Origin of the sequence: Flavobacterium akiainvivens (genome assembly GCF_001278115.1) — a bacterium.
In the GTDB taxonomy this organism is placed as follows: domain Bacteria; phylum Bacteroidota; class Bacteroidia; order Flavobacteriales; family Flavobacteriaceae; genus Flavobacterium; species Flavobacterium akiainvivens.
Genome location: NZ_LIYD01000005.1, coordinates 2,963,952 through 3,021,622, shown reverse-complemented (window position 1 = coordinate 3,021,622; position 57,671 = coordinate 2,963,952). Strand labels below are relative to the sequence as shown.

At 46.2% G+C, this 57,671-nt stretch carries 50 protein-coding genes (2 of these 50 cut by a window edge); 35 read left to right on the top strand and 15 right to left on the bottom strand.

What is annotated here, in order from left to right; all coding sequences use genetic code 11:
• From AM279_RS13525 to AM279_RS13515, 3 genes are all read left to right on the top strand, one after another.
• Positions 1 to 3,919 carry the 3' portion of a fibronectin type III domain-containing protein gene (locus AM279_RS13525; RefSeq protein WP_054408561.1) on the top strand. 2,960 nt of this gene lie to the left of the window's left edge, so 3,919 of the gene's 6,879 nt are visible here — the last part of the coding sequence; its start codon lies beyond the left edge, outside the window; its stop codon occupies positions 3,917 to 3,919.
• Between the two features lie 265 nt (positions 3,920 to 4,184).
• Positions 4,185 to 5,105 (top strand): PorP/SprF family type IX secretion system membrane protein, encoded by a 921-nt coding sequence (locus AM279_RS13520; RefSeq protein ID WP_054408560.1) that lies wholly within the window; start codon positions 4,185 to 4,187, stop codon positions 5,103 to 5,105.
• 26 nt (positions 5,106 to 5,131) lie between these two features.
• Positions 5,132 to 7,003 carry an OmpA family protein gene (locus tag AM279_RS13515; protein ID WP_054408559.1) on the top strand — a complete coding sequence of 624 codons (1,872 nt, stop codon included), beginning with the start codon at positions 5,132 to 5,134 and terminating at the stop codon, positions 7,001 to 7,003.
• A 325-nt stretch (positions 7,004 to 7,328) separates the two neighbouring features.
• On the opposite strand, the gene AM279_RS13510 is transcribed toward AM279_RS13515, so the two are convergent.
• The 4 genes from AM279_RS13510 to AM279_RS13495 form a co-directional block, all read right to left on the bottom strand.
• Entirely contained in the window at positions 7,329 to 8,255 is a 927-nt protein-coding gene (locus AM279_RS13510) for a magnesium transporter CorA family protein (RefSeq protein WP_054408558.1), read from the bottom strand.
• 192 nt (positions 8,256 to 8,447) lie between these two features.
• Positions 8,448 to 9,116, bottom strand: a complete 669-nt coding sequence (locus AM279_RS13505) for a hypothetical protein (RefSeq protein ID WP_054408557.1) — start codon at positions 9,114 to 9,116, stop codon at positions 8,448 to 8,450.
• A 17-nt stretch (positions 9,117 to 9,133) separates the two neighbouring features.
• Positions 9,134 to 9,676, bottom strand: coding sequence for a 3-hydroxyanthranilate 3,4-dioxygenase (locus AM279_RS13500; protein WP_054410338.1), 543 nt, complete (start codon positions 9,674 to 9,676; stop codon positions 9,134 to 9,136).
• A 92-nt stretch (positions 9,677 to 9,768) separates the two neighbouring features.
• Positions 9,769 to 11,250 (bottom strand): hypothetical protein, encoded by a 1,482-nt coding sequence (locus tag AM279_RS13495; protein ID WP_054408556.1) that lies wholly within the window; start codon positions 11,248 to 11,250, stop codon positions 9,769 to 9,771.
• A gap of 134 nt (positions 11,251 to 11,384) precedes the next feature.
• Between AM279_RS13495 and yiaA the strand changes: the two genes are divergently transcribed.
• From yiaA to AM279_RS13475, 4 genes are all read left to right on the top strand, one after another.
• Positions 11,385 to 11,864 (top strand): inner membrane protein YiaA, encoded by a 480-nt coding sequence (gene yiaA, locus AM279_RS13490; RefSeq protein ID WP_054408555.1) that lies wholly within the window; start codon positions 11,385 to 11,387, stop codon positions 11,862 to 11,864.
• 70 nt (positions 11,865 to 11,934) lie between these two features.
• The gene (locus AM279_RS13485; RefSeq protein ID WP_054408554.1) at positions 11,935 to 13,011 is read left to right on the top strand and encodes a hypothetical protein; all 1,077 of its coding nucleotides are present in this window, start codon (positions 11,935 to 11,937) and stop codon (positions 13,009 to 13,011) included.
• Between the two features lie 30 nt (positions 13,012 to 13,041).
• On the top strand, positions 13,042 to 14,322 hold the full coding sequence (locus AM279_RS13480) for a DUF2157 domain-containing protein (RefSeq protein ID WP_054408553.1): 1,281 nt from the start codon (positions 13,042 to 13,044) through the stop codon (positions 14,320 to 14,322).
• Positions 14,312 to 14,875 carry a GDYXXLXY domain-containing protein gene (locus AM279_RS13475; protein ID WP_054408552.1) on the top strand — a complete coding sequence of 188 codons (564 nt, stop codon included), beginning with the start codon at positions 14,312 to 14,314 and terminating at the stop codon, positions 14,873 to 14,875. Before AM279_RS13480 ends, AM279_RS13475 begins: the two co-directional genes overlap by 11 nt.
• Before the next feature lie 72 nt (positions 14,876 to 14,947).
• On the opposite strand, the gene AM279_RS13470 is transcribed toward AM279_RS13475, so the two are convergent.
• The 4 genes from AM279_RS13470 to AM279_RS13455 all read right to left on the bottom strand — a co-directional run bounded on the left by AM279_RS13470 (position 14,948) and on the right by AM279_RS13455 (position 19,102).
• Complete coding sequence (locus tag AM279_RS13470) at positions 14,948 to 17,101, bottom strand: M12 family metallo-peptidase (protein WP_054408551.1); 2,154 nt, start codon at positions 17,099 to 17,101, stop codon at positions 14,948 to 14,950.
• Positions 17,102 to 17,115: 14 nt separating this feature from the next.
• On the bottom strand, positions 17,116 to 17,775 hold the full coding sequence (locus AM279_RS13465) for an aspartate kinase (protein WP_054408550.1): 660 nt from the start codon (positions 17,773 to 17,775) through the stop codon (positions 17,116 to 17,118).
• A 77-nt stretch (positions 17,776 to 17,852) separates the two neighbouring features.
• A complete protein-coding gene (locus AM279_RS13460; RefSeq protein WP_054408549.1) occupies positions 17,853 to 18,212 on the bottom strand; it encodes a YraN family protein in 360 nt (119 codons plus the stop codon).
• A complete protein-coding gene (locus AM279_RS13455; RefSeq protein ID WP_054410336.1) occupies positions 18,212 to 19,102 on the bottom strand; it encodes a S66 peptidase family protein in 891 nt (296 codons plus the stop codon). The genes AM279_RS13460 and AM279_RS13455 overlap by 1 nt, the downstream gene beginning before the upstream one ends.
• Positions 19,103 to 19,440: 338 nt before the next feature.
• Here AM279_RS13455 and AM279_RS13450 point away from each other — a divergent pair, with 338 nt between their 5' ends.
• From AM279_RS13450 to AM279_RS13410, 9 genes are all read left to right on the top strand, one after another.
• Positions 19,441 to 20,094, top strand: a complete 654-nt coding sequence (locus tag AM279_RS13450) for an HD domain-containing protein (protein ID WP_054408548.1) — start codon at positions 19,441 to 19,443, stop codon at positions 20,092 to 20,094.
• A 320-nt stretch (positions 20,095 to 20,414) separates the two neighbouring features.
• A complete protein-coding gene (ricT, locus tag AM279_RS13445) occupies positions 20,415 to 22,007 on the top strand; it encodes a PSP1 domain-containing protein (protein ID WP_054408547.1) in 1,593 nt (530 codons plus the stop codon).
• Positions 21,988 to 22,479, top strand: a complete 492-nt coding sequence (locus AM279_RS13440; protein ID WP_054408546.1) for a gliding motility lipoprotein GldH — start codon at positions 21,988 to 21,990, stop codon at positions 22,477 to 22,479. The genes ricT and AM279_RS13440 overlap by 20 nt, the downstream gene beginning before the upstream one ends.
• Positions 22,480 to 22,485: 6 nt before the next feature.
• Entirely contained in the window at positions 22,486 to 24,804 is a 2,319-nt protein-coding gene (locus AM279_RS13435; protein ID WP_054408545.1) for a penicillin-binding protein 1A, read from the top strand.
• An 83-nt stretch (positions 24,805 to 24,887) separates the two neighbouring features.
• Positions 24,888 to 25,586 (top strand): CoA transferase subunit A, encoded by a 699-nt coding sequence (locus tag AM279_RS13430; protein ID WP_054408544.1) that lies wholly within the window; start codon positions 24,888 to 24,890, stop codon positions 25,584 to 25,586.
• A 74-nt stretch (positions 25,587 to 25,660) separates the two neighbouring features.
• Positions 25,661 to 26,320, top strand: a complete 660-nt coding sequence (locus tag AM279_RS13425; protein ID WP_054408543.1) for a 3-oxoacid CoA-transferase subunit B — start codon at positions 25,661 to 25,663, stop codon at positions 26,318 to 26,320.
• Between the two features lie 223 nt (positions 26,321 to 26,543).
• Positions 26,544 to 26,954 carry a BrxA/BrxB family bacilliredoxin gene (locus tag AM279_RS13420; RefSeq protein ID WP_054408542.1) on the top strand — a complete coding sequence of 137 codons (411 nt, stop codon included), beginning with the start codon at positions 26,544 to 26,546 and terminating at the stop codon, positions 26,952 to 26,954.
• 128 nt (positions 26,955 to 27,082) lie between these two features.
• Positions 27,083 to 27,817, top strand: a complete 735-nt coding sequence (locus AM279_RS13415; protein WP_054408541.1) for a lysophospholipid acyltransferase family protein — start codon at positions 27,083 to 27,085, stop codon at positions 27,815 to 27,817.
• A 4-nt stretch (positions 27,818 to 27,821) separates the two neighbouring features.
• The gene (locus tag AM279_RS13410) at positions 27,822 to 28,817 is read left to right on the top strand and encodes an acyl-ACP desaturase (protein WP_054408540.1); all 996 of its coding nucleotides are present in this window, start codon (positions 27,822 to 27,824) and stop codon (positions 28,815 to 28,817) included.
• Between the two features lie 126 nt (positions 28,818 to 28,943).
• Here AM279_RS13410 and AM279_RS13405 read toward each other — a convergent pair whose 3' ends face one another.
• The gene (locus tag AM279_RS13405) at positions 28,944 to 29,237 is read right to left on the bottom strand and encodes a hypothetical protein (RefSeq protein WP_054408539.1); all 294 of its coding nucleotides are present in this window, start codon (positions 29,235 to 29,237) and stop codon (positions 28,944 to 28,946) included.
• A gap of 82 nt (positions 29,238 to 29,319) precedes the next feature.
• On the opposite strand from AM279_RS13405, the gene AM279_RS13400 reads away from it, so the two are divergent.
• The 4 genes from AM279_RS13400 to AM279_RS13385 are packed head-to-tail and all read left to right on the top strand — an operon-like array spanning position 29,320 to position 31,509.
• Positions 29,320 to 30,018: a DsbA family oxidoreductase gene (locus AM279_RS13400; protein ID WP_054408538.1), complete on the top strand. Its 699-nt coding sequence runs from the start codon at positions 29,320 to 29,322 to the stop codon at positions 30,016 to 30,018.
• A 3-nt stretch (positions 30,019 to 30,021) separates the two neighbouring features.
• The gene (locus AM279_RS13395) at positions 30,022 to 30,447 is read left to right on the top strand and encodes an SCO4402 family protein (protein ID WP_143090429.1); all 426 of its coding nucleotides are present in this window, start codon (positions 30,022 to 30,024) and stop codon (positions 30,445 to 30,447) included.
• Between the two features lie 44 nt (positions 30,448 to 30,491).
• Positions 30,492 to 30,977 carry a hypothetical protein gene (locus AM279_RS13390; protein WP_054408536.1) on the top strand — a complete coding sequence of 162 codons (486 nt, stop codon included), beginning with the start codon at positions 30,492 to 30,494 and terminating at the stop codon, positions 30,975 to 30,977.
• Between the two features lie 10 nt (positions 30,978 to 30,987).
• Positions 30,988 to 31,509 (top strand): hypothetical protein, encoded by a 522-nt coding sequence (locus tag AM279_RS13385; protein WP_054408535.1) that lies wholly within the window; start codon positions 30,988 to 30,990, stop codon positions 31,507 to 31,509.
• Between the two features lie 2 nt (positions 31,510 to 31,511).
• Here AM279_RS13385 and AM279_RS13380 read toward each other — a convergent pair whose 3' ends face one another.
• Positions 31,512 to 32,609: an endonuclease/exonuclease/phosphatase family protein gene (locus tag AM279_RS13380; protein ID WP_394331219.1), complete on the bottom strand. Its 1,098-nt coding sequence runs from the start codon at positions 32,607 to 32,609 to the stop codon at positions 31,512 to 31,514.
• Positions 32,610 to 32,748: 139 nt separating this feature from the next.
• Between AM279_RS13380 and AM279_RS13375 the strand changes: the two genes are divergently transcribed.
• Together AM279_RS13375 and AM279_RS13370 are read left to right on the top strand one after the other, a co-directional pair.
• Entirely contained in the window at positions 32,749 to 35,631 is a 2,883-nt protein-coding gene (locus AM279_RS13375; protein WP_054408533.1) for a carboxypeptidase regulatory-like domain-containing protein, read from the top strand.
• 22 nt (positions 35,632 to 35,653) lie between these two features.
• Positions 35,654 to 37,045: a DUF5689 domain-containing protein gene (locus AM279_RS13370; RefSeq protein WP_054408532.1), complete on the top strand. Its 1,392-nt coding sequence runs from the start codon at positions 35,654 to 35,656 to the stop codon at positions 37,043 to 37,045.
• Positions 37,046 to 37,271: 226 nt separating this feature from the next.
• Here the strand turns inward: AM279_RS13370 and AM279_RS13365 are convergent, their stop codons facing one another.
• Positions 37,272 to 38,000: a metallophosphoesterase family protein gene (locus AM279_RS13365; RefSeq protein ID WP_054408531.1), complete on the bottom strand. Its 729-nt coding sequence runs from the start codon at positions 37,998 to 38,000 to the stop codon at positions 37,272 to 37,274.
• 302 nt (positions 38,001 to 38,302) lie between these two features.
• Between AM279_RS13365 and AM279_RS13360 the strand changes: the two genes are divergently transcribed.
• Positions 38,303 to 41,116 (top strand): T9SS-dependent choice-of-anchor J family protein, encoded by a 2,814-nt coding sequence (locus AM279_RS13360; RefSeq protein WP_082344232.1) that lies wholly within the window; start codon positions 38,303 to 38,305, stop codon positions 41,114 to 41,116.
• Positions 41,117 to 41,151: 35 nt separating this feature from the next.
• Here AM279_RS13360 and AM279_RS13355 read toward each other — a convergent pair whose 3' ends face one another.
• The 3 genes from AM279_RS13355 to AM279_RS13345 all read right to left on the bottom strand — a co-directional run bounded on the left by AM279_RS13355 (position 41,152) and on the right by AM279_RS13345 (position 44,107).
• Positions 41,152 to 42,300: an ATP-binding protein gene (locus AM279_RS13355; RefSeq protein ID WP_054408529.1), complete on the bottom strand. Its 1,149-nt coding sequence runs from the start codon at positions 42,298 to 42,300 to the stop codon at positions 41,152 to 41,154.
• Between the two features lie 73 nt (positions 42,301 to 42,373).
• Positions 42,374 to 43,132 carry an SDR family NAD(P)-dependent oxidoreductase gene (locus tag AM279_RS13350; RefSeq protein WP_054408528.1) on the bottom strand — a complete coding sequence of 253 codons (759 nt, stop codon included), beginning with the start codon at positions 43,130 to 43,132 and terminating at the stop codon, positions 42,374 to 42,376.
• A gap of 105 nt (positions 43,133 to 43,237) precedes the next feature.
• Positions 43,238 to 44,107 (bottom strand): aldo/keto reductase, encoded by an 870-nt coding sequence (locus tag AM279_RS13345; protein WP_054408527.1) that lies wholly within the window; start codon positions 44,105 to 44,107, stop codon positions 43,238 to 43,240.
• A 642-nt stretch (positions 44,108 to 44,749) separates the two neighbouring features.
• On the opposite strand from AM279_RS13345, the gene AM279_RS13340 reads away from it, so the two are divergent.
• The 10 genes from AM279_RS13340 to AM279_RS13295 all read left to right on the top strand — a co-directional run bounded on the left by AM279_RS13340 (position 44,750) and on the right by AM279_RS13295 (position 55,294).
• Complete coding sequence (locus AM279_RS13340) at positions 44,750 to 45,766, top strand: AAA family ATPase (protein ID WP_054408526.1); 1,017 nt, start codon at positions 44,750 to 44,752, stop codon at positions 45,764 to 45,766.
• A 150-nt stretch (positions 45,767 to 45,916) separates the two neighbouring features.
• Positions 45,917 to 46,780 carry a DUF58 domain-containing protein gene (locus AM279_RS13335; RefSeq protein WP_054408525.1) on the top strand — a complete coding sequence of 288 codons (864 nt, stop codon included), beginning with the start codon at positions 45,917 to 45,919 and terminating at the stop codon, positions 46,778 to 46,780.
• Positions 46,781 to 46,787: 7 nt separating this feature from the next.
• On the top strand, positions 46,788 to 48,422 hold the full coding sequence (locus tag AM279_RS13330; RefSeq protein ID WP_054408524.1) for a hypothetical protein: 1,635 nt from the start codon (positions 46,788 to 46,790) through the stop codon (positions 48,420 to 48,422).
• 1 nt (position 48,423) lies between these two features.
• On the top strand, positions 48,424 to 49,428 hold the full coding sequence (locus AM279_RS13325; protein ID WP_054408523.1) for a vWA domain-containing protein: 1,005 nt from the start codon (positions 48,424 to 48,426) through the stop codon (positions 49,426 to 49,428).
• Position 49,429: 1 nt separating this feature from the next.
• Positions 49,430 to 50,017: a hypothetical protein gene (locus AM279_RS13320; protein ID WP_054408522.1), complete on the top strand. Its 588-nt coding sequence runs from the start codon at positions 49,430 to 49,432 to the stop codon at positions 50,015 to 50,017.
• 27 nt (positions 50,018 to 50,044) lie between these two features.
• Entirely contained in the window at positions 50,045 to 51,085 is a 1,041-nt protein-coding gene (locus AM279_RS13315; protein WP_054408521.1) for a vWA domain-containing protein, read from the top strand.
• On the top strand, positions 51,082 to 51,924 hold the full coding sequence (locus tag AM279_RS13310; RefSeq protein WP_054408520.1) for a tetratricopeptide repeat protein: 843 nt from the start codon (positions 51,082 to 51,084) through the stop codon (positions 51,922 to 51,924). The genes AM279_RS13315 and AM279_RS13310 overlap by 4 nt, the downstream gene beginning before the upstream one ends.
• A 60-nt stretch (positions 51,925 to 51,984) precedes the next feature.
• Complete coding sequence (locus AM279_RS13305) at positions 51,985 to 53,781, top strand: BatD family protein (protein WP_054408519.1); 1,797 nt, start codon at positions 51,985 to 51,987, stop codon at positions 53,779 to 53,781.
• 384 nt (positions 53,782 to 54,165) lie between these two features.
• Complete coding sequence (locus AM279_RS13300) at positions 54,166 to 54,546, top strand: GxxExxY protein (protein ID WP_054408518.1); 381 nt, start codon at positions 54,166 to 54,168, stop codon at positions 54,544 to 54,546.
• A 1-nt stretch (position 54,547) separates the two neighbouring features.
• Positions 54,548 to 55,294, top strand: coding sequence for an SH3 domain-containing protein (locus AM279_RS13295; protein WP_054408517.1), 747 nt, complete (start codon positions 54,548 to 54,550; stop codon positions 55,292 to 55,294).
• 334 nt (positions 55,295 to 55,628) lie between these two features.
• Here the strand turns inward: AM279_RS13295 and AM279_RS13290 are convergent, their stop codons facing one another.
• Positions 55,629 to 56,153: a CvpA family protein gene (locus AM279_RS13290; RefSeq protein ID WP_054408516.1), complete on the bottom strand. Its 525-nt coding sequence runs from the start codon at positions 56,151 to 56,153 to the stop codon at positions 55,629 to 55,631.
• A 62-nt stretch (positions 56,154 to 56,215) separates the two neighbouring features.
• Between AM279_RS13290 and AM279_RS13285 the strand changes: the two genes are divergently transcribed.
• Positions 56,216 to 56,572 carry a hypothetical protein gene (locus tag AM279_RS13285; RefSeq protein ID WP_054408515.1) on the top strand — a complete coding sequence of 119 codons (357 nt, stop codon included), beginning with the start codon at positions 56,216 to 56,218 and terminating at the stop codon, positions 56,570 to 56,572.
• Between the two features lie 125 nt (positions 56,573 to 56,697).
• Positions 56,698 to 57,671, top strand: partial view of a phenylalanine--tRNA ligase subunit alpha gene (pheS, locus tag AM279_RS13280; RefSeq protein WP_054408514.1) — the 5' portion only. The gene runs 46 nt beyond the window's last position; the window shows 974 of its 1,020 coding nt (coding positions 1-974); its start codon is at positions 56,698 to 56,700; the stop codon falls past the right edge of the window.

Sequence of the window (57,671 nt, the reverse complement as noted above, 5' to 3'; positions counted from 1 at the left end):
AGACCTTGGCGCCACCGCTATTGGCCAAACATCGGCCACACTGGGCTGGACAAACGTGGGCAGCGCTACGCAGTGGGAATACTACATTGCCGAAACTCCTGCAACTGCACCAACGGCTTCTACTACAGGCGTGCTTACCAGCACTACCACACCTACTGTAACGCTTGAAGAAGCTACACAGTACCAGTATTGGGTAAGGGCTGTATGTGGCGATACCGATAAGAGTTTCTGGAGTGGGCCATACACCTTTAACACTACTATATGTGAGGTTGAAGACCAGTGTAACTACAGCTTTATACTTACTGACTCGTGGGGTGACGGATGGAACGGCAACACTATGACTGTTTCTCAAAACGGAATCCCGGTTGCTACTTTTGGTTCTACCTTTACAACAGGCCAGGGCCCTATAACCATTACCGTGCCTTTGTGCCACGACCTTCCGTTTGAACTGTACTGGAATGCAAACGGTAGTTTCCCTGGCGAAGTGGGTGTTAGCGTTGTAAACGGCTTTAACCAGACGCTTTACAGCAAACCGGCCGGAACAGGCTCTCAAAACACCCTGCTGTATACCGGCGAGGTTGACTGTCTTGAGCCTGCATGTCTTGCTCCTACAGGTGTAACTGTAACCGATGAAACTACTACAACCATATCTGTAACATGGGCGCCATCTGTAGTGCCGGGTGCTACTTATGAGGTGTACTATACTAACCAGGGTGCTGCTGCACCGGGTGAAGAGCCTGAAACTAACGTTATTGCCGCAACTACTAACTCTGCTATTATAGAAGGCCTTGACGCAAGTACGGTTTATGATATTTATGTGCGCACTATTTGTAGCGAAACCAGCAACAGTATCTGGACGCTGCCGCTAATGCATGAAACAGACCCATTGTGCCCTGAGCCTCTTAACCTTCAGGTTAACTGTTTATCGAGCACAGGTGCCAGCATTGCCTGGACGGCCGATGGTGCTGAAACATCTTGGGAAGTAGTGGTTCAGCCTGCAGCTGACCCTATACCAACCAGCGGTGCTGTAGTTACAGAGCCTATGTACCTTGCAGAAAACCTTTCGCCAAACACGGCTTATACGGCTTATGTAAGGGCTATTTGTCCTGATGTAGATGGCTTTAGCTCTTGGGCTGAGGTAGACTTTACTACAAACGTGGGTCCTGGCGATGCTAACCCGCTATGTACAAGTACTACATCTGTACCAAGCTCTACAGGAGCACCGGGTTATGGCCAGATAGGCTGTCTTTTCAGCACGCCAAACCCTATATGGTACTACTTTACCGTAGAACACGAAGGCGGTGCGCCTGCACCAATGAACTTTACCCTTACACAGGTAAGTACAGCAGGTAACCCTATTGACGTAGACTTTGCTGCCTTTGGGCCGTTTGAATCTGCGCTTGACGCCTGTAGCCAGATAAACCTTACGCCAAGTGCTAACAACCCACTTATCGTGGCATGTAGCTACTCGGCTTCGGCTACAGAAAACTTTGTTATACCAAACGTTGAAGACGGACAGGTGTATGCCCTTCTTATTACAAACTTTAACGGTAGTGCAGGTAACATAAGCCTTACACAAACCAACGCTACTACCCCGGGTGCACCTACAACAAGCTGCGACCCAATTGTAGAGCTTGGCAACAACCAGGTACACTGTGGTTCTGAAAGTACAGAACTTACAGCTAACGTAGACAACCCTGGTGAAGGTACTGTATATGAATATGTTTGGACTTTAGATGACGAGCCATATACCCCAACTATTGTTGAAACAGGCGATGACTACCAGACTATTTTGGTAGAAGAACTTGGCCAGCACATTATAGGTGTTACCATTACAGTAACTGATAACCCTGATGAACCAACGGCTGAAGACCTGGTAACCATTACCCTTAGCGCTCCGTTTACAGTGCCGGCTCCGGCTCCTGTAACACTATGCAGCACTACCGGTACTGCGCCTCTTGACCTTGGTGCAATAAACTTCCTTGGAACCCTAAACCCTGCTGACTACCAGTTAGACGGTGTGTTTGCTACTAACGGTGGCGCACAGGGCAACACAGGTGCTATAGATACATCTGTACCATACAACGTAGGTACTACCACGCTATACATAAGGGTATCTGATATAGATGTACCTACCTGCTTCCAGGTTGTGCCGCTTACGGTTACGGTTAATGCTGCGCCTACAGCTACTATAGCTTATGCAGATTCTCCATTCTGCTCAAGCGAAACTACAGGTGCTGTAACCCAAACCGGTAATGCAGGTGGTGTATACAGCAGCACAACCGGCCTTTCTATAAACGCTACAACAGGTGCTATTGATGTAACTGCAAGCGAGCCGGGTGTATATACTGTAACCTATACTATAGCAGCTTCGGCTTCATGCCCTGAGTTTACTACAACTACAGAAGTTACTATAGTTGCAGCTCCTGAAGCTACAATTGCTTATGACGATACACCTTACTGCTCTAACGGCGGTACTGCTATTGTAACCTTTACAGGTACTACAGGTGGTGTTTACAGCAGCACAACAGGCCTTGATATAGACCCTGCAACGGGCGAGATAGACCTTGCTGCCAGCACACCGGGTGTTTATACGGTAACTTACACAATTCCTGATACAGGAGACTGTTTGGGTACTGCGGTTACTACAGAAGTTACAATTACAGCGCTGCCTACAGCTACTATTAGCTATGCTGCCTCTCCATATTGTAGCGATGCAGGTGTTGCCACTGTAACCTTTACAGGTACAACAGGTGGTGTATATACTGCTACTGACGGACTTATTATAGACGCTGCTACAGGCGAAATAGTACTTGCTTCTAACGCTGCCGGTACCTATACTGTAACCTACACCATAGCTGCTGCTAACGGATGTGAAGAAGTTACCGCTACTGCTGAGGTTGTTATTACAGAACTTCCGGTTGCAGGATTTAGCTATGCCGATGCTACAATTTGCCAAAATGCAGGCGAACAGCAAATACAGCTTGCACCGGGTGCATCTGTAGGTGTGTTCTCTGCAGATGTTGCAGGCCTTGATATAGATACTGCTACAGGTACAATTGATCCTCTTAACAGCGAGGTAGGTACTTATGTGGTTACTAACACTATTGCGGCCGCTAACGGTTGTGATGAGGTTACAGCTACATTTAGCGTAGAAATCCTTCCGGCATCTGTGGCAGACTTTACATATGCTGCTACAGCTTACTGCCAGGATGAGCCTGTTAACCCAATGCCAATACTTGATGGTATTGCCGGTACATTCAGCGCGCCTGCAGGCCTTTCTGTAAACAGTGCAACAGGTGAGATAAACCTTGCTGCCAGTACACCGGGTACTTATGTAGTAACCAATACTATTGCAGGTTCAGATAACTGCCCTGCAGTTGCAACTACAGAGATTACCATAACATCGCTACCGGTTATTGTACTGGAAGACGGCTGTGTAGACAACCGTTACAGCGTGTGGGTTAACTTTGATGATGACGCTGTTTACACTGAAGACAATGTAACCATAGAATGGACTAAAAACGGTACTGTGGTAGGCAACGACCAGTTGCTTGACATATCAGAACTGGGTGCAGGTACTTATGATGTAGAGGTAACTCCGCTAAGTGGTGCAGCATGTCCTTCTGTAGGCCAGATTGTAATCGAATCGGTTAACTGCTTTACCCCTAAAGGTATTTCTCCAAATGGCGATGGCCTTAACGATACATGGGACCTTACCGGATTTAACGTAAGGAAAGTAGCTATCTTTAACCGTTACGGTAAAGAAGTGTACAAGTTTACAGGAGCTTATACAGACGAGTTTGCAGGTATTGCCAGCAATGGCGAGAAACTGCCATCAGGTACGTACTTCTATATGTTTGAACGTAACGATGGAACTACCGAAACCGGCTGGGTTTATGTAAACTGGCAAGAATAATAATTAAGATTAGTTCCCTGCCCCAAAAGTGGGCGGGGAACTTTTTTAAATTATACGCTTACAGCACATTACTATTACATTACGGTTGCGCAGATGTTAATTTTAAAGTATTTTCTTAAAAATGTTGCGCCCGAAGTGTATATATTGACTAAAATTTTGTTTTTTTGATATCCTGAGAGGCAAAGCTTTGGCAGAAGCTTATCTTTCAGTTTTTCAGCTATATTTTATTGTCCAACCCAAAAGTAATTTTAAGAAAAACACACACATGAAGAAACTATACCTGTCCGCATTCATTGCGTTGGTAGGTTTTGTTGATGCCTTTGCACAGCAGGACCCGCACTACACGCAGTATATGTATAACATGAACGTAATAAACCCGGCTTACGCGGGCTCGAAGGAGAACTTATCATTCGGGTTACTATACCGCAAGCAGTGGGTAGACATTGAAGACTCACCAAGTACAGGCACGTTTTCGGGCCACAGCCCTGTAGGCAAGAACGTAGGTTTAGGGCTATCGGCCATTGTAGATGAGATAGGCCCTGTAAAAGAAACCAACGTATATGCCGACTTTAGCTATACCTTAAAACTGGGTGGCCAGCATAGGCTTGCCCTGGGTATTAAAGCGGGTGTAACGTTCCACGATGTGGGCTTGTTCAGCGAAGTGTACAACAACGTACCGGACCCGGGAGACCCTGCATTTGCCGAGAACGTAAACAACACCTACTTTAACGTGGGTACCGGTGCATTTTACTACACCGATAACTACTACTTAGCGTTTTCAGTGCCCAATATGCTAAAGAGCAAGCACCTTAACTTCAACGGTACTGACTTTGGTTCAGAAGTTTCGCACTACTTTTTAACGGGTGGTTATGTATTCCAGATTAACGACAACTTTAAGCTGAAGCCCTCATTTATGTTGAAATCAGCCTTTGGTATCGACCCATCGATAGACGGCTCTTTGAACGCGTTGTTCTTTGACCGCTTTGAGATAGGCGCTACCTACAGGTTAGACGACTCTTTTGGCGGTATGGTAAACTTTGCCATTACGCCTAATTTGAGGATAGGCTATGCGTATGACCACATTGTGAGCGACCTTAACGTTACCACACCGGCATCGCACGAAATCATGCTGTTGTTTGATTTGAACTTCCCGAAAAAAGTATCACGTTCACCACGTTATTTCTAACCTAAAGCGAGACAAAAAGAAGACACATGAAAAATTTATATATTACCCTTGGCTTTATGTTTGCTACCGTGGCAGTAACGGCGCAGACCGAGCAGACCAAAGATGCCGATAAGCATTTTGCCCGTATGGAATATGTAGATGCGGCGGCCGATTACCTAAAGGTAAGCAAGAAAGACGATTACGTAAAGAAGCAGCTTGCCGAATGCTACTACATCACTTTTAATGCAAAAGAAGCGGTAAAATGGTATGCCGACCTTACCAAGACGCAGCAGGATGCGGAAACGTATTTTAAATATGCCCAGATGCTAAAGGCGCTGGAGCGTTATGACGAGGCCAACGCGCAGATGAAGAAATTTGCCGGCCTTGCACCAAACGACCAGAGGGCCAAGGAATTCCTTGCCGACCCTAACTACCTTCCTGCACTACGCAACCAGGCCAAGATGTTTGACGAGAAGCTGCTTGACATAAACGATGCCAAGTACAGCTCATTCGGCGGCCTTTTAACAGCAGATAACACGTTTTACTTTACCAGCGCGCGCAACACCGCCCGCAGGACGTATGGTGCAAACGAGCAGCCGTTCCTTGATATTTATACGGCTACGTATAATGCCAACGCTACCTTTAGCGAGCCGGTTCCGCTAAGCGACCTGAACTCAAAATGGCACGAAGGCACTGTTGCAGTAACCGAAGATGGTAACACCATGTATTTTGCTGCAGAGAGCTTTAAAGAGAGCAAGCAGTTTGAGCGCGATAAGGACAACAACCTTAAAGTAGGCCAGATTTACCTGTACAAAGCCACCAAACAAAGCGGCAAGTGGGTAGAGGCCGGTGCACTACCGTTTAACGATAAGGCGTGGAGCACCAATGCCCCTGCGCTGAGCAAAGACGGCAAGTGGCTGTACTTCTCATCAGACAGGACCGGCACCACAGGGGGCATGGACATCTGGAAAGTAGAGATAAAAGGCGGCAACAACTACGGCACGCCTGTAAACCTTGGCCCTAAGGTAAACACCCCGGGCAGGGAAGACTACCCGTATATTGATGCCGATGGCAGGTTATTCTTCTCATCAGACAGCCACAAAGGCTTTGGTGGGCTTGATATCTTCTACATCGAAGAATCAAAAGGTACTGCTGCACGCAACGTAGGCCAGCCTGTAAACTCAGGCAAGGACGACTTTGCATTCAGCTTTAACAAAGACAAGAATATTGGTTTCTTTGCCAGTAACAGGGGCGAAGGCAATATAGACAAGCTGTACAGCGCTACGCCTGTATGTGGCGTAGAAGCCATTGTACTGGTAAAAGACGCCGAGACCGGGCAGATTATAGCCGGGGCACAGGTTGCAATACTTGACGAGAAAAACAACGTAATAGAGCGCCGCACAGCAGGGGCTGACGGTAAGGTAACCTACAATGTAGACTGCGACAGGGCCTACACCATCCAGGCAAGCGCACCGGAGTACGAAAGCAACACGTTCCCGGTAGCCAAGACCAAGGGCGGTGTGGTTAACGTAGCCGCTAACCTTAACCCGATCAAAAAGGTTGTCCAGGAGGATGTTGTAGTACTTAACGAAATCTACTTTGAGTATGACAAGAGCAACATCACCAAGGAGGCAGCCTTTGAACTTGACAAGCTGGTAGAGGTACTTAAGAAGTACCCGAACATGGTTATCATGGTTAAATCGCACACAGACAGCCGTGGCAGCGACAAATACAACATGAGGTTATCAGACCGCAGGGCTAAGTCTACGGTTCAGTATGTAATCTCAAAAGGTATCGACAAGAAGCGCATCTCAGGCCAGGGATATGGCGAGAGCCAGCCTAAGGTTAAGTGTACCGAGTGTACTGATGAGCAGCATGCACAAAACCGCCGCTCAGAGTTCATCATCGTGAAGCAGTAAGCCAATCGAAGTGAACCTGCCTTAACAAAAGGAAACAAACCAACATGCAATACCCGAAATCCCCACCCCTAAAAGGTGGGGATTTCTTTTTTGGTCAAAAGTCATAAAGTCGAAAGGGAGGGCAAAAAAAAATTCACGATATATCGTGAATTTTTTTTGAAACGAACCGGCCAAAAAATGCTGACTGGATTTTATGTTCCCTGTTTTTTACTTTATGACTTTCGGCCTTCGGCTTTAAGACTGAATGTTGAACTCCAAAAGTGAAATATTAAGGGGTTTTATGCGCCTCCGGGCTTTCGGCTTTATGACTTTCTTTCCTTTCGGCTTAAAAAAGGTTTTTCTTCTTGAACAATACCACCGCAACCGCCGACATTATAAACGACAGTAGCGCTATAACCCACAGGCCATGAGGGTTTTCCTGTAGGGCATTTGGCACGTTCATGCCATAAAAGCTGGCCACAAGGGTGGGTATCATCAATATTATCGAAATGGAAGTGAGCCTTTTCATAATGATATTCAGGTTGTTAGAGATTACTGAGGCATAGGCATCCATGGTACCGGTAAGGATATCGCTGTAAATGGTGCTCATGTCCTGGGCCTGGCGCAATTCAATCTCTACGTCTTCAACCAAATCAGGGTCGAAGGTATCCTTGCATGCCTTGAGGTTTTTAATGCGGTTAAACAGCATCTCATTGCCTTTCAGGGAGGTTATAAAGTATACCAGGCACTTTTCTATCTGCAATAACTTCTGCAAATCCTCATTGCGGATGGATTTCTCCAGGTTGTCCTCGGCGGCTTTAATCAGCAGGCTTATTTGCTTGATGTACTTTTGGAACCATATCGAACTGCTTAGCAACAGCCTCAGTACCAGGTGGTAATTGTCTGGGATATCAATGTTTTTGCGCTGGGTATAGGCCACAAAATCTTTTATCATGGCATTTTTGGCAAAGCAAATGGTTACAAATGTGCTGCCTTTATAGATAATGCCCAGTGGCGCAGTGCTATAGGGCAGGTGGGTGCTGCTGTTTTTAAACGGTATGCGCAAAATAATGAGCTGCCAGCCGTTTTCATCTTCAATACGGGGGCGCTCGTCCATATCCTCAATGTCGTTATAAAACGCTTCGGGAATATGTAACTCGTTTAAAATGAAGTCTTTTTCGGTGTCGGTAGGGTTTACAACGCTTATCCATTGGGCCTCGTTAAGCGATTGTACAGGCACAAGGCCATTGTTTTTGGCATAGAAAGTTACCATTGCTTTTCCACGTGTTTACAACAGGGAAAAGCCACCGCAATGCCCTGTTTAGGTTGATACTATGTACGTACTACTGTCGTCCATTTAGGGTTTTTGGATAAATTTTTTGCAAAGGTAAACAAAAAGAATGCCAAACCGGTTGATTTGGTGTTCGCTAATTTGTTGATTTGATTGATGGTAAGGCGTAACCCGCTATTTCCAGAATTGCCAGCTGCTTTTTTTGCCGGGGTTGCTAAGGGTATGCGGGTAGCCTATTTCATCCATATCAGCAATGAGTTGTTGCCAGTTTTCTATAGAATTGCTGATGGAAAGTACCATTTCATTGGTTAGGGTTGCGCCGTTATAAATCTGTGTTACAGTACTTAGCGGGAGGCCTTTTTCGGTATAGCTGCCCTCAAAATATTCGGTGGCCCACTCAAGGTAAATTTGTGGCTTGCCGTCTAATATTTGCAGCATCTCAGCCGAATTGTCACAATGCTCATTAGTAGCTTTATACCAGGGTTCAGGCCCGGTTTTCCACAATAAAAAAGTGGTGCCGATTGATTGAACGGGCTCTCCAAAAATAAACTCCGAAAAAGCCGGTGGCAGCCCGGTTGTTAGCTCATCTTTAGGTGGTTGTATGCATTGGTGAGCAAAACCGTTTATTACCACACCTTCACTGGTAAATAATACATGCATTTCATCGCCCTGGCCGTTGCGCATATGCATACATTCTTCATTGTCATCCCAATGTGAATTGTAAGAGTAATAGCGAAACTCCCATTCGGGCGAAAGGATGGCGTCCAGTACTGAAATGGCTTTGCAAATTGCCTTAAGCGTGTGGGCGTTGGGCAGCGATTCTACGTTTTTAATGGATTGCATACAAGGTGTTTATAAAACTATTCCTCCTTTGCCACATACCGTTCATCAGCCGGGAGTACATGGCCGCATTGGGTACAGGTGCGAAGCGCTTCTGAATTATAAAAGTGTTTAAAGTGCGGCAGGAAATCTTTTTCAATATTGTGAAGTTCAAAGTACACCTCGTATAGCTTGTGGTTGCAGTTGTCGCAAAACCACAGCAGGCCATCGGTAAAGCCACGGCCGGCACGCACACGCTCTATAACCAGGCCAATAGAACCCTCGCTGCGCACGGGGCTGTGGGGTACTTTGCCCGGATGCAGGTACATATCACCGGCATGCAGCTCCATTTCTTTGCGTTCACCCTCATCCTGAACCACTACTTTTATGCTGCCCTCAAGCTGGTAAAAAAGCTCTTCGGTTTCGTTATAATGGTAGTCTTTACGGGCGTTTGGCCCGGCTACCACCATTACAATGTAGTCATCTGCAAGCGGATAGATATTTTTATTACCCACCGGCGGCTTAAGCAGGTGGCGGTTTTCTTCAATCCATTTGTTCAGGTTAAAAGGCTTTTGCAGTGCCATGGGCATGTAATTTTAAGTTACCTAAAGGTACGCATTTTTGTGTGGGCAGATATGATATTCATCAGGTTTATGAACCTTGAGGTGATGGTTGGTTATAGCAGCCTGAGTGTAGCCTCATATACCGGCCTGCGTTCTGCCCGGGCAAGCAGCCAGCCTACAAAGCTTACCACAAAGATATCTTCTTTATCATCAGGGTTTAAGAGCGATACTATACCCTTTTTAAAGCCGGGATGCTGTGCAATTTCGGGCTTCAGGATGTAGCGTTCAATCAGCAGGGCATAGTCATACACGCGCTGCTCGTTAACCTGGGCAAGGTATTTTTTGTAGCGGCGCTTAAAGCTTTTAAGCCTTGAAAGGGCCATTTCGCTTTCGCCGAAGCCTGCATACATGAGTATTTCAAGTAAATTTTTGCGGATGGCCCACAGCATGCCCAGCTTTTTTTCGTACCAGGCATCGGTGCGGTGCAGCAGCTTCATATACTTATAGGCAGCGCGGTCTTCCTGCTGTACCCAAAACATGGCCAGGCAGGCGGTAAGGTCGGCCACATCCTGCGCATCGGCTTTGTGGGAAGCGTTTTTAAGGGCTTTTTCGGCGCTATCAATAGCTTGCTGTGGGTTACCGCTAAAGTTGGCGTTAAGCGCCCGCAGCAGCTGGTGGCGCAGCGTGAAACGGCTGTAGTACCTGCTGTTTTGCTTTTGCATTTCGGCCTCCATGCGGTTTAGCCAGATGTTACTTTCGGCAAAGCGGTGGTTGCGCAGGTTAATGTTGGCAAGAAAGTACAACACATAAATATGGTAATACAGCTGGCCGGGGGCTTCGTCTGCACGGTTTTGGATAAAGGCATAGCTTTTCTCAACAAAAGGCTCTACAAGGGTAAAGTTGTGGTTGAGCGAGGCATATTCGTTGGCTATGAACAGTATTTGGTACAGCGACTTAAATGTAAGCGCCTCGTTGAGCGATATGCCCAAACTGTTCATAGTGCCCTGTATAAACTCCCTGAAATCGACCACCTTGCCTTTTAGCTGAATGTCGTGCAGCTCGCGGCGCAGCAGGGCATAGCCGGTATTGAGTTGCTCTTCGCGATACAGGCGCTCGCGGTTGGTGCGGAATTTTGCTATTACGCCATCAAGGTCAAGCGCCGGGTTAAGGTGGGCATATTGTATCTGAGTATGGTAAATTTCATTCAGCAGGCTAAATTGCTCCAGCGGTATGGCCCTTGCTTCGGCCTTAGCCAGGCATTTAAAGGCGGTTTTGGTAAGCCTGTGCTCCAAAAAAAAGCGGCTTACTACCAGCAGGCGCAGTACCTCATGGGCTTCGGCGGTGCTGGTGGTAAAGGTTTGGTTGGCCATAAATTCAACCAAATTATCATACAAACGCTTGCGCAGGGCGTGGTAAGCATCATTATTTTCGCCCGGATATAATTTTTTTAAAGTATTTATATCGTCAGTTTCTATTATTTTGAACAGCTGTACACTGCGGCCTTCCCCACGCTTGTCTTTTTTGCGTAAGTATGATGCAAATGCCTTTTTATCATCAGTTTTTAGCAGGTGTATAATGTCTTCTATACCATTCATGTGGAGGTTTTTAATCAGTCAAAAATAATAAATAATCATTTATAAGTTGTCAGTTTTGTGTTGAATATGAGTTTTACGGGTGGTGCATTCGGTGCAACTTTGCATCAGAAATAATAACCAAAACAATTTTAATTATGGATCCGCTAAAACCATCATTTGAAGTAAGAGAAAACGAAACTGCAACACGTAAAACCAGGCAACCCGCCGCTGCGGGCCCGCAAAAACCAACCGGGGCTTTTATAGGTGCCTCATGGGCGGCACTGCTGGTAGGTATGGTAAGCTTTTGCATAGGGCTTTGGAACGCCGAAATGCTGCTTAACGAAAAAGGCTACTACTTTACCATACTGCTCTTTGGCTTATTCAGTGTAATATCGGTACAAAAAAGTGTGCGCGACAAAATGGAGGGCATACCCGTAACCGAGATATACTACGGCCTGAGCTGGTTTACCACCATAGCCAGTATAGTGCTGCTGGTAATAGGCTTGTGGAATGCCGACCTGCTGCTGAGCGAAAAGGGCTTCTTTGGCATGTCTTTCGTGCTGAGCATATTTGCCGCCATAGCCGTGCAGAAAAACACCCGCGACACCAAGCAATTTGACAATATAAACGCTTAGCGGATTGCCCGTGGCAGCCTTTCCTCAGCTGCTGCGGGCTTTTTTTATTGAAACCTTACGTTTTACGACTATGGATAACCTAAGTTTTAATAGTGCCGGTAACCTGTTTTATGTGTTACTGGTGGTGGTGTTGCCCCTATATTTTGGCAATGCGCAGGAAATAATAAATGCTAACCCCACTACCGGCCTGGAAGTTCATATAAATAAGCCGGTGTATTACTATGTGGAGGATAAATTATACTATACACCACATGGTGAAATTAACCTGAACAACCCTATTTGGCAGGGAGAAATAAGTGAGCGGTATTATAATGGCGAAGTTTCTGTATCGCCGGATTCCCGGTATGTTGTTATTCATCATAAAACGGGTCTTAATGTAATTGATTCTCTCGGTAATACAATATGCCGGATAAAAAATGTAGGCAAAAGTGTGTTAGACCGGCGTCCTGATACCTTTTGGTGCAAAGATTTTCAGTGGAGTGTTGATTCTAAGGCGCTGTATTTGGTAAAAGATGTGGCCTACACATTTCAGGAAGGTTCTCCAAACCGGTGCGCGTTGGTTAAGCTGGATGTAACCAATGGAAGCCTGACAACCGTATACAACTTTACAGAACAATCGTGGAGGTTTTACCCGGGTACACACAACACTATTTACTATACCGCTTATGATAAAACGGTGGAAAACTGGCTGTTTAAAAAGGTTGACCTGGCTACCGGTGCAATAACACCTGTTTATAGTGATGATGAACACAGGCTGCAAACCACCGATACCATTTATGCAAACCTTGAATTTGAACGACGACTGTATAATAATCGCCTCCTTATAGGTAACCGCAGCTATGAAGAATGCAGTATTTATGCAACAGGTAAAGACGGTACAGAGCAACTGCTTTTTGAAGTACAATGCGGTACATCTGCATTGGATAAGAAAAAGCGTTTCCACATACGGGAAATAAATTCAGAGGTTTATATATCAGATAAATATTATTTGGTGCGGATGTATGCTGAGGGATATAAAACTATGGTTGTAGATTTAAAAACGCTGGAATACAGGTTTTATAAAGAGTGGATAAAACCGTATGTGGCCTCCACCATTGAAACTGAAAATTTTATGTATATCTCAGGCGATCTGCTTGTTAGAAAATAATATAGTCAAATCAATTATAATCAATTTATTATGCCGCTAAAAAAAGACCTTGCCGAGCTGCTGGCGCACAACGTTATCAGCCTCACTACCGCCCGGGATATCGAGCGCTATTACGATTCCAAAAAACAGCCTGCGGGCAACCTGCTGCTTACCATTTTTGGCATTGCGGGCAGCGCCCTGGCCGGGCTGGGCATTATACTCATCTTTGCCCATAACTGGGATGCTTTTACCAAACCCGTAAAAACCGGGCTGGCATTTTTGCCGCTGGTACTTTCGCAGGCGTTTGCCGCGTGGTGCATCATTAAAAAGAAAGGCCCTGCATTTAAAGAATCTGCCGCCACGCTACTGTTCTTTTCAGTTGGGGCGGCCATAAGCCTTGTAGCACAGATATACAACCTGCCGGGCGATATGCCCACATTTTTATGCACGTGGACGTTGCTGTGCCTGCCGCTGGTGTATGTGCTCGATTCGCAAATGTGTGCACTGCTCACCATATTATTTGCCACATGGTACACGGGTTCAGGGCCTTACGGCAGTCACAATATTCCGTACATGTACATGGTGTTGGTGGGCCTTGTACTGCCGTACTATATAACATCTTACAAAAAACAGCCCGACAGCAATTTTGTGAACTTCTTTGGGTGGGCACTGCCGCTGAGCCTTATGGTGGTGCTAAATACTTTTGCCGAAGGCATAACGCTGTTTTACCTTGCCCTGTACATGGTTATGGGTTGCCTGTTGTATAACGCAGGCCGCCTGCCTGTACTGGCTAAAAACCCACGGGCTGCTTACGGTTACCGCACGGTAGGGCTGCTGAGTATTGTTACCGTGCTGTTTACAGGCTCGTTCCACCTGGTATGGGAGGTGGCGTTGTATGACGGCATTGCCGGAGACAGGTCGCTCATAGTGTGGGGTATACTGTTTGTAGCAGCGGTTGTGGCAGCGGGCGCAGCATGGCAAAAGGGCCAAAAACCCGACATGGTTAGCTGGATAACGGTGCTGTTTCCTGCAATCTATTTATCAGTGCTCATACACCATGCGCTGCCTGCTATTTTATGTAACGTACTGTTGCTGATACTGAGTGTTGTTACCATAAACAGGGGTATTGCGCAGTATAATTTTGGTACGCTAAACCTGGGGCTTGGGCTGCTGGCAATACTGGTTGCCTGCCGCTTTTTTGACCTCGAAATTAGCTTTGCACTGCGCGGCCTGATGTTTCTTGTGGTGGGTACGGGCTTCTTTGTAGCTAACCTTATCCTTGCAAAACGTAAAAAGACACAAACCCTAAACACTATCCACAATGAAAACTAAATATGCCCTGATAGCCTTTGCTGTAACTGCCCTGGCACAATTGTTTATCCCCGCGCGTATGGTATACAGCAATCATATTGTTGAAACCGAAGGCATCGTGTATAAATTTAGAGCTGAGCCGGTAGACCCGGCCGACCCGTTCCGCGGGCGGTATATTACCCTTAATTTTGTGGCCGACACCTTTGCCATAGCCAATTTTTATGATGAGGGAGAGGCCGTATATGCCCTGTTGGGTAAAGATGCAGATGGCTTTGCGAAAATTAAAAACGTAACGTTTACCGTGCCCAAAAGCGGCGACTACATTAAGGTAGATAAGTGGAGCTACTACAAGTATTTTAAGACGCTGAACCTTGAGCTGCCTTTTGACCGTTATTACATGGAAGAAAGCAAAGCCCCTGAAGCCGAACTGCTGTATGCCGAGTATTTGCGCGACAATACCAAAGCCCTGCCCGCTTATGGCGAAGTAGCCGTAAAAGACGGCAATGCTGTTTTAAAACGCGTTATTATTAACGGTATGCCCGTTGAGGAGTATGTGCAGCAAAACAGGCCTTAGCGTATTTAATTATACAAAAGAGGAATCCCGATAAAAGGATTCCTCTTTTGTATAATTATAAGGCTTTACAGCTTACTCTTTCACAATCCTGAAAGTAGACTGTTTGGTGCCGTTTGTTACTTTAAAGAAATACACACCGTTTGAAAATGCGCTTATATCTGCGGTAGTTTCGGTGGTGCTGTCTGTGGTTTTATCCAGCAGCAGCTGGCCGGCAATGTTGTAAACGGTTATACCGGTTATACCATCGGGCGTGGTTATGGTTACAATGCCCTGCGCCGGGTTAGGGTAGTACTTAAGGCTGTTGAAGGTACTGTTTTTAGTATCCAGCAGGCACGATACAGTGGCATTCCAGCCTGCGCCGGTTACAAAATTATCTGATATAAACTCAAATGTGAGCGAACCGTCTGCCGCGGTAGAGGTAAACGGCCCGGGCAGGGTAGTGCCGTCAAAAGCGCCAAGCAGCGGGGCGTTGGTATCGGCTCCGTCATACACATACATAAAGTCGTAGTCTTCCTCGGTGTCAAACATTTCAAAGCTAACAGTGTAGGTGTCGTTAGGGTTTTCGGGCTTAATGGTGCGCAGCAAGTACTGGTTGTTAGGGTAGTTGCCGTTAACCGAAGTATCGGTAAACGCAGCGCCACTGCACCAGTCTGCACTTGTGGCTACAATAACCTCGCGCGCAGGGGCGGTCTGGGTTTCGCACAACGGCCTTACGGCAAACTTATAGTAGGTGTTGGGCTGTAGTTCATAAAATGTAAACGAGTTTGTAGTAACTTCATTCCAATTGATAACGTTGTTGTTTACGCTTGCATAGCCTACTTCCCATACGGTGCTGGTACCGGCATCAGTCCACGATACGGTAATGCTGTTTTGGGTGGTTTGCGAAACATCAAACGCTACCACGGCATTTATACAGGTGTTTATACAATCGCTGCTAAGGCAGGTTGACGATTCTACATAATCAAGAATGCGCTGTGCGGGCTGAGGGCCAAAGCCGTTTGCAAAATTGGTAAGCGCGCCCTCTACAAGGTGGCAGTAGCTCATTATAGTACCGCCGGTATCATAAGGTATGGGGCCAATTTCGCAATCGCCCTCTACATAGCCTACCGATGTGCCACAACCGTCTATGGCCGTGTTGTTGCCGTTCCAGTAGCAGCCGTGGGTGTGGGGCGAGCCAAAAAGGTGGCCCAGCTCGTGGGTTACTACCTCTACGGTATTAGAATATACAGGCACATCTTCATACTCTAAAAAGATGTTGCCGTAGCTTACATTAGTATCGGTACACAAACCCTGCGTGCCCAGCGCCACGCCGCCTTTGCCTATGGGGTCAAGCCCCAGGAGCTGGCCTACATCGCCATCAAAATAAGGGCGCAGCTGGTAAAACTGAAACAGGTAGTCAGACGAGTCTTCGCCCACATAAGGGTCCTGCTCCGTCCATACATAAACCGATTTAATGGCTACGGTAATACCATCATTATCAAACAGGGTTTGTGTGTTGTTAAATACTGCCGATAGCCAGTTGTTGGTAAGCTGAACGCTGCCGCTGTTTGCCAGGTACAGGTCATAATCTATTTCAAAATATACGGTAACGCAGTTTTCGCTTTGCGTTTGCATGGTTTTGCCAAAGTTATGCTGCGGCTGTACGGCAGTCATATCGGTAACGCCGCAGGTAAATGTGGTGTTAAGGTTTAGGGTGGCATCGCGGTAAATAATATAATCTGAAAAATTACCCTCGGTTTGCAGCCTGCCCACCACAAGGTTGCCGTACTCACTACCCGAAATAATACCGCTAACTTCCTTATTGAAGAAGTTAAACGATACCAGCGAGGTTTCATCGCCGGCTATAATGCCGCGGTAGTGTGCGCCGGGTGTGTAAGGCAATGGCTCGCCCTTGTTGTTTTGTATATGAAAACCATCGGCCAGTAGGTTAACCCTGTACAGTTGCAGGTGTATTACTTCATTACCATACGGAATATCCAGCAAAATGGCTTCGGGCTGCAGGCGGGTAACCTCGCGCGTTGTGGCGGGGTTTAGTTTTGCATAAGTGGCATTTTCTACGGCCTTGGCGCTGTTGCCTTTGTTTATGCTGTTGCTAACCGCTAATGGTGTATAGTGCTTAAACGGGGTGTTGGCTTCAGTAAGGCTGTTTACGTGGTTAGCCACCCTGTGCTGCCCATAAAAAACTGTGGCGCAAAAAAGCGCCACAAATAGTATTATTCTTTTCATTTTATGAAGCTGAATTAAAGGCTTTTAAGGTCTTTTATAACCTTAAAGGCAAGGTCTACTTCCTGCTCGCTAACCAGTATGGTAAACTCATAAGAGGTAGAAATAACTTCGTTAATAATAATGCCTTCCCATGCCAGCCTCTGGAAAATGTAGTAGTACACGCCCGGGGTGGTAATGTTGTCTTTTGGCAGCTTTACGGTAATAGAGGCAAGGCTGTCTGTACGCTCAATTTGTTTTTCATCATGAAAAAGGCGGTCTACCACATGGCTCATGCTCGAGCTTACCACAATATTAGTTTCGTTAACACCGCGCGATGATGTATAAAATACCTCGGGGTTGGCGTTAATGTTCTGGATAAGTTCTGCCTGCTTGCTTAAAATGGTGTCGCTTACGGCAAAGGTGTAATCCGTTAAAGAGGAACGCACGGTAATTTCGCCAATGCCTTTTAGTACCTTTACAATCTTGTGGTTAACGCGGAAGTCGAGGTCTTCGCTAAGTCTTTTTAATGACATAACCACGGCGCCCTGCTTAATGTCTTTGCCCAGTTCCTGTTCCAGTTCGGGCATCATGTTGCGCGCAAGGGATGTTAGGTTAATAATGCCCTGGGAAAGCGCACTCAATAAGAATGGCTTTGTCTTAATGTAGTGTTCTACTACAGACGAAATGGTTTTCATTGTAAATCAGTTGTGTAAGTTGTTGTTTAGTCGCAACAAATATATATAATAAAACAATTTGTTATATATTTAACAACCTAAAAATAATAAAAAGCATCTGTTAAATGCTCAATTTCCCATCCGTTTCGTGATTTGTGTACCGCAATAATATCAAAACGGGCCTCAACATCAAGGTCGTTTTCAATAATGTACTCGTTAACAGCCTTAACCATAAGTTTAATTTTGGCAGGTTTAACAAATTCCTGCGGAAGGCCAAAATCAAGCGTGGTGCGGGTTTTAACTTCTACAACGGCCAGTACATTTGCTTTTTGCGCCAGGATGTCTATCTCGGCCTTGTCATACACATAATTGGTTTGCAAAATGGTATAGCCTGCTTTTGCAAGGAAGTCAGCTGCCTGTTTTTCGCCCTCTTTGCCCAGCTCATTATGCTCGGCCATTAGTTAAAGGATATTTTAGTGCCTTCGGCAGTTACATCGAGCGTAACCTGGCCGCCCATTATTAGTGCGCGGTTATCCTGTATGTGCCCCGCGGGGAAGTTAAAGCAAATGGGTATGTTGTATTCTTTGGTAATATCCTGCACTATTTGCAGGGCATCATGGCCCCAGGGCACATCGTTATCCTTCATTTTGGTCATGCCGCCAATGATTATGCCTTTAACCTCTTTAAAATAGCCGTTGCGTTTCAGGTTAAACATCATGCGGTCTATGTGGTACAAGTATTCGTCGAGGTCTTCAATAAAAATAATCTTGTTTTTATAATCGGCCTCGCTGGCAGAACCCATTATGCTGTACAGTACCGAAAGGTTGCCGCCTATAAGCTCGCCCGTTGCCTTACCTTCCTTATTATAGGCGTGGGCGGGCAGGTTATAGCTTATCTTATCGCCAAAAAGAGCTTTCTTAAAACTATCTATGGCTTCAGGGGTGGCGCGGGCCACGCTAATGGCTACAATGCCATGTATGGTGGCAATGTCAAGGTTATTAAGGTGGCTGTGCAATACGGTGGCATCGCTAAAGCCAATAATCCACTTGGGGTGTTGTTTAAATTTAGTAAAGTTAAGGCGGTCTATCATGCGCACGGTGCCATAACCACCCTTGGCGCACCATATTGCTTTTATGGATGGGTTATCCATCATTTCCTGAAAGTCAGTGGCACGCTGCCAGTCGGCCCCGGCCAGCTGGTGGTCTTCCTTGCCTATGGTTTTGCCCAGCACCACGTGCAGCCCCCAGCCTTTAAGCAGCGCCACAGCCGGGTCTAACGATTCTCCTGCCACCTTGCGCGCCGTAGCCACAATGGCAACGGTATCGCCTTTTTGTAAATACGGAGGCATTTTTACCGTTTGTGCAAACAGGGGTAAAGCGCTTATAAATAAAAGGCAGGCTGTTATAATAGTGCGAAGCATGGTGGTTTTTATTGCGGGTTTGTAACAAACATAAGCAATTTTTATTTAAAAAGCTATACTGTAAGGCTTTTGCAGGTGTATCACAAAGGTGCGCAAAGAAGGCGCAAAGGCACGCAAAGTTTAAGCTTGACGATTAGTAAAGTCTTTGTGAAACTTTGTGCCTTCTTTGCGATTCTTTGTGTAATAGCCTGCAAAATGCCATCTGCCATCTGCTACCTGACCACTGAATACTGACAAAACCCTACCTTTGCCTAAAAATTACCATTATGAGCAACGCAGCACTTGTGCACCACACCATGCATTTTGTAAAAGAACAGCTTAAAGATGCCGAGGGCGGGCACGACTGGTTCCACATTCAGCGGGTGTATAACAATGCGCTGAACATAGCACAGGGCGAGGACTGCAACCTGCTTGTAGTACAGCTGGGTGCGCTGCTGCACGATGTGGCCGACAGCAAGTTTCACGGTGGCGATGAAACCGTGGGGCCTAAAGTGGCACGTAATTTTTTAGAAAGCCACAATGTAGATGAGGAAACCATTGTACACGTAGTGGCCATTATTGAAAACATATCGTTTAAAGGCGGTAATTTTGAGAAGAAATTCACCAGCATTGAGCTTGATATTGTGCAGGATGCCGACCGCCTTGATGCCCTGGGCGCCATAGGCATTGCACGCACTTTTAACTACGGCGGGTTTAAAAACCGTCCGCTTTACGACCCGGATATTGCCCCTGTACTTAATATGGACAAGGAGCAATACAAAACATCGGTATCGCCTACCCTAAACCACTTTTATGAAAAGCTGCTGCTTTTAAAAGACCGCATGAACACTGCCACAGGCCGCAAAATTGCCGAAGGCCGCCATGCCTACATGGAAAGCTTTTTAGCCCAGTTTTATGCCGAGTGGGAAGGAAGTTTATAGTGGTCAGGTAGCAGATGGCAGTTTGCAGGCTATTACGCAAAGAACCGCAAAGAAGGCACAAAGTTTCACAAAGACTTTACTAATCGTCAAGCTTAAACTTTGCGGTTCTTTGTGCCTTCTTTGCGAAACTTTGTGAAATAAAATAATCTTTGCTAATCATTCAAATCTGTGGCAAAAAATATTCACCCACAAACAGAAGCCAAATCGCCGCAAATGCCAAAAAACCCTGTACTCCCAAAAAAAATACTATCTTTACCCACAAAAACGTTTTACTAACTAACACGAATCGTAGTGGCTTGCCCACGATCTATATATAACTTATGGCATGTACAAACTGTTCTACGGGGTCTAAGGACGGAACCCCGAGAGGATGTAAAAATAACGGCACCTGCGGCACCGACAGCTGCAATAAATTAACGGTTTTTGACTGGCTTAGCAACATGAGCCTCCCCGGCGGCCAGGAAGCGTTTGACTGTGTGGAGGTAAGGTTTAAAAACGGGCGGAAAGAGTTTTTTCGTAACAGCGATAAACTAACCCTTAGCATAGGCGATATTGTGGCTACCGAAGCCTCGCCGGGCCACGACATTGGCATTGTAACCCTTACCGGAGAACTGGTAAAGGTGCAAATGAAAAAGAAACACGTTAAAGACACACCCGAAATACTTAAGATTTACCGAAAGGCATCTCAAAAAGACATAGATATTTGGAGCACCGCGCGCAACCGCGAAGAGCCCATGAAGGTAGTAGCGCGTGAAATTGCTATTCGCCTTAACCTTGAAATGAAAATATCTGACATTGAGTTTCAGGGCGATGCATCTAAAGCCACGTTTTACTACACGGCTAATGACAGGGTAGACTTCCGCCAGCTTATTAAAGATTTTGCGCGCGAGTTTAGCATACGTATCGAAATGAAGCAGGTGGGCTTCCGCCAGGAGGCATCGCGCCTGGGCGGTATAGGTTCTTGCGGCCGCGAGCTGTGCTGCAGCACCTGGCTTACCGATTTTAGGAGCGTAAACACCAGTGCGGCACGCTACCAGCAGCTTTCGCTAAACCCGCAAAAACTTGCAGGCCAGTGTGGTAAGCTTAAATGCTGCCTTAACTATGAGCTTGATACCTACCTTGATGCGCTTAAGGGTTTCCCAGATATGGATACCAAGCTGTATACCGAAAAGGGCGATGCCGTGTGCCAAAAGGTAGATATATTTAAGGGACTTATGTGGTTTGCCTACTTTGATAACATGGCCCACTGGCATGTGCTTGAAGTAGACCAGGTAAAAGAAATTGTTGCCCTTAACAAACAGAAAGAACGTATTTCTGCGTTAGAGGATTATGCCGTTGAAGCTGAGGAAAACGTAGAGAAAACCTTCCAGAATGCCGTTGGGCAGGATAGCCTTACCCGTTTTGATGCGCCTAAAAAACGCAACAAGAAACGTGGTGGCAAAAAAGGCGGCGACAGGGAAGCTGTTGCCACAGAAGGCACGCCTGCGGGCGGCGGCGACAGGAAACGTAATGACCGCAATGGTAACGACAGGGGCGACCGCAACAGGCAAAGGCAAAACGGCCCTAAGCCGGAGGCCAAACAACAGGATGGCGCTGCCGTAAGGGAGCCAAGGCCTGAAAGGCAAGACAGGCCGCAACGCAACAACCAGCCGAAAGGCGAGCCAAGGGAGCCAAGGCAGGACAACAGGCCGCAACGCAACCCCGAAGGCAAAGGCGGCGAACCAAGGCCCGAAAGGCAGGACAGGCCACAGCGTAACAATCAGCCGAAAGGCGAGGCCAAACCGCAGCAAAATGAAGCACAACAGGGAGGCGAAAGGCCCGAAGGTGCTGCAAACCCTAAGAAAAAAAATAACCGCAACAGAAACCGAAACAGGAATAAACCTAACGATAATAATGCACCTACTCAAGAATAGCCTGGTGGCCGTGGGGCTTGCACTGCTTTTAGCCTCTTGCGATAAAGACCGTTTTTTTGACGAGTACAAATCGTTTGACGGTAAATGGAATAAAGACAGTATTGTAGCGTTTAATGTAGATCAAAAAGATACTACAGGCCGTTACAACCTGTATGTAACCATGCGCAACAGCAACGAGTATGCCTACAGCAACATTTTTCTTATTGTAAAGATGAGCCAGCCGGGCACTAATATTGCCAAGGTAGATACACTGGAGTATAAAATGGCAAACCCCGATGGCACGCTTATGGGCGATGGCTTTGGCAGCATAAAAGAAAGCAGCCTGTGGTATAAAGAGCGCGTGCGTTTCCCCAAGGCGGGCAACTATAAATTCAGCATACAGCAGGCCGTGCGCGAAAACGGTAAAATACCGGGCGTGCAGGAGCTTGAGGGTGTTACAGAAGTAGGATTGCGAATAGAAAAAGCAGAATAAACAGTTATGGCAACAGTTAAAAAACAAAGCAGCGAAGCAGACGATTTTAAACGCTACGTAAAAAATTTCTGGAAGATTTTTGGCTTTGGCTTCCTGGGCATTATTTTGTTCTTTTTGCTGGCATCGTGGGGCGTTTTTGGCCACATGCCAGACTTTAAGCAGCTTGAAGACCCGAGTTATAATGTAGCTACCGAAATTATTAGCAGCGACGGCCAAACACTGGGTAAATTTTACCTGGAAAACCGCACGCCGGTTAAGTTTGCCGACCTGCCTCAAAATCTTGTAGACGCATTGGTTGCTACCGAAGATGAGCGTTTTTATGAGCACAGCGGTATAGATGCAAGAGGAACGCTAAGGGCAATATTTACCCTGGGCAGCAGTGGTGGTGCCAGTACCATAACACAGCAGCTGGCCAAGAACCTTTTCCATAAGCGTTCAAGAAACCCTATTATGGCGGTGGTGCAAAAGGCTAAAGAGTGGATTATATCTACCAAGCTTGAGAGGCAGTATACTAAAGATGAGATTATTGCCATGTACCTTAATACGGTAGACTTTACCCGCAACGCTGTGGGTATACGTTCGGCATCAAAAACATATTTTGGCAAGGAGCCTAAAAACCTTAAGGTAGAAGAAGCGGCCGTTATTGTGGGCATGCTTAAAAATCCATCGTTATATAACCCGGTAAGCACCAGCGAAAAACGCAGGAAGCTTATTTATGACCGCCGTAACGTGGTGTTGGGCCAGATGGTTAAGAACGGCAAGCTAAGCGAGGCCGAAAAAAATAAGCTTGTTGGGCCTGAGATTAAAACAAACTACAAGCCCGAAAGCCACAAAGAGGGTATTGCTACCTATTTTAGGGAATACCTGCGCGGCTTTATGGACAAATGGGTTAAAGACAACCCAAGTAAGGACGGTGAACAATATGATATTTACCGCGACGGCCTTAAAATATATGTTACCATAGATGCAAGGATGCAGGCTTATGCCGAAGAAGCGGTAGAATCGCACCTGGCTAACCTGCAGGAGGAGTTTAACATACAGCAGAAAACCAATAAAAATGCCCCGTTTGTAAACATAAGCCAGGCAGAGACAGACCGCATACTGGAGCGCGCCATGAAAAACAGCGAGCGCTGGAGGATAATGAAAAACGATGACAAGAGCGAAGAACAGATAAAAGCGTCGTTTAAGGTTAAGACCGATATGACCATTTTTACCTGGAAAGGCGAGAAAGATACGGTAATGACCCCGCTTGACTCAATTCGCTACTACAAGCACTTCCTGCAAAGCGGTATGATGAGTATGGTGCCGCAAACCGGCGAGGTTAAGGCCTGGGTGGGTGGTATAAACTACAAGCACTTTCAGTATGACCACGTAGGGCAGGGCGCACGCCAGGTAGGCTCTACCTTTAAGCCGTTTGTATATGCCACGGCTATAGAGCAGCTGCATATGTCGCCGTGCGATACTATTATAGATGAGCCTTTTTATATGCCGCAGGGCAAGTATGGTATAGACGCCCCGTGGAACCCGCAAAACTCTAACAACCAGTTTAGGGGTGCCGTTACGCTTAAGCAGGCACTTGCAGGGTCTATCAACACGGTATCGGCTAAGCTTATAGATAAAGTAGGCCCCAAGGCGGTGGTAGATATGGCCAAGAACCTGGGTGTGTCAAGCAAAATACCCGAGCAGCCTGCCATTGCCCTTGGTGCGGTAGAAATTACCGTGAGCGATATGGTGGCGGCTTACAGCACATTTGCCAACCAGGGTGTGTACATCAAACCACGCCTTATAAGCAAAATAACCGATAAAAACGGCGTAACCCTTTATGAGCCAAAGGTGGAAACCCACGAGGTGGTAAATAAAGAAATTGCTTATGCTGTTATAAAACTGCTGGAAGGCGTTACCGAAACCGGTAGCGGCGCGCGCCTTAAGTGGGGCGGCGGTGGCGGTACGGGCTATAACCGTATGACGGGCTATCCGTATAAAATTATTAACCCTATTGCCGGTAAAACGGGTACTACCCAAAACCAATCAGACGGCTGGTTTGTGGGTATGGTGCCAAACCTGTGTACGGGTGTGTGGGTAGGTAACGAAGACCGTTCGGCGCATTTTAAGGGGCTTATTTACGGCCAGGGTGCCACTATGGCACTGCCTATTTGGGGTATTTATATGCGCAAGATTTATGATGACGACCAAATGGTATACAAAGTATCTGAAAAGCCGTTTGAGCGCCCGGCAAACCTTTCTATAAAGGTAGACTGCTGGAAGCCGCCGGTTAACGATACCATTGCAAAAGACAGCACGGCGCTGCCTACAGATGAGTTTTAATATATGTTCTATATTTCACAAAAAACACCTTCAACCGAAGGTGTTTTTTTATATATTTATGCACCAAATCTAAAAATATTTGTATGATTAATAAAAAAGTGCAAAATGTTGAAGAGGCACTGCAGGGCGTGGCCAATGGCATGACCATTATGCTGGGGGGCTTTGGCCTTTGCGGCATCCCTGAAAACAGCATAGCCGAACTGGTGCGCAAGGGCACAAAGGGCCTTACCTGCATTAGCAACAACGCCGGGGTAGATGATTTTGGCCTTGGCCTGCTGCTGCAAAAGCGCCAGATAGATAAAATGATATCGAGCTACGTGGGCGAAAACGCCGAGTTTGAACGCCAGATGCTAAGCGGCGAGCTTGAGGTAGAGCTTACCCCGCAGGGCACCCTGGCCGAGAAATGCCGCGCTGCACAGGCGGGTATCCCTGCGTTTTTTACCCCTGCCGGTTATGGTACCGAAATAGCCGAAGGCAAGGAAGCGCGAGAGTTTAACGGCAAAATGCACATTATGGAAGAAGCCTACAAGGCTGATTTTGCCATTGTAAAAGCATGGAAAGGCGATGAGGCCGGTAACCTTATTTTTAAGGGCACGGCAAAGAACTTTAATGCTGTTATGGCCGGTGCTGCTACCATTACCGTGGCTGAGGTTGAGGAGCTTGTACCCGCCGGTACGCTCGACCCGAACCATATACACGTACCCGGTATTTTTGTGAAAAGGATTTTTCAGGGGGAGCACTATGAGAAAAGAATCGAACAACGTACGGTTAGAAAAAGGTAATTCGTTAATTCGGTAATGTGTTAATTTGGAGGCAACCCCAAATAACCGGATTACCACATCAACAAATCAAAAACATGGCATTAGGTAAAGAAGATATAGCAAAACGTATAGCCAAAGAAGTTAAAGATGGCTATTTTGTAAACCTGGGCATTGGCATACCCACATTGGTAGCCAACTATGTCAGGGATGATATAAGTGTTGAATTCCAGAGCGAAAACGGCGTGCTGGGTATGGGGCCTTTCCCATTTGAGGGAGAGGAAGATGCCGATGTGATAAATGCCGGTAAGCAAACCATAACCACGCTGCCGGGGGCATCATTTTTTGACAGCGCTACCAGCTTTGGCATGATCCGCGGGCAGCACGTAGACCTTACCATACTTGGTGCTATGGAAGTAGCCGAGAACGGCGATATTGCCAACTGGAAAATTCCGGGTAAAATGGTAAAAGGCATGGGTGGTGCTATGGACCTTGTAGCCAGCGCAGAGAACATTATTGTGGCCATGATGCACGTTAACAAAGCAGGCGAAAGCAAGCTGTTAAAACGCTGTTCGCTACCGCTTACAGGTGTGGGCTGCGTTAAAAAGGTAGTAACCGAGCTTGCCGTTATGGAAATCGTTCCGGAAGGGTTTAAGCTGCTGGAACGTGCACCGGGTGTAACCGTTGAAGACATTAAAAATGCTACCGAAGGCAACCTGATTATAGAAGGCGAGATACCGGAGATGGTTATCGAGTAAACATAGAATTTAGAAATTAGAATTCAGAATGAGCTTCACTCGTATGGCAACTCGGTGTTCTCTCTGTCAAATACGGTTATATTACTAAAAACTTTGTGTGGCTTTGTGCCTTCTTTGCGGTTCTTTGTGAAACAAACCTGACATCTGTAACAAAAATAGATACATTTACATTTTTAGATTAAAAATTATGTAACTTTGTACCGTAAACTTTAAAAAGAAGATTATGTATCCTGAAGAACTGGTAAAACCAATGCGTGCCGAGCTTGCACAGGCGGGTTTTAAAGAACTATATACTGCCGATGAGGTTAAGAATGAAATAACCAAACAGGGCACTACGCTTGTAGTGGTTAACTCGGTTTGCGGCTGCGCGGCACGTAATGCACGCCCGGGCGCTAAAATGAGCCTAGATAACGCTAAAACACCAAGCAACCTTATTACGGTTTTTGCCGGTGTAGATAAAGAAGCGGTAGACGAGGCAAGGGGCCTTATGTTTCCGTTCCCGCCGTCATCGCCAAGCATGGCGCTGTTTAAAGACGGAGAGCTTGTGCACATGCTGGAGCGCCACCACATTGAGGGCCGCCCGGCTGAAATGATTGCCGAAAACCTTAAAGACGCTTACGACGAATTCTGCTAAGAATAAAGGATTTAAATTGTAAAACCACGCATTTGCGTGGTTTTTTGCTTTATAGTATGCCAGCATACCAATTATTTTTATAATTCGGTAAAAAGAATGTACTTTTGTGCGAATTTTTTACAACGCACATGCAAAGGATACTATCGGTTCCGTTCTCTATATTGTTTTACGCACTTTTTGGCCTGCTGCTTGTGGTGTTTCACCCTATACAGTGGCTGTGCTTTAATGTGTTTGGTTATCAGGCACATAAAAAAAGCGTAGACATACTTAACAGTGGGCTTGTGCGCTCTATGCACGCTCTTGGCACTACTTTTGACGTACAACACCGTGAACGTATTCCGCATGGGGTGCCCATTATTTTTGTGGCTAACCACCAGAGTATGTATGATATTCCGCCAATTATCTGGTTTATGCGCAAATTTCACCCTAAATTTGTGAGTAAGAAAGAGTTGGGCAAGGGTATACCCAGTGTGTCATACAATTTAAGGCACGGCGGCAGCGTTTTAATAGACCGTAAAGACCCGAAACAGGCCCTTACCGCCATTAAAGGTATGGCCGAATACATACAAAAGCACAACCGCGCCACCGTGATTTTCCCCGAAGGGACACGCAGCAAAACGGGTGTGCCAAAGAAGTTTAGTGAAAACGGGCTTAAAATGCTGTGCAAGTTTGCCCCTAATGCTTATATTGTACCTTTAACGATAAATAACTCGTGGAGGGTAGAGCGTTTTGGCAAGTTTCCGCTGGGGCTGGGCAACCGCCTTACGTTTACCGTACAGGAACCATTTGCAATTAAGGGAATTCCTTTTGAAGAAGTGATGGAGCGTACTGAGAGAGAAGTGATTAAAGGAATAAAATACTAAATATATGTCTATAAAAAACATCCGCCTGGAGGTAATGCAGTTTCTGGAAAAGAACATAGATTCTTTTGTGGATGAGTACCTTATTCCGGTGGAAAAAATATGGCAACCTACTGATTTACTGCCTGATTCGCAAAACGAAACCTTTTTTGAAGAGGTTAGGGAACTGCGCGAAATTGCCAAAGACCTGCCGTATGATTTTTGGGTAGTGCTTGTGGGCGATACCATTACCGAAGAGGCCCTGCCTACTTATGAGTCGTGGCTTATGGATGTGGAAGGCGTTAACCAGATAGACAACGGCGGCAACGGATGGAGCAAGTGGGTGCGCAACTGGACGGGTGAAGAAAACCGCCACGGCGACCTGCTAAACAAGTACCTGTACCTTAGCGGCCGCGTAAATATGCGCGAGGTTGAAATGACTACACAGCACCTTATTAACGACGGTTTTGATATTGGTACCGACCGCGACCCATACAAAAACTTTGTATATACCAGTTTCCAGGAGCTGGCTACTTATATATCGCACAACCGTGTAAGCCAGATTGCAAAGCAGTATGGCGATAAAAAGCTGAGCAAGATGTGTAAGCTTGTGGCGGGTGATGAAATGCGCCACCACATGGCCTACAGCGAGTTTGTAGACCGTATTTTTAAGGTAGACCCAAGCGAAATGATGCTGGCCTTTCAGTACATGATGAAGCAAAAAATTGTTATGCCGGCGCACTTTCTTCGCGAAAGCGGACAAAAGATAAGCACGGCGTTTGAGCAGTTTTCTGATTCGGCGCAGCGCATAGGTGTTTATACCGCTGCTGATTATGTAGATATACTTCGCAAGCTTATAGAAAAATGGCAGATTGATAAAATTGACGGGCTTACTGCCGAGGCCGAAAAGGCGCGCGACTTCCTGATGAAGCTTCCGGACAGGATGGCACGCATTAGCGAACGCCTGGTGATACCCGAAGAATCGCATATTTTTAAATGGGTGCAACCGGCACTTATTAAATAACAAAAAAGAGAGGTTTATGCCTCTCTTTTTTTGTTGAATGGTTGTGAGTTGGGGGTTGTTTTTAAAGATTATACTATGTTACTCACAACTTTAAAAACAACCCACAACTCACAACCCGTAACGGTTTTAATCATCTACCCCTTTAGATGCCAGCAAAGAATCTTTGTCGAATATAAAAACATATTCGCCCCAAATGCAGCGGTCATAACGCAGTACAACACCATCTGTAGTAGCGGCACACTGGTCGGGCTCGCCCCATTGGGTTTTAAAGTCGGTAGCCGTAAGGCGCAGCTGTGTGCTGTTGTACATGCGGGTGTAGTGGCGTTCGCGCCACACAAGTCCGCTAATAATAAGTACAAGTATAACCATGCTTATGCTAAAGCAATCGGTAAGCAGTTGCGGTGTAAGGTGCTTTTTCATTATAATTATATGCGTATTATTAGTGTAACTAAAAATGTTATAGTTTATTGTAAAGCCCTACCTTTGTGTAAAATACACTATTATGAAAATTGAGATTTGGAGCGACATTATGTGTCCCTTTTGCTATATAGGCAAGCGCCGTTTTGAGCAGGCGCTTGAAACATTTAACGGTAAGGATAAGGTAGAAATTGAATGGAAAAGCTACCTGCTTTCGCCCGAAATGGTAACCGACCCTACCAAAAATATGCACCAGTTCCTGGCCGAGCACAAAGGCGTGAGCCTGGAGGAAGCTACCGGCATGAACGACTATGTAACCAATATGGCTGCCGAAACCGGCCTTACCTACAACTTTGATAAAGCCATACCGGCCAACAGCTTTAACGCACACCGTATGCTGCATTTTGCCAAGGAGTTTGGTCTGCAAAACGAAGCTGAGGAGGCCCTGTTTAAAGCTTATTTTACTGATGGCAAGAATATAGATGATGCTGCCACCCTAAGTGAAATTGCGGCCTCGGTAGGGCTTAATACTACCGAGCTGGCTGAGGCTATGGGCAGCGAGGCTTATTTTCAGGATGTGGTAATGGATGTGCAGGAAGCCCAGAACATAGGCGTGCGTGGTGTGCCATTTTTTGTGTTTAACCGCAAGTATGGCGTTAGCGGCGCACAGGATGCCGCTACATTTTTAGAAGTGCTTGAAAAATCATACGGCGAATGGCAACAGGCCAGCGCACCCCTTGATATTATTGAGGGCGACAGCTGCGGTGTTGACGGGAAGTGTTAATCTATGAATGTTGGGCTAAGAAAGAGTATAAGGGAGCGATGGCTCAGGGCCTTGTTTGAATTTACTGATATTACTTTTCAGCACAAGGTGTGGCTCGAAGGTTTTTATCCTGATGTAGCAAGCAATTATACCGAAGCTTTATGTAGCTATTTTGATGACCTTGACCTGAACGAAGGATACGATAATTTTGTAAACCAGGGTTTTGCATCAGCACAGGAAGCCGCTATTGTAATCCCGTTTCATAAAATGCTTGATAACTATATCGGCAGTATAAATAAAGAAGGTTTGACAGACATAGTGGTTTTGAACGACCCTGACTGGCATGAGGTTGTAAACTTTGGTTTTGCCACATGGCAGCAGCTTAAAGCGCACCTTAATAATACAGAAGAGCAAGGGTTTATGCTTCAGTTGGAGGATAAATATTTATAAGAGGGCTGTCCGGAAGGGCGGCCTTTTTTAATATCTTTATATTTATGAAAGTTTTCCTCTCTATAACCGCCTTATTATTAACCCTGTTTGTACAGGCGCAGAAAACTGATTCGCTACACTGGGAAGAATATACAAAGCTTATAAGTTATACCCCAAAGGCTTACTGCGATACCCTTAACAAACCGTCTGCGTTAAAGGATATAAAGAACCTGGGTACCATTTTTTACCTTTCAACGGCTTATGGCTATGCAAAGAACCTTGGGTTTACCCAGGATGATATAAAATGGCTTGAAGGACAGGTTAACCAATTGGCGCTGGCGTTTTATCTTGAAGGGAAACCAGTTATGCTGCGTGAAGTGGGAGGGTATGACGGCTGCCCTGATATTTGGTTTTATCCTGAACTGCAAAATGGCAAAGAAGTGACTATTATAACCCTTTGCTACAGCTGTACTGAGGCAAAAACAGAACACCGCGACTTTATAAAGATATTTAACAGGCGCACCACGTTGCTTTTAGCAGCAACACAATAACCACCCCAAAATGCACCTCACAAAAATAACCCTCAACCTGATGGGCGATTCCTTTTCGCCTAAGAAACTGCTGAGTGAAATAGGCAATGATGCCATAGTATTTGAAAGTATTGAACCTGACGATGCTAACGATAAAAGCGAAACCGGGGTGTATGGCTTTGGCAGCCTTGATTTGCTTTCGCCCATGCGGTATGCACTGCATGAAACCCTTTATAGCGAATACTACCCCTGGTACATTGATTATGTAAGGCGGCACATAGCGCAGTTCAGGCAGCAGGGTGTTACTGAAATCAACCTGTTTATAGAGCTGTTTTATAATGGAACACACCAGCTAAACCTCGAAATATTCAGTAAAGAGCATTTTGCACAAATAGCGCAGTATGGTATTTCGCTGCCGCTTAGCGTGTATATTGTAAGCAACGAACAGCTTATTGACATGATGTATGAGGCCGGTATTCCTGAAGCAGACATACAACAGCAAAGGGACTGGGCATGGGTTATAAAAAAACCGCGCTGTGGGCGCGGCTTTTAGTATTATTTCTGTTCCTTAACCAGGTAAATATACACCGGGAAGTGGTCGCTATAGCCCACCTCGCCGTTTGAGTTACGCAGCGGGTAGCCGCGGTACTGGCCACTGGGCTGGGTCATAAAGCTTTTGTTCCACACACCCGCTTTCCAGAAACGGAACGAGCTGAAGTCTTTTTTAATAAGCGGTTCGGTAACAATCATCTGGTCAAAAAGGTCCCACGCATCGCGGTAGGCCAGTGTGCCTATACCTTTATCGCTCATTTCGGCCATGGGGTTAAACAGGCCTTTTTCTTTTACTTCATCTTTATGCGCTTTGGCGCCAAGCACTTTTTTAACGCTGTTGTTATAAGGGCCATCGTTAAGGTCGCCCATGGTTATAAGTTTCAGGTTGGGGTTTATGGTATAAAGCGAGTCAATAGTCTTTTTGTTAAGTGCGGCAGCTGCCTCGCGGTTAGGGCTGCTTTTCTTTTCACCACCGGAGCGCGACGGCCAGTGGTTAACAATAAAGCTTACCTCTTCACCATCCAGCATACCGGTAACCAGCAGCTGGTCGCGGGTATAAATGCGGCCGTTGTGTGCCACGTTTTTGTCTTCGGCATCATCGGCGCTGTCGGCCTTATCGGGTGCTTTGCCGTTTTCGTATATATACAGCGGAATGTTTATATAGCTGGTAGGCTTAAAATATTTTGTTTGGTACAGCAGGCCTACATCTATACCGCGTTTATCGGGCGAGTCAAAATGTATAACGGCATAGCCTTTTTCGGCAAGTCCGGGCTGCTTAACAAGGTCTTCCAGCACTTTGCGGTTTTCTACCTCGGCCACACCCACCACCACGGGGCTGTTGGGCTGCTTTTCGTCTACACCTATTTGCGATATAACCTTGCTTAGGTTAGCCAGTTTTTTGCGGTATTTGGCACCCGTCCAGTGTTGGGAGCCCGTTACCAGCCATTCCTCATCGTTAGTGCGCGGGTCGTTAATGGTATCAAAAAGGTTCTCAAGGTTGTAGAACGCTATGGTGTGCACCCTGTACTGTTTGTCTTGCGCTTTTGCCGCAAATACTACTAATATGGTTACCAGTAGAATACGAAAACGATTTATCATTATATAACAAATATTAATTTAACGTGAAGTTTTATAACAAATGGGGTGCCAAAGGTAAATATTATTTTTAATTGCATTACATTTGCCGCCGTTAAGAAATTTTTAACTTGACAAATAAAATAAAATTACATTAAATTTATTTATGAAGAAACTAGTACTCAGCCTTTTATTCGCAGTACAGGCCGTGTGTGCATTCGCACAGCAAACGGCATCGGTTACGGCTAAGGTGGTAGACTCTAAATCGCAAAAGCCGCTTCAAAACGTTACGGCTACGCTTGAAGGGAACGCCGCAACCGTGCAAACCAACGCTGAAGGTGTTTTTGTATTTGCAAGCGTTGCCCCGGGCAGCCACGAAGTTACAATTAGCACTACCGGCTATGTGGCCCAAACCTTTACTATTGAGGTACAGGAAGGCCAGGCGCTTGACCTGGGCGTAGTAAACTTTGAAGAAGACATTACTACAGAGCAGCAGTTAAGCCTTATTACCATTACAGATAACGACCTGGGCGATGACAACTCGGGCTCTGAAAACACTGCGGGGCTACTGCAGGCGTCAAGAGATACCTACCAGCAGGCAGCAGCCTTTAACTGGGGTATGGCGCGCTATAGGGTTCGCGGCCTTGATAATGAGTATGGTACTACCATGATAAATGGTGTAACAATGAACAAGCTTTATGACGGCCGCCCGCAATGGAGCAACTGGGGTGGCCTTAACGATGCTACACGCAACCAGGAGTTTACAATGGGTTCTGCACCATCAGACTATACTTTTGGTAACATACTGGGCACACAGGAAATTAATACACGTGCCAGTATATACCGCCCGGGTGCAAGGGTGTCTTTTAGCGGCGCCAATACCAGCTATGACTGGAGGATGATGGCTACTTATGCCAGCGGGCTTCAGGCAGACGGATGGGCATATACCATTAGTGCATCGCGCAGGTGGGCTCAGGAAGGCTATTTTGAAGGCAGCGACTACAGTGCAAACTCATTCTTTGCATCGGTAGAAAAGAAAATAAACGATAAGCACAGCCTAAACTTTACCAGCATATACGCTCAAAACAGCAGGGGTAAAAACTCGCCAAACACACAGGAGGTTATAAACCTTAGGGGCGAAGATTACAACTCTTACTGGGGGTGGCAAAACGGCAAAAAACGCAACAGCCGCGATAAAGATGTAGAAGAGCCTATTTTTATGCTTAGCCACTACTGGACTATTAGCGACAAAACATCGCTTAACACAAACGTAGCCTACCAGTTTGGTAGCATAGGCAACACACGTCTTGATTTTCAAGATGTTAAAAACCCTGATCCAACATATTATGGCAACCTGCCAAGCTACTACCTAAGTTTTTATGAAAACCAAAACGTAGCGCCAGAGCAGTTTTTGCCGGGTGGCCTGGGTGGTAACTTTGTGGGCAACAGCCCGGAAAACCTTGCCCTTGCACAAAGCAACCTTAACTCTTTTATGGCAAACCCGCAAATTAACTGGGATTATATGTACCAGGTAAACACGGTGCCAGTAACTGATGCCAACAACCAGGAAATAGGCCGTGCGCCGGGTGTTAGTAAATATGTACTGTATGAAGACAGGACAGACGACAAGACCTTTACAGCCAATACAATACTACGCAGCCAGCTGGCCGATAATATTATACTTAACGCCGGTGCTACCTACCGCAACCTTAAGAGCCATAACTTCCAGAACCTGTTAGACCTTATGGGTGGCGCTTATTATATGGATATCGATCCGTTCTTTGCCGGCAGCCAGGGCCAGAGCGACCTTAACAACCCGGGCCGCCAGGTGGGTGTGGGCGATACTTTTGGTTACAACTACAACCTGCTTGCCAATACTATAGATGCTTTTGCCCAGTTTAAATTTAGCTACAGCAAAGTAGACTTTTATGGTGCGCTAAACTACAGCCGCAGCGAGTACCAGAGGGATGGCCTTTACCGCAATGGTATTTACCCAACCAACTCTTTTGGCAAGAGCCAAAAAGTATCTTTTGACAACCCGGGTGCAAAAGCAGGTATTACATATAAAATAGACGGCCGTAACAGCATTGTGGCAAACGGTATTTATATGAGCAAGGCACCTACGCTTAGAAACACGTTCCCTAACGCAAGGCTAAACAACAACATTGTTGATGGTATAGACAGCGAGGATATAATGGGTGGCGATATTAGCTATGTGGTGCGCGCGCCAAGGCTAAAGGCAAGGCTAACCGGTTTTTATAACCTGATACAAAACGCTACCGAAACCTCTTTCTTCTTTGCAGAAGGTGTGGTTGAAGGCGAAACTACCGGCGATACCAACGCGTTTATTGCCGAAACGGTTACTGATATAGACAAGAAAATGATGGGTGGGGAACTTGGCCTTGAATACCAGGTTACCAGTACCATTAAGGTTATGGCAAGTGCGGCTTACGGGCAGTATACGTATGACAATAACCCTAACGTATTTATTAATAACGATGCCTTTGCAAGCGATGAGCTGGGCGTGGGTGGTCAGGCTGCTATACTAAACTATGGCCCTGCTGCTCTTAAAGACTACAAACTGCCGGGCATGCCACAACAGGCTTACTCTATAGGCCTTGAGTACCGCGACCCTAAATACTGGTGGATAGGCGCTAACGCTAACTACCTTGCCAATAACTATATAGATGTATCTGCTCTTTTAAGGACCAGCAACTTCCTTACAGATAATACATTAGGTATAGGTTATCCTGAAGCTACAGAAAGCAGGACACGCGAACTGCTTAAGCAGGAACGATTTGACGAAATTTACCTTGTAAACCTGCAGGGTGGTAAATCATGGAAAGTAAAACAAAACATTATAGGTTTCTTTGCCAGCGTTAACAACGTGTTTGACGTAAGGTATAAAACCGGTGGTTTTGAACAGGCCCGTAACGCCAGCTACCGTACCCTTAACCAGGATGTAAGCAGCGGAAACCCATCTTTTGGCCCTCGCTATTTTTATGGCTACGGCAGGACGTTCTTTGTTAACCTTTATATCAATTTCTAAGAAAAAAAAATAATTATATACTATGAAAGCTATTTTTAAAACAACGGTATATGCCGCTATTGCAGCAGGTTTGCTTAGCTCGTGCATTAATGACGATGATTACAGCATCCCTACGCTTGAGTGTATAGATACACCACTTGTTGCTAATATGCAGCCACAGGCAGTGCCTGCTACGGCTACTGCAGCCCAATATACAGGAGACGGTATAATAGAAGCGTATGTAACCAGCAGCGACCTGGGTGGTAACTTCTACAAATCTATCTCTTTCCAAACGCTTGATGGCCAGTATGGCTTTAGCGTGCCGGTAGACAACGCATCTTATGGCGGTACTTTTGATGTGGGCCGTAAAGTGCTTATAAAGCTTGACGGTACGTATACTGATATTGCACACAGCTCTAAAAGGATAGGCGCCCTTTACCAGGGCCAGGTGGGCAGGATGACTTTAGAGCAGGCTGCCACTGTGCTTAACCGTTCTTGTACTGTAGTAAGCGAAGAAGACCTTGTTAAGAAGATAAGCATTAGCGAAGCACTTAACAACAACTACATAAATACGCTTATTGAGCTTCAGGATGTTGAGTTTACTGTAGATGCGGTAAACAACACTTATTTTGACGACAGTAACGTATTGGGTGGTTCTACCAACTGGCTTCTTGAAGACGAAACCGGCGCTACCATTATTTTCCGTACCAGCGAGTTTGCAAGCTATGCAGGCAGTACTGTGCCGGCAGAAAGCGGTACAGTGCGTGGTGTACTTACTAAATTTAATAACGACTACCAGTTTGTAGCCCGTTATGAAAGCGATATTAAGCTGGACCAGCCACGTTTTGGCGATGCACCACCGGAGCCGGGCGAACCGGGTGAGAGCGACTCTGCACTAGGTGGTACAGAGATTACATATTCTGGCTCGTTTACTGAAGACTTTGAAAGCTATGCGGTTAACGCTAATACCTTCCCTAAATATGTTAACGACTACACTGAAGGCGACAGGTACTGGCAAATTAAGCAATACCAAAACAACAAGTACATAGAAATGACTGCCTTTAACGGTGCAAATAACCCTGGTGAGGCCGGTAACACATTCTTTGTTGTGCCTGTAGACTTTGGTGCGGCTTCTACCTTTAGCTTTGATAAAGAGATACGCTACAACAACGGTGTATGTTTAAGGGTTTATTATGCTGAGGCAAATGACTATACCCCGCTAAACGAAATCAACACCGGTAACTTTACAGATATTACAAGCGAGTTTACCGCACTTACATATCCTGCAAGCGGCCAGTCTCAAAACAGCTTTACAACAGCGGGTACTTACAATATACCTGCAACCCTAAGCGGCAACGGTTACTTTGTATTTGAGTACTACAGCAACGGTAGCGTTACTACTACTATACAGATAGATAATATCTCTATACAATAATTTTACGGTTTTCCGTAATTGTGAAGAGGGAGCCTTTTTGGGCTCCCTTTTTTGTTATGATAATTTTCGATGGATGATTAGGTATAAAAATTCACGATATATCGTGAATTTTTTTTGCAGTCAGCCAGTCCTACTTTTGATTTTTACAAAACCTGAAACGTTAAACTTTAAACCTGCAACGGCTTTAGCCAATTTCAAACTCCAATTGTGAAATATTAAGCTGTTTTTAGTTGCGGCCTTTCTCTTCGGGGTATAATTCGTGTACCGGGTCGGTTTGCCAAAATTCCTTTGTATTGGCATCCATAATGGTAAGCGGGCCCTTAAAAGCAGCCCCGGTATCTACGTTCCATATATTTGCTTTCTGCACGGGAGTGGTTGATCCTATGCGGGTTACGGGCGTATGGCCTATAAAAATCTCGTTGTAGTGGTTAAAGCGCTTGGGGTATAGCGGGTTGGTAGGCTCAAGTTGTGGGTCGAGCGCCAAGGCGGTTTCCCATAACGTCCTGTCCCAGTAGAACATACGGGTAAAATACTCGTGCTTAACGCCATTGAGGTTGGTAAACCCGGCATGGGCAAAAAGGCGGTTGTCTTCGCTAAGGTAGTAATCTTCAAGGCTTTCCAAAAACAGTATATGCAGTTGGCGCTTGTCTTCGGGCAGTGCCTGGTAGCATTCCATGGTTATGCGGCCACCGTGGTTAAACCATTCCTCGCTATACTGGCCGGTTTTGAGCCAGTTCATGAGCAGGTCGTCATGGTTTCCTCTCAAAAACAGGCAGTTATGGGTGGCTTTCAGGTTAATGAGGTAGTCAATTACTTCGGGAGACTGCCCCCAGCCGTCTACAAAATCGCCCAAAAAAATAAGGTGGTCCTGGGGTGTAACCTTTGCTCTTTCAAGCAGTTGCACAATAGCTTTGTATGCCCCGTGAATATCGCCAATAACGAGCGTCCTGCCCATAAATGTGTAGTGTTTTAAGATAAAGTTATGCGGTAAATATACTTTTTTGGCCTAAATACGTGATTTATAGGAGGCAAATTTAAAAAAACATTAACTTTAAGCAAGCCTATTTCTATTCAATGCGATAAGCATGATCTATTGGTTATTTATTATGTTGTTGATATTGTGTTTGTTGTATAAATGTATAGTATATGTCCTGTTAAAAACAAATAAATTGTAACGCAACTTAACCCCGGCAGGTTAGACTGTATAGTATTGAACACCCGTAAAACGGCACCTACCAACCTAAATATCATCACACTATGAAAAGAAAACTCCTTATCTTCTTATGCCTGCTGCCATTTTTGGGGCTGGCACAAACTACCGAAACCTTTGAGGGAGCATGGACAACGCCCAATGGCCCCGCAAGTGCGGGAGGCCCCGCGGGCTGGGCAATTGTTAACCACGCCGGAATCCAGCAAAAATGGGAGCTGGGCACTACAGGCAGTTACCAGGGCAGCCAACACGCAGTTATAGCCCCCGAAAGCGTTGCTGCAGGAACAATTGCCGAAGACTGGCTTATAACCCCGGCATTTGCAGTGCCCGAAAATGGGGTGCTTAGCTTTTACAGTAAACTGGCACAGCCCGGAGACCAGGGCACTACATTTCATATTTATGTACGCCCCATAGTTAATGAATCGTTTGAAAACCAGATTAATATAGTAAACTTTACCTCTCAGGCAGCAAACTGGACCGAGCTGCAAATTAACCCTTCGCAAACAGACTGGACGCATAAAATGGTGTCGCTTAGCTCTTTTGTAGGGCAAAATGTATACCTGGCTTTTGTAGCTAAAGGTAACAACGGAGACACCTGGATGATAGATAATGTAGATGTTGTACAAGCTTGCATGGAACCTATGTATTTAATGGCTTATGATGCAGGCCCAACCCAGTTTACAGTAAGCTGGACAGATACAGCAAACGCCACATCGTGGGAAATTGAAATTGTGCCTGTAAATGCTGCACCTTCCGGCACAGGAACAGTAGTTACTTCTGTACCGTACACATTTACTAACCTTATGCCGGGTGTTACCTACAAAGTATATATACGCGCTATGTGCGCTCCGGGAGAATACAGTATCTGGACACCCCCTTTACAGGTTTCTACGGCTTCCTGCCCGCCCGAAACCATGTGTAATTACACATTTAACCTTACAGATACTGCCGGAAATGGCTGGGGCAACAACCATTTTACCGTATACCAATATGGTCTCCCTATTGGGGAAATATGGCTCGAATCAGGTTCTGAAGCTACGGTAGAAGTACCCATGTGCGATAATGTACCGTTTCAGATTGAATGGAGCATAGGCGATGTGGGTATGGAAGAAGTGGGCTTTACCGTAGAAAATGCATTTTCGCAAACGGTATTTACACTTCAAAACCAGGAATTTGACCCTGCCGATATGACTATTTTTAACGGCCTTGCCCAGTGCCAGGCTGATTTTTGCTATACGCCTATAAACCTAAGTGTATATAATAACCAGGGGGCTTCAGGTACCGTTTCATGGGACGGCTCAGGAGATAGCTATGAGTATTACCTGCAGCCTTATAATGATAACAGCCCGCTAAACGAAAATACAATACCTACCGGTACGGCAAATTCTACTACGGTTACAATAGAAACCCCCGGGCTTTTTGGCTTGCACAGGGTGTATGTGCGCTCTGTTTGTGCAGGGTTAGGCGGCAACATAACCAGCGAATGGTCTTCGGGCTTAAATATTTACTTTGGTGCCGATAATTATATTGAAGGAACCGTTATGGCAGATGTTAATGCCGATGGGCTTTGCAACACGCAAGACCTTGCCGTGCCGGGCCTTGGCCTACAGGTTACCGTGGCAGAAGAAGAACCGTACTTAATTTATACCAATGCCCAGGGCGCTTTTACTATTGCTGATTTGCCTTACGGAACTGATGTTCCTGTAACGGTAGTGCCGGTTGAAACCCCTTTGTTTGAAACTATTGCGCCCGTAACAATAATTAATACATTTCCGGCAGCTACCCCGCCGCAGGTAAGCCTGTGCATGGGCGGGCCGCAACCGTATACCGATGTTAGCGTTACACTGGTTCCCGGTATAGCGCCATTACTTGGGTTTAACGGCAGCTGCTATGTAATGGTGCAAAATAACAGCGGTACTGTAGCCCAAAACATAACCGTGCTGTTTAACTATGAGCAGGATAAAGTATCTGTTGAATATGTAGCAGGAGGCTACACCCAGGTAGATGCTAATACCATTAGCTTTACTGTAAGCAATATTGCACCTTTTGGCAACAGCAGCACTTATATTAATTACAGTGTACTGCCTCCTCCGGTAAACCTTATGGATGACGTGCTTACTTTTTCGGGAGAAGCAAGCGTAGATGGAGATGAGGTTGCCGGTAATAATACAAATAACCTGCAGCAAACAATAGTGGCATCTTATGATCCTAATGATATTGTTGTGCACGAAGGTGAGTGGGTAAACATTGATAATGCTAATGATTACCTGCACTATACCATACGTTTCCAGAATACCGGTACTGCAATGGCGGTTAACATACGTATTGAAAATGAGCTTGATGAAGACCTGGACTGGGATACTTTTGAACCCATTGTTGCCAGCCACAGCTACCAGGCCATTCGCCGTAACGGTAATGAACTGGAGTTTTTATTCAACAATATTTTCCTGCCGGATAGCACCCACAACGAGCCCGCCAGCCATGGCTTTGTTACCTATCGCGTTAAGCCAAAGGCAGATATTGCTGTAAATGATGAAATACACAGCACGGCCGCCATTTATTTTGATTTTAACGAGCCGGTAATAACCAATACGGCCATAACGGTGTTTGGTGTGCTTTCACTGCCCGATAACCGCCTGCAAAATGTGCGCCTGTATCCTAACCCGGTTAAAGACCAGCTGTACATAAGCGTTTTAGACGGCAGCCTGAAAAGCATTCAGGTATTTGACCTAAACGGTAGGCTGTGCCTCAGTTCAGATGGGCAGAGTGCAGTAAACACACATGCCCTTACAACGGGATTGTATATGGTTAAGGTTGAAACCGATAGCGGTACATCATCCTTTAAGCTTATAAAGCAGTAGAAACAAATTGGGAGGCTTTTGGCCTCCCTTGTTTTTTACGTTATACGGTCGTATTTCATCTTTCGGAGCACACGCATAGCTTCTTTAAAAGAAACGTACACAGAGGCATCCTTATAGCCTTTTAAGAGGGGTTTGGCTTCCGCCAGGCGCACCTTGGCATCGGTAAACCCGTTCAGGTAGCATATCATGAACACACTGGGCAGGTTTTCCATGTCTTTTTCTTCAGAATCTGTAAGCGGCACGTCTTTTTCAAGCTTGGCCAGCAGCGCCAGGTTAGCGTTATAAATGTGGTGCAGCATCTTGCGGTTGTACTGCGGCGGGTCAAAAACCAACTGGGAATCAATCTTGTAGTTGCCGTTATCGCTAAAGCGTATGCTTACTTCCTCCAGCGGGTAGTAGCTGGTTTTATCGTTCAGGCCCAGGGCTACATATTCGGTAATGATAAAAACATCGTCGTCATATGTAATACTTACCTCGTCCAGCGCCGAATAAAATAGCTTTACCTGTTCGTTAATTAGTTCTATATCAACGCGGTAAAAATAGGTTTTGCCCCTCACTACTTTTTTATGCCCTGCCCAGCACACAATAAACAACTCCTTAAACACCTTATACTTGGCTGTCATGTCTTTATGGCGGTTGTTTATAAAATCAAGCACGCCATCGAGGGTATGCTCTATGCTGTTGCGCGAGTTGTTTTCAATATCGGCAATAACCTGCACGTTTCCGGGCACGGGCGGCATTTCATCCTCAACGGGAATGGAGTTACTGCCCCGCCTCACAAAAAACGAGCCTGCGGGTATGGTGTATACGTTTTTTTTAAAGTAAGAGGTTTTGCCTGAAGGGCTTATGGTAACCAGGCCCACCACACGGTCTTTGGGCAGGTGGGGGAAGGGCACGTTTTCATACTGAATGCGCGGCGGGTTTTCAAGGAAGGCGTTAACGAGGTTTTGTATGCGGCTGTCGTCATAAAAATCGGTGCCGGTAATCTCGTTGTCATGGTCTTCCACACCCACTACTATATAGCTGTTGTTGTTTGGGTTAGCGTTACTAAGTGCGCAAATGTGCTTTACAAACTTAGCCTTACCTTCTTTAGTATGCAGGTTTAGCTGGCGCTTTTTATCATAAAAGCTGCTTTCGTCGTTATGGGCGAGAAGGTTTTTTATAAGCAACCGTTTGTTAATCATTGCCAGCCGGGGTTAGATGTTCAGATTGAGGCTAATATAAATAAAAATCCCCTCAAAAAGAGGGGAATATATGTTAAACGATGTGGTTCTTGTTAACTATAGTGGCGCTGGCCTGTGCCGTAGGCAATACTGTTAAATCGGCAATATTTACATGATACGGACGTGTAACCACAAAGTGTATAATGTCTGCAATATCCTCAGCCTGAAGCGGGTCGAGGCCCTTGTACACGTTGGCGGCGCGCTCGGTATCGCCCTTAAAGCGCACCTCGCTAAATTCCGTAGCTACCATGCCGGGGTTAACGGCCCCAACGCGTATTCCGTACTGGTTCAGGTCCATCCGCATACCGTGGTTAAGCGCGTCAACTGCGTGTTTAGTAGCACAATACACATTTCCGTTAGCGTAAACCTCCTTACCGGCAATAGACCCTATGTTAATAATATGGCCACTGCGGCGCTCTACCATTCCGGGTATAATCTCCTTGCTAACATACAGCAACCCCTTGATGTTAATGTCTATCATGGCATCCCAGTCATCCACATCGCCGTTCTCTATAGAGTCAAGCCCATGGGCATTTCCGGCGTTGTTTATAAGCACGTCAATATTCAGGAAATCAGGGGGTATAGAGGCAATGGCCTTGGCCACTTCTTTCTTTTTACGAACATCAAACAAAAGGGTATGCACCGGCACCAGGTGCGAAAACTCATCCTGCAATTCGGTAAGGCGGTCTTCGCGGCGCCCGCAGATAATGAGCCTGAAGTTGTTATTGGCAAAATAGCGCGCCGTGGCACGGCCAATTCCGCTGGTAGCACCGGTTATTAAAGCTGTCTTCATTCTTTATTTAAAAATTGAAAGATTTAAGATTTAAAAAATTTTGGGACTTAATTCGTTGTGAGTGAAGCTCCTGCCTACTGACCACTGAATACTGCAAACTGGTGTCTACGGCACCTTTTCCCCCATACTCTCGGTCCAGATGGCAAACCAGTCTTCCAGCTCCAGCTTAATGGTGGCGGCCTTCATCTGGAATTTAAGCCTCTCGCTTTGCAGTGAGCCAGATACCGGCACAATGCCCGCCGGGTGGCGTAAAATCCAGGCCAGCAGCAGCATATCGCTCGATGTGTCATACTTATCGCCCAGGTCAAGCAGCAGGCTTTTTAGCCTCTGTGTTTGCGGGTTTGCACGCTTAAAGAGCGACCCTACAGGGCTCCATGCCAGGGGTTTAATATTGTGTATCTGCATATAATCCAGCGTGCCGTCCAGCATGGGCTGAAATGCCGTGGCGCTAAATTCTATCTGGTTGCAAACCACCTCAGTACGGCTGCGGATAAGGTCGGTTTGGCTAATGGTAAAGTTACTAACGCCAAACTCCCTGATTTTGCCCTCTTTTTTAAGCTTTTCAACGGCTTCGGCAATTTCGTCGGCCTGCATAAGCGGACTTGGGCGGTGCAGCAGCAGTATGTCTAAGTAGTCGGTTTGCAGGAACTTAAGCGAGTTTTCGGCGCTCCATATAATGTATTCCTTGCTGTAATCGTAGTGCTTTACCTTATTGGGCCTGTTGCCCACGGTGTGCTGTATGCCGCACTTGCTAATCAGCTGAATATCTTCGCGTTTGGCACCGCTTGCGGTTAGTGCGTGCCCAAATTCGGCCTCGGTGGTGTAGCCGCCATAAATATCGGCGTGGTCAAAAGAGGTAATGCCATAGCTTATACAATCGTTTATAAGCTGGGCCATCTGTGCGGTGGTAAAGTTGCCCTGCCACACGCCCCAGTTCATGGTTCCGGCAATAATGGGTGATAGTTTGGTTATCATTTTATTGGAATTTGCCCTAAAATTAAGCAAAAAGTTTCAGGTTTCAACTTTAAAGTTGCCTCTCCGGTCCACAACCTGAAACCTGAAACTTTAAACCTGAAACTAAAACAATCGCCCCGTTTTAATTTTTCACTTTTTGCTAAAAAGCCGTTTTTCACGGGTGCAAAAACTCGTTTCTGTAATAATAAACTTACTTAAAAAACTCATTTTAACACTAATATTTCACTTTCGGAATTTGGATTGCGCTAAAAACCACCTTTTTTATGCTTTTTTGCCCATTTCCGAAAATCAGTACTCCCTATGGAGTGAAGAATTAGAATTGTTTAATGTTCATTGTTCAGGGTTCATTGTTTAGTGCTTCTCTTAAGTATGAGTGGCAACAATGAACCCTGAACAATGAACTCTGAACCTTACTCACCCCAATAATAAACTCTTTCACCGCTCATTTTAACTTTTATATACTTAAACTATATTAGTTTCGTTGTAAGTTGCACTCCCGGCGAAAACATTTTAGCTAAAAGGTGTAACAATTAATACTGCATTAACAACTCATTAACGTCCACTGCAATAAATTGGGCAACGTATTTGCAGCGCAAGAAAAAGCTTAGTAATTTCACAGTCCGAAAAAAATAAAACACAAATATGGAAGATAACAGTGCCGCTTTAGACATAAGGGCAATAAACGAGAAAATAGAAAGGGAAAGCGCCTTTGTAGACCTCCTTGTTATGGAAATGAACAAGGTTATCGTAGGCCAGAAGTACATGATAGAGCGCCTGCTTATAGGCCTTTTAGGCCAGGGCCACATACTGCTTGAGGGCGTACCCGGCCTTGCCAAAACCCTTGCCAAAACCCTTGCCATTAATACCCTTAGCCAGGCGGTGCACGGCAGCTTTAGCCGTATACAGTTTACGCCCGATTTGCTTCCGGCAGACGTGGTGGGTACCATGATATACAACATTAAGCAAAACGAGTTCTCTATTAAAAAGGGCCCTATTTTTGCCAACTTCGTCCTTGCGGATGAGATAAACCGTGCCCCGGCTAAAGTACAGAGTGCCCTGCTTGAAGCCATGCAGGAAAAGCAGGTAACCATTGGCGAGCAAACCTTTAAGCTCGAAAAGCCATTCCTGGTAATGGCCACCCAAAACCCGGTGGAGCAGGAGGGTACTTACCCGCTTCCTGAAGCACAGGTAGACCGTTTTATGCTTAAGGCGGTTATAGACTACCCAAAAATTGAAGACGAGCGCCTTGTTATCCGCCAAAACCTTAAGGGCAGCTTTGAAAAAGTAAACCAGGTGGTAAGCCTTGACCAGATACTGCGTGCCCAGGCAGCAGTGCGTGAGGTGTATATGGACGAGAAAATCGAGAAATACATCCTTGATATCATCTTCGCTACGCGCTACCCTGAAAAATACAACCTTGCCGGCCTTAAGCCGCTTATCAGCTTCGGTTCATCGCCAAGGGGTAGTATCAACCTTGCCGTGGCTGCCAAGTGTTACGCATTTATCAAGCGCAGGGGCTATGTAATCCCGGAAGACGTTCGCGCCGTAGTACACGATGTACTGCGCCACCGTATAGGCGTTACCTATGAGGCCGAAGCCGAAAACGTAACTTCTATGGACATCATAAACAAGATTGTAAACCAGATAGAAGTGCCATAGTAGTCGAAAGATAGAAAGTCAAAAAGTCGAAAGGAGCATAGTCGAAAGAATGAAAGTCAAAGGTCGAAAGTCCCGAGATCGTTTACTTCTTAGACTTATGACTCCGTCCAGGACTTTATGACTTTAGACATTTGACTTTAGACTTAGAAAATGGATACAAAAGACATATTAAAAAAGGTCCGCAAGATCGAGATCAAGACCAGGCGGCTTAGCGACCACATTTTTTCGGGCGAGTACCACACCTCCTTCAAGGGGCGGGGTATGACGTTTGCCGAAGTGCGCCAGTACCAGTTTGGCGACGATGTGCGGGCTATAGACTGGAACGTTACCGCGCGCTACAACGAACCCTACATTAAGGTGTTTGAAGAAGAACGCGAACTTACCATGATGCTTATGGTAGACGTTTCGGGGTCAGAGAGCTTCGGTACGCAAAACGCCTTTAAAAAGGACATTGTGACCGAGATTGCCGCTACCATGGCGTTTTCGGCTACTACCAATAATGACAAGATAGGCCTTATCCTGTTCAGTGACCAGGTAGAGCTGTACATACCGCCCAAAAAAGGCAAAAGCCACGTGCTGCGCATCATCCGCGAGTTGGTGGACTTTGAGCCCAAAAGCAAAAAGACCGACCTTTCGGTGGCCCTGAAATTCCTTTCGGGCGTGCAGAAAAAAAAGGCCATTGTGTTCTTGATATCCGATTTTATGTCGGCCGACTTTGAGCACACGCTTAAGATAGCCGCTAAAAAGCACGATGTTACCGGCATAAGGGTGTACGACCAACGTGAGGAGCAAATGCCCAACATAGGCCTTGTAAACATGCTCGATGCCGAAACCGGCGAAAACCTGCTGGTAAACACCGGCAGTAAAGCGGTACGCGTGCAGTATGAAAAATATTACGCCGAAAGGGTAAGGTATTTTCTGGATACCTTTAGCCGTTGCGGCGCAGGGGCAGTAAGCACCCGCACAGACGAAAGTTATGTAACCAAATTGCTGGGGTATTTTAAATCCCGATAATGCAGGTATGAAACCAAAGACAAACAAAAAACTATACATATTAGCCTTTTTATTTGCTGCCATAACCGCATTTGGCCAGCAAAAGCAGGTGCAGGTAAGTATAGATTCCACAAAAATAAAAATAGGCTCGCAGGCTAATGTTATCATAAAGGCCAGCGTTAAGGGCAAAGACAAGGTTAACTTCCCGCAGGGCAAAACCTTTGGCCAGCTTGAGGTGCTTGAGGCCTACCCAACCGATACCGTAAAAGACGGTAACGGCATCATGACCCAGCTTATCAAAAAATACGGCGTTACCCAGTTTGATACCGGGCAATACGTTATTCCGCGCCTGCCGGTGGTTATCAACAACAAAACCATACAGACTGATTCGCTTCGCCTGCACGTAACTGATGTTAAGGTAGACACCCTGAAGCAAAAAATGTATGATATTAAAACCGTTACCCGCGCACCCGGACAGGGCATGGCGTGGTACTGGTATATTGTAAGCTTTGTGCTGTATACGGCGGTGGGCTTTGGCATCTGGTGGTTCTTCTTCCGCAAAAAAGGCGCTGCCAAAGAAAAAGATATCCCGCAATTGCAGGTATCGCCTATAGAAAAAGCCACAAGCCAGCTCAAGCAGCTTGAAAAGAAAGACCTGCTGCAACGCGGCGAGGTTAAGGAATACTACAGCGAAATGGCCAATATTGCCCGCCAGTATATTGAAGAGGCGGTGCACATTCCGGCCATGGAAAGCACTACGGGCGAACTGATTGAAGCCATGCAGCGTGCCGCACAGCGCCGCAAAATGACGCTAAGGCCCGAAACCTTCGAGCAGCTGGAGCAGATACTGCGCAATGCCGACTTAGTGAAGTTTGCCAAAAGCCGCCCTATGGACTTTGAAATTGCCGAAGACCGCAGCCGCATAGAAAAAACCATTGTGGTGATAGACCGTTCTATTCCTGAAGAAAAAGAGGAAGATGACGACCATACCCAGAAATGGCTTGAAGAACAGCGCCTTAAAAAAGAAAAGCAAAAACGCAGGCTTATCATCTGGTCATCGGTGGGTGCAGCGGCTGTTATACTGCTTACCGCTATTATAGTGTGGGGAGTGCCTTATGTGCGCGATAACGTGCTGAGCGAACCCACCAAGCAGCTTGTAGAGGGCGAGTGGGTTAAGAGCGAATACGGCAACCCGGGCGTAAGCATAGAAACGCCTGAAGTATTAGTACGTATACCCGAAAGCACACTGCCGCAGGGCACTATGGCGCTGGTTAAAGACATGCAGTCGTTTTCAATGGGGTCTATCGAAAAGCATTTTTATGTTGAGGTGGCCACGCTATCTTTTAAAGAAGAAAACGATGTGGACTTCGCCACGTGGTCAGATGGTATTATGAGGACGTGGGAGAGCAAAGGCGCCAAGGATATTCTTACCAAGACAGAATCATTTAAAACCGATAAAGGCCTTGAGGGTGTGCGCATTTACGGCACGCTTAACCAGCCGCTTTTAGCAGGCCAGGGCAGTGTAGACTGTAAGTATGAAATGTACCTGTTTAAGCAGCAAAAAGGCCTGCAGCAGGTGGTGGTCATTGGCCGCACGGGCGATGAATATGCCACTAAAATTATGGACAGGATTAAAAAATCAATAGAACTAAGGGCACAATAGCATGAAAGACATAACCTTTTTAAACCCGGAAATGTTCTGGCTTTTTGCAGCCCTGCCTTTTGCCATAGCATGGTACGTGTGGAAACGCAGGCAGCAAACCGCCACGCTAACGGTAAGTTCGCTAAACGGCTTTAAGGTAAAGCCCTCGCTGCTGGCACGGTTAAAGCCGGTGCTGTTTGCCTTCAGGATACTGGCGTTGGGTTGCATTATTGTAGCCCTGGCAAGGCCCCGTACGGTAGATATAAACAGCAAGAACCCCACTGTTAGGGGTATAGATATTGTAATGGCGGTAGACGTTTCGGGCAGTATGATGGCGCGCGACCTGAAGCCCGACAGGCTGGAAGCACTTAAAAAAGTGGCCGCCCGCTTTGTGGATGGCCGCCCTAACGACCGTATAGGCCTTGTGGTATATGCCGGCGAAGCCTACACGCGCGTTCCTGTTACCAGCGATAAGCAAATTGTAAAAGAAGCCATAAGGGGCATTAAGTATGAAGACGGTGTCCTGGCCGATGGTACGGGTATTGGCGTAGGCCTTGCCACAGCCATTAACCGCCTGCGCGACAGCAAGGCCAAGAGCAAGGTTATCATACTGCTTACCGATGGAGAAAACAACACCGGGCAGATAGACCCGCGCACCGCGGCAGATATTGCAAAGGAGTATAAAATTAAGGTGTACACCATAGGTGTGGGCACAAACGGTAACGCGCCATTCCCTGTAGGGAAAGATGCCCGCGGCAAGCTTGTGTTCCAGAATGTGCCGGTTACCATAGATGAAAAGCTCATGAAGGAAATTGCCCAGAAGACCGATGGCGTATACTTCCGTGCTACAAGCAACAGCAAGCTGCAAAGCATTTATGACCAGATAAACAAGCTGGAAACCACCGAGATAAAAGAGCAGAAGTTTTACAATTATAACGAAAAATTCCGTCCGTGGGTATGGGCGGCGTTTGGCCTGCTGCTGGTTGAGGTGGTAGCCCGCAAAACCCTGTACAGGAGCTTTATTTAACATGAAATATGTACTGTATGCCATAGCCATGTTGTGTACTGCTGCGGGTTTTTCGCAGCAGGGTGGCAGTGCATATATTACACAAGATGCCACCCGCTTGGTGTACAACAACGGAAAAGACTCTATACAGTTAAGCAATCCTGATTTAAGGGGGTTCCCTATGTGCCAATCGGCCGAAATTGTGGCCGAGGTGCAAATAGACGGCAAAGGGGCTAAAGAAGTGGTAGTAAAACGTTCTATTGAGTGGATATATATGTTGTTGGGAGATGAATTTAACATTCGTGAAAAAACAGACCGTACCGTTTATGAGGTGTGGAATGTAGACAATAAGAAGTTATTGTTTAGCGCGGTGGGTGGAAACCACTTTTCTTATATTAGTCATTATCGGTTGTCTTCAGCCGAGGGTGCAGCGCACTACAACTACGATTTTTCAATTAATGAAGCTGGTGCAATCGCAATAAGCAATGTGCAGGTATCAGGTTTTCCGGCTGAGTCAGGACGCGTATCTAAAGAATACCGAAAGTTTGCAAAGCCAGACCATAAAGAAGGCATTTATACATTTAAAAACGGAAAATACAGTAAGCAATAAAAGGCTTTTATAAGCTTTATTTAAGTTATGGATTACGAATTAGACGAATCAAAATATTTATATTTACTGGCGGTCATTCCCGTGCTGGTACTGCTTTTCCTGCTCAATTTATGGTGGAAAAAGCGCAAACAGCGCCAGTTTGGCAACCCCGATTTGGTAAAACGCCTGGCGCCCGAACGTTCGGTGTTTAAGCAGTCGCTTAAGCTGGCTGCCGTGTGCCTTGCATTGGCGGGCATAGTGCTGGCATTGGTTAACCCTAAAACCGGCACCCGTACAGAGAAAGTTAAGCGCGAAGGTATAGACATCGTGTTTGCTATAGACGTTAGCCGCAGCATGCTGGCCGAAGACACCGCCCCAAGCAGGCTGGAAAAAGCCAAGCAAATTGTATCGCAAATCATCAACTCGCTGGGTTCAGACAGGGTGGGTATTGTGGGCTATGCCGGTAGTGCATACCCCGTGCTGCCTATAACTACTGATTACAGCGTGGCCAAAATGTTCCTGCAAAACATGAATACCGAAATGGTAAGTAGCCAGGGTACGGCCATTGGCGATGCCATTGCCATGAGCGAATCGTATTTTGACGACCCGCAAACCAGCAAGCTTGTAATTTTGGTTTCTGATGGAGAAGACCACGGCCAGGACAGCCAGGATGCCGCAGACGCCGCCAAAAAGAAAGGCATTAAGCTTATTACTGTGGGCGTGGGCACTACCAAGGGCGGGCCCATCCCGTTAAGGGAAAACGGCAAGGTAACCGGCTATAAAAAAGACCAGAACGGCGAAACGGTGGTTACAAAACTGTACCCCGATGCCCTTAAAATACTGGCAGACCGCACCGGCGGAGGCTACATTTACGGCGGTTCTACCCGCGCCGTGACTGATTTTGTAAACAAGTCGCTGGGCAAGGTAAAAAAGAGGGAGTTTGAAACCAAAGATATTACCCTGTATGAATCGCAGTTCCAGTGGTTTTTAGCAGGGGCATTACTGTTGTTGTTCCTGGATATTTTCCTTTTAGAGAAGAAAACAAAATGGATTACCAGGCTTAACCTGTTTAATGAAAAAGAACAATGAAAAAGGCATTAGCAATAGCACTCACCCTGTTTTCGGCACTGGCATTTGCGCAGGAGCCTAAAGACACCGTAAAGCAGGCAAAGCCCGATAGCAACCTGCCCAAAGGCAACGTGCAGTACAACAGCGGCCAGTTTGCGCAGGCCGAGGCCAATTACCGTATTTCGGCAAGTAAAGCGCCCGAAAAGGCTGCGGCATCTTACAACCTGGGTAATTCCATCTACAGGCAGAAACAGCCCTCTGAAGCCAAGAACGCTTATCTTACGGCCATTAAAAACGCCAAAGACAAACCCCAGAAGCACCAGGCCTACCACAACCTGGGCAACGTGCTTATGGCCGAAAAAAATTATGAAGGCGCGGCAGATGCCTATAAAAACGCCTTGCGAAACAACCCGCAGGATGAGGAAACGCGGTACAACTATGCTTTGGCAAAAAGCATGATCAAGAAAAACCCGCCGCCAAAAGACCAGAAAAGTCCGCCACCGCCACCTAAGCCCGACCCAAAAAGCCAGCAGCCCAACCAGGGCGGCGGCCAGGATAAAGACCAGAACAAAAACCAGGGCGACGGCAATAACGACAACAAAAACAAGCAGGACCAGGGCGATAAGAATAAAGATAAAGACCAGGGCAAGAACAATAACGACAACAACCCTGATAAGGACAAAGGCAACGGCGATAAAAAAGAAGACAAGGCCGACCCCGAGCCTACCGGCGCCAACCCTAACAAGGAGCGTATGAAAAATATGCTCGACGCCATGAACAACGAAGAAAAGAAAGTACAGGATAAAATGAATGCCAAAAAGGCTAAGGCACAGCCTAAAAAGCAGGAAAAAGACTGGTAAAGAAGAGAAGGATTATTAATTTGAAAGATGAGGCATTTGTTCAGATTAAAGAAATATAAGATGAGGTTTTTACTGATACTGCTGCTATCAGTACAGGGGCTTTTTGCCCAGCAGGCAGAGTTTAAGGCTACTCCCAGCCGCACCAGTATAGGCATAAACGAGCGCGTGCGGGTAGAATTTTCCATGAATAAGGACGGCGATAACTTTACGCCGCCTTCGTTCCAGGGGTTCCAGGCATCGGGCCAGGGCCAAATGATTAGCAACTCGTGGGTAAACGGCAAGCGCAGCTACAGCAAGAGCTATACGTTTATACTTACGCCCACTGCCAAAGGCACCTTTACTGTAGGTGCGGCATCTATAGAAATAGACGGCACCGTTTATAAAACCCAGCCATTTAAAGTTACGGTGGGCAACGCCGTGCAGCAGCAACAGCAGCAAAACCCTTACAATCCGTACAACCCCTACCAGCAGCAACAGCCGCAAGGGCCGCAGCAAACAGCACAAAACCCGCTGCAGGGCATACACCTGGTGGCCGAAATAAGCAACACCAGCCCTTATGTTAACCAACCGGTTAATGTGGTGTACAAGCTGTATGTTAGCGAAAACAGCAGCGTGGCCAATGCCGCCGAAACTTCAAGCCCGCAGTACAACGACTTCTGGAGCCAGATTGAGGTGGTAGACCCTAAAGACATAAAAATTGAAAACGGTACCTACAAAGGCGAGGCATACCGCTACATAACCATGCGCCGCACCGTGCTGTATCCGCAAAAAAGCGGCAGGCTGGAGCTCGACCCCCTTGAAGTGGAAATGATTGTAGAGGTGCCTACGGGCCAGTATGATATTTTTGGACGTCCGTTTACCAAGCAGGTTAAAACAAAAACGTCTACCGGCAGGCAGTTCATAAATGTAAAAGCGCTTCCTGAAGCCGGCAAACCCGCCGGGTTTGCAGGTGCTGTAGGCGATTTTGATTTTAAGGTTGTGCCCAATAAAACCACCAGTAACGGCGAACCCATACAGCTAACAGTTACGGTATCGGGCAAGGGCAACCTTAAGCTTATTACCCTGCCTAAGCCACAGGTACCTGCTGCGCTTGAAATGTACGACCCGGAGCATAAGGAAAACGTAAAAACCCCGCTTACGGGCATGACCGGCAGCGTGAGCGATGTATATACCATTGTGCCTACCGCTAAGGGTAAATTCCCTGTAAAGGGGCTTGAATTCTCGTGGTTTGACCTGTCTACGGGCAAATACAAATCCATCACGTCAGAAGACCTTATGCTCAACGTGCTTAAGGTAGATGCCAACGCGGGCGATAACCTTCCGGTTTCGCAAAAACAGCAGCTGGCACCGGGCGAGCAGTTCCGCTTTATAGCGCTCAATACCACCCTGCATGCCAAAGGCCAGGCCGATTTCTTCGGGTCGGGGCTGTTCTATGCGCTCCTGGTACTGCCGTTGGTGCTTATTCCGGTTGTGGTATTTGCACGTAAGAAAAAAGAAGCGTTTGATAATGATGTTACGGGCAATAAAATACGCCGGAGCAACAAGCTGGCACGCCGTTTCCTTACCGAGGCCAAAAAGCAGCTGGGCAGCAAGGAGCCATTCTACCTGGCGCTTGAAAAAGCACTGCACAACTTCCTTAAGGCTAAGCTGAATATTGAAACCAGCGAAATGAGCCGTGAGAACATACGGGAACTGCTGCTTTCGCGCAAAGCCAACCCGGATACGGTAAACGAGTTTAGCCAAATTATGGACAGCTGCGAGTTTGCGCGCTACGCCCCGTCAAGCGGCGAAGCCATGCAGCAGGATTATGACAGGGCTGTGGCGGTTATTATAGCTTTAGAGAAACAGGTATCGTAAGGAAGGTGCTGAGGTACTAAGGCGCTTAGCTACTAAGCTTTTGAAAATGAGAAATAAATGAAGTCGAGGTTGGTTTTAACCACTAAGAACACCAAGTTTTTTCACAAAGGCCACAAAGTGTTGATGAGATAAATTATGAACTGTAGTAGTTCACAAAGGTGTCTTAGGTGGTAATCCTTGGTGGTTAAAAATACATGAGTTGCGGTTAAGTTTAAACACAAAGACACAAAGGACACAGGGTTTAAGAAAGTGCCATTTAGGTACAGCTTTGTGTCCTTCAAAAGAGTGTAGGGTTTTTAATGAACTTTGTGTCCTTTGTGAAAAAACTTGGTGTTCTTAGTGTTTAAAAAAAATTAAGAGGATGCTTTAAAGCCCTGTGTAGAAATGACAGAAAACGAAATTGCCAAGATAGTCCTGGATTGCGCCATTAAGGTTCATAAAAGGTTGGGTCCGGGCTTATTAGAAAGCGCATACTGCGAATGCCTTTGCTACGAGTTATACAAAGCAGGCCTGTTCATAGAAAAAGAAAAGCCAATGCCGCTTATGTATGATGAGGTTTCGCTGACGGTTGCTTACAGGGCAGATATAGTAATTGAAAACAAATTTATTGTAGAAGTAAAAACAATAGAAGAAATAAAAGGCATACACATGGCGCAGCTGCTAACCTACTTAAGGCTGGCAGATTACAAGCTGGGCATGCTCATCAATTTTAATACAACCCTGATAAAAGACGGCATCAGGCGGATTATTAATGGTACATTATAAAATGAAAAAATTAGTATACATATTTTTGCTTGTGGTACAGGTGGTGGCAGCCCAGTCTTTTGACAAGGGTAATACCCTGTTTCGCAAGGGCGATTACAAAGGCGCGGTTAAAGAATTTGAAGGCATCCTGGCAAACAAGCAGGAGAGTGCCGAGGTATATTTTAACCTGGGCAATGCCTACTACAAACTCAACCGGGTAGCCCCTGCGGTATACAATTATGAAAAGGCGCTACAGCTTAGCCCCGGCAATAAAGATGTTGAAATAAACCTTGCCTTTGCCCAGAAAATGGTGCTGGATGATATTAAGGCCGTGCCCCAAAAAGGCTTCTCTGCGGCGCTCTATAACCGCCTGGACGGCTTTCATTACAACACCTGGGGGTGGGTAGCCGTGGCGTTTTCATTTCTTATACTTTTGTCGTTTGCCCTTTACTATTTTTCGGGGCGCACGCTTGTAAAGCGCATATTCTTCATTACAATGTTTGTGGCGGTTTTTGGGGTGGTATTCAGCATATTTGCAGCCCTTTTTGTACAGTCGCACCAAAGTGCCGAAAACCCGGCCGTTATTTTTGCTGAGGTAATATCAGTAAAAGCAGAACCCGACGAAGATGCCGCCGAGGCCTTTGTGTTGCACGCCGGTACCAAAGTAAACGTAACCGAAACCCTTGACGGCTGGAAAAAAATACAGCTGCCCGATGAAAACGTGGGCTGGCTGCCGAAATCGGCATTAAAAGAGGTAAAGGCTAATTAGGGGCTTTCAGCTCCGTAGGAGCGGCATATTTATAGCAAAATGTAATAGGTTTGGGTTTTGAGTCCCGGAGGGACGTCATATAATTATCGTTTATATGCCGCTCCTCCGGAGCTCAGTTATTTCCAACACTGCTATTCTCTATAGATATGGCGCCCCTCCGGGGCTCTCAAAAGAGAATCTTCAGAACGAACATCATATTTTAAAGATTATAATCCCGGCAAGTCGAGCCAGCTCCGGAGGAGCGACATATTTATAGCAAAGTTTGCTGCGTTAAGCGTTAGAGCCCCATAGGGGCGGCATATTTTCTATCAATTGTTGTTTGATATTAAACTGACTACTGCATCTGTGGCACATCGCCTTCAGGCTTTTTGGGTTCGTTATACCATTCTTCAAGAATAGGGAAAATAGCTGTTGAAACTTCCAGCACCGGGTAAAAGAAAACCGAATTATCAAGCGTTTTCTTTTCCGCGAAAGTGTTATTAGCATTTAATTTTTGGAAAAAATTAAGCAATACACTCAAAATCAGTGCGTTTTTTATCAGGCCGAACAACCCGCCCAGCAAGCGGTTTATAATGCCCAGCCCGGCCCAGTCGGCCAGCGTTGTAAAGGTTTTGGCTAAAAGCATGAGCCCTATAACCACGGCGGCAAATAATAGTACAAACGCAAAGGCTTTGGCATGTTTGGGGTTATCTACAACGCCCTCTAAGGCATTGCCCAAAAGTGCGCTGAATTTTACCGCAATAAATATACCCGCCAGTAACGATATTACCGAAGCCAGTTCGCTGAAAAGGCCTTTCCATATGCCGCGGATGAGCCCGTACGCCAGGAAACCACCCAGTATGATGTCTATAAATTCCATAACGGGCAAAGATAAGGATGCTAATTTTAAACGGTGTATCTTTGCCGTTTTAAATACACACCATGTCACGCGACGAACAATTAAAAGAACGCTGGGAACAGCTTGTACATATACTCTCTAACCGATTTGCCGACGGCGATACCCTTGACCTCGATGCCATTATTTATTTAATAGGAGTGCAGGAGCTGGGTAAATTCAACAAGAAGTTTAAAAAAGACGAAAAGGTAAACCTGATGCACATTGCCATCTGCCGCCTTTTAGAGCCTTTCGGGTACTATGAATTTGACTATTTTGACGAAGACGGCTGGCCGCATTATACCGTTAAGGAAGAGCTTCCGCCTCTAAAAGCCGGTGAGCAAAGCATACTTATGAAAGGCGCTATTGTAGATTATTTCCTTGAAAAAGGGTTGATTAAGTAGGCCGGGATTGTTTTTTTAATCATGTACACGAGCAAACATTAAGAAACTTTAAGACAATTATACCCATTAATGGGGTGGCACGGCAATTATAAAATGCCTAAATTTGCCACACTTTTGTGATTGAAATGACAGACAAGATTAAAGAATACATTGCCGAGGCCGAGGCGTTTACAACCGCTAACAAAGAAGAGCTTGAGGCGTTCAGGATTAAATTTTTAGGTAAAAAAGGCATTCTAAACGACTTTTTTGCCGAATTTAAAAACGTACCTAACGACCAGAAGAAAGAGTTTGGCCAGGTAATAAACAACCTTAAAAAAGCGGCTGAAAGCAAAGTAGCCCAAATTCAGGAGGCTATAGAAAGCAAGGAAGAGGCCAAGGGCGTGTATGGCGACCTTACCCGCCCCGGCGAACCGTTTGCCGTGGGCAGCCGCCACCCTATATCTATAGTTAAAAACCAGATTGTAGACATTTTTTCTACCATAGGCTTTAACGTAAGCGAAGGCCCTGAAATTGAAGACGACTGGCACAACTTTACCGCGCTTAACCTGCCGGAATACCATCCGGCACGCGATATGCAGGATACCTTCTTTATCCAGACAAACCCCGATGTGCTTTTGCGCACGCACACATCATCAGTACAGGTTAGGTATATGGAAGAGAACAAGCCGCCCATCCGTACCATTTCTCCGGGTAGGGTGTTCCGCAACGAGGCCATTTCGGCGCGTTCGCACTGTATTTTCCACCAGATTGAAGGCCTGTATATCGACAAAGACGTTTCGTTTGCCGACCTGAAGCAAACCCTGCTGTACTTTACAAAAGAAATGTTTGGCAAGAGCAAAATACGCCTGCGCCCGTCTTACTTTCCGTTTACCGAGCCAAGCGCCGAGATTGACATTTACTGGGGCCTTAAAACCGAAACCGACTACCGTATTACTAAAGGTACCGGCTGGCTTGAAATAGGCGGCTGCGGTATGGTAGACCCTAACGTGCTTACCAACTGCGGTATAGACCCGGTTAAATACAACGGTTTTGCCTTTGGTATGGGGGTAGAGCGCATTGCTATGCTGCTGTACGGCATAGGCGACATAAGGATGTTTTA

Coding starts and splice junctions, on each gene's coding strand:
- AM279_RS13405 (WP_054408539.1), bottom strand. CDS start 29,237: ATGAAAAAGCACCTTACACCGCAACTGCTTACCGATTGCTTTAGCATA.
- AM279_RS13485 (WP_054408554.1), top strand. CDS start 11,935: ATGGATAACCTAAGTTTTAATAGTGCCGGTAACCTGTTTTATGTGTTA.
- AM279_RS13520 (WP_054408560.1), top strand. CDS start 4,185: ATGAAGAAACTATACCTGTCCGCATTCATTGCGTTGGTAGGTTTTGTT.
- AM279_RS13350 (WP_054408528.1), bottom strand. CDS start 43,132: ATGAAGACAGCTTTAATAACCGGTGCTACCAGCGGAATTGGCCGTGCC.
- AM279_RS13330 (WP_054408524.1), top strand. CDS start 46,788: ATGAAACCAAAGACAAACAAAAAACTATACATATTAGCCTTTTTATTT.
- AM279_RS13290 (WP_054408516.1), bottom strand. CDS start 56,153: ATGGAATTTATAGACATCATACTGGGTGGTTTCCTGGCGTACGGGCTC.
- AM279_RS13335 (WP_054408525.1), top strand. CDS start 45,917: ATGGATACAAAAGACATATTAAAAAAGGTCCGCAAGATCGAGATCAAG.
- AM279_RS13370 (WP_054408532.1), top strand. CDS start 35,654: ATGAAAGCTATTTTTAAAACAACGGTATATGCCGCTATTGCAGCAGGT.
- AM279_RS13505 (WP_054408557.1), bottom strand. CDS start 9,116: ATGCAATCCATTAAAAACGTAGAATCGCTGCCCAACGCCCACACGCTT.
- AM279_RS13415 (WP_054408541.1), top strand. CDS start 27,083: ATGCAAAGGATACTATCGGTTCCGTTCTCTATATTGTTTTACGCACTT.
- AM279_RS13430 (WP_054408544.1), top strand. CDS start 24,888: ATGATTAATAAAAAAGTGCAAAATGTTGAAGAGGCACTGCAGGGCGTG.
- AM279_RS13395 (WP_143090429.1), top strand. CDS start 30,022: ATGAATGTTGGGCTAAGAAAGAGTATAAGGGAGCGATGGCTCAGGGCC.
- AM279_RS13470 (WP_054408551.1), bottom strand. CDS start 17,101: ATGAAAAGAATAATACTATTTGTGGCGCTTTTTTGCGCCACAGTTTTT.
- AM279_RS13510 (WP_054408558.1), bottom strand. CDS start 8,255: ATGGTAACTTTCTATGCCAAAAACAATGGCCTTGTGCCTGTACAATCG.
- ricT (WP_054408547.1), top strand. CDS start 20,415: ATGGCATGTACAAACTGTTCTACGGGGTCTAAGGACGGAACCCCGAGA.
- AM279_RS13300 (WP_054408518.1), top strand. CDS start 54,166: ATGACAGAAAACGAAATTGCCAAGATAGTCCTGGATTGCGCCATTAAG.
- AM279_RS13295 (WP_054408517.1), top strand. CDS start 54,548: ATGAAAAAATTAGTATACATATTTTTGCTTGTGGTACAGGTGGTGGCA.
- AM279_RS13420 (WP_054408542.1), top strand. CDS start 26,544: ATGTATCCTGAAGAACTGGTAAAACCAATGCGTGCCGAGCTTGCACAG.
- AM279_RS13325 (WP_054408523.1), top strand. CDS start 48,424: ATGAAAGACATAACCTTTTTAAACCCGGAAATGTTCTGGCTTTTTGCA.
- AM279_RS13460 (WP_054408549.1), bottom strand. CDS start 18,212: ATGGCCGAGCATAATGAGCTGGGCAAAGAGGGCGAAAAACAGGCAGCT.
- AM279_RS13515 (WP_054408559.1), top strand. CDS start 5,132: ATGAAAAATTTATATATTACCCTTGGCTTTATGTTTGCTACCGTGGCA.
- AM279_RS13425 (WP_054408543.1), top strand. CDS start 25,661: ATGGCATTAGGTAAAGAAGATATAGCAAAACGTATAGCCAAAGAAGTT.
- AM279_RS13500 (WP_054410338.1), bottom strand. CDS start 9,676: ATGGCACTGCAAAAGCCTTTTAACCTGAACAAATGGATTGAAGAAAAC.
- AM279_RS13410 (WP_054408540.1), top strand. CDS start 27,822: ATGTCTATAAAAAACATCCGCCTGGAGGTAATGCAGTTTCTGGAAAAG.
- AM279_RS13450 (WP_054408548.1), top strand. CDS start 19,441: ATGAGCAACGCAGCACTTGTGCACCACACCATGCATTTTGTAAAAGAA.
- AM279_RS13365 (WP_054408531.1), bottom strand. CDS start 38,000: ATGGGCAGGACGCTCGTTATTGGCGATATTCACGGGGCATACAAAGCT.
- AM279_RS13435 (WP_054408545.1), top strand. CDS start 22,486: ATGGCAACAGTTAAAAAACAAAGCAGCGAAGCAGACGATTTTAAACGC.
- AM279_RS13440 (WP_054408546.1), top strand. CDS start 21,988: ATGCACCTACTCAAGAATAGCCTGGTGGCCGTGGGGCTTGCACTGCTT.
- AM279_RS13465 (WP_054408550.1), bottom strand. CDS start 17,775: ATGAAAACCATTTCGTCTGTAGTAGAACACTACATTAAGACAAAGCCA.
- yiaA (WP_054408555.1), top strand. CDS start 11,385: ATGGATCCGCTAAAACCATCATTTGAAGTAAGAGAAAACGAAACTGCA.
- AM279_RS13345 (WP_054408527.1), bottom strand. CDS start 44,107: ATGATAACCAAACTATCACCCATTATTGCCGGAACCATGAACTGGGGC.
- AM279_RS13495 (WP_054408556.1), bottom strand. CDS start 11,250: ATGAATGGTATAGAAGACATTATACACCTGCTAAAAACTGATGATAAA.
- AM279_RS13285 (WP_054408515.1), top strand. CDS start 56,216: ATGTCACGCGACGAACAATTAAAAGAACGCTGGGAACAGCTTGTACAT.
- AM279_RS13310 (WP_054408520.1), top strand. CDS start 51,082: ATGAAAAAGGCATTAGCAATAGCACTCACCCTGTTTTCGGCACTGGCA.
- AM279_RS13375 (WP_054408533.1), top strand. CDS start 32,749: ATGAAGAAACTAGTACTCAGCCTTTTATTCGCAGTACAGGCCGTGTGT.
- AM279_RS13455 (WP_054410336.1), bottom strand. CDS start 19,102: ATGCCTCCGTATTTACAAAAAGGCGATACCGTTGCCATTGTGGCTACG.
- AM279_RS13480 (WP_054408553.1), top strand. CDS start 13,042: ATGCCGCTAAAAAAAGACCTTGCCGAGCTGCTGGCGCACAACGTTATC.
- AM279_RS13320 (WP_054408522.1), top strand. CDS start 49,430: ATGAAATATGTACTGTATGCCATAGCCATGTTGTGTACTGCTGCGGGT.
- AM279_RS13315 (WP_054408521.1), top strand. CDS start 50,045: ATGGATTACGAATTAGACGAATCAAAATATTTATATTTACTGGCGGTC.
- AM279_RS13400 (WP_054408538.1), top strand. CDS start 29,320: ATGAAAATTGAGATTTGGAGCGACATTATGTGTCCCTTTTGCTATATA.
- AM279_RS13340 (WP_054408526.1), top strand. CDS start 44,750: ATGGAAGATAACAGTGCCGCTTTAGACATAAGGGCAATAAACGAGAAA.
- AM279_RS13390 (WP_054408536.1), top strand. CDS start 30,492: ATGAAAGTTTTCCTCTCTATAACCGCCTTATTATTAACCCTGTTTGTA.
- AM279_RS13475 (WP_054408552.1), top strand. CDS start 14,312: ATGAAAACTAAATATGCCCTGATAGCCTTTGCTGTAACTGCCCTGGCA.
- AM279_RS13360 (WP_082344232.1), top strand. CDS start 38,303: ATGAAAAGAAAACTCCTTATCTTCTTATGCCTGCTGCCATTTTTGGGG.
- AM279_RS13305 (WP_054408519.1), top strand. CDS start 51,985: ATGAGGTTTTTACTGATACTGCTGCTATCAGTACAGGGGCTTTTTGCC.
- AM279_RS13355 (WP_054408529.1), bottom strand. CDS start 42,300: ATGATTAACAAACGGTTGCTTATAAAAAACCTTCTCGCCCATAACGAC.
- AM279_RS13385 (WP_054408535.1), top strand. CDS start 30,988: ATGCACCTCACAAAAATAACCCTCAACCTGATGGGCGATTCCTTTTCG.